Below are 57,671 nucleotides of genomic sequence, written 5' to 3' on the forward strand. Positions count from 1 at the left end.
GCACTTGGCCTGCTTCCTCAGCGATCACGGCTGTTTCGACGACAGAGACCACCTCGTGAGGTTCGAGCAAGCGATCTTGCGACTTGCTTTTCTCCGATTGGCGAGTACGCTGACTGCCATATGTCTTTATTCTGCTTAACTGCTGATTCATGATCCCCTCCGAAAACGTATGGCTAGACCGGACACCAGATCAATGACAAAATGACACAAGATCGGTGCCCACAGGGTTCCGGATTGTATGTAGATGTATCCCAACCCATAGCTCGAAACAAATACCCATCCCGTTGGAATCCAATGGCGTAAATAGCGAATGTGGATCACTGCAAAAACGATGCTGGTCCAATAAGGCCCGATCGCATGCTGGATTGCACCACGAAACAACAATTCTTCACATATCGCGACGATGGCCGCGATGCATATGATGTGCCACACCGGGCGATGTTTGAAAAGCATCTCATTGATTCCGCCGTCGTCCATGCTTTCCTGTGGAATGACATAGGAAAGCACAAGATCCATCACAAGCATCACGCCGGCCAAACCAAGCCCCCACCAGACAAAATGGATTTGTTCAGGCAAAGCCAGCACTTCCAGCAAGTTTCTTTTTTGCAACAAAACCCAGATGACCCCGATAACCAATGTCAAACCTTGCGTAAAATACAGATTCACCAAGAGCAAACGTTCGGTGAGCTGCTGCGGCTGCACTTTTTGAAACTTGAATTTGCGAAACTTCGGCTTTTTCATCCTGGATGCATGTCCTTTTGATTTCATATTTGTCGTAACAAACCATGTTTGCCCAACTGGATAGTATACTAAATGATATCCAAAAAAACAATTCGATTCAAGACCTGCCTCAAGTCCCGGTTTTTCGGGATTTTCGGCCAAAAAGAACGATGGCTCATCCATTTTCACTTCCCCAAAAAAACAAACCCTTATTTTATTGTTCGAATAATGTCTTATCATGGTTTCTAATCCTTGTTACATCGACAATATCCGCATCTCCATGAAAATGTTCAAGCCTATTGACATGCTCATGTCAGCCATGATACATTATGAAAAAATTAGTCAAGCCAAACACGATGATGGAAAAAAGACATTGCATTGTACATTCAGAGAGCCGATGGTTGGTGCAAATCGGTGGCAGGCAAATGTTCTTGAGCGCTCCTGAGTTGCTGCGTTGAAATTGGAGTAGGTGCAGCCGGTTAAGACCCGTTAACCTCTTCGGTCTATATGACCGCTAAGACTGTCGTTGCGAAGCGACGGTGAATTAGGGTGGTACCACGAATAACTCTCGTCCCTTATTGCGCAAGCAGTATGTGGATTGGGAGTTTTTTTGATTTCGCATGAAGAATAGCAGGAATGGTCACCATCCTATTTTCTATACCCGCCTTCTCTACTGCGACACCGCGTTGTCGAGCGGAAGAATCCATCCGGTTTTAAGGAAAAGACCTTTTTGATAGGGACTGGACCTTGACGATCATAGATAACCATTTCAAGGAGGAAGAAACCATGTACAAAGTGTTAGTATCAGACCCGATCAGTGATCTGGGAATTCAGCAGCTGGTGGAAGCAAATGATGTGGTAGTTGAGAAAAAGACCGGGCTTAGCGAAGACGAGCTGGTTGCCATCATTGGCGAATATGACGCTCTCCTCGTTCGCAGCCAGACGCGTGTAACGGAACGCATCATGGAAGCAGGCTCGAATCTCAAGGTGATCGGACGTGCCGGCGTTGGCGTCGACAATATCGACCTTCAAGCCGCAACTCAACGCGGAATCATCGTGATTAATGCACCTGACGGCAATACCATCACAACCTGTGAACACACATTCGCAATGATGATGGCTTTGGCACGCCATATCCCGCAGGCCTATGCCAAAACGATACAAGGTACATGGGATCGCAAAACCTTCCTTGGCGTCGAATTGCGCAACAAAACGCTCGGCGTGCTGGGAATGGGAAGAATCGGCAGCGAGGTGGCCAAACGCGCCAAAGCGTTCGGCATGGATATTCTTGCTTATGATCCGTTCTTGACTGAAGAACGCGCGGAGAAACTTCAAGTCAAGCTGGCAAGCGTGGATGACATTATCCGCAATGCGGATTTCATGACGGTTCATACGCCGTTGACGCCGGAAACCCGCCACATGATTTCCAGACCACAATTTGAAGTCATGAAAAAAGGAATGCGCGTGATCAACTGTGCCCGTGGCGGAGTCATTGATGAAATGGCGCTGGTTGAAGCGATCGATCAAGGCATCGTAGCCGGTGCGGCATTCGACGTCTTTGAAGTGGAACCGCCAGCTGCAGACCACCCGTTTCTGAACCATCCAAACATCATCGTGACACCGCATTTGGGAGCTTCGACCGTTGAGGCCCAAGAAAACGTAGCGATTGACGTTTCGGAGCAGGTTTTGCATATCTTGCGCAACGAGCCGTTTAAAAATGCGGTAAACATGCCAGCCGTGGCTCCATCCGTCATGAACAAATTGCAGCCATACTTCAAACTTGGCGAGACCCTTGGCAGCTTCGCCGCTCAAATCACGCAGCAAGCCGTTCAGGAAATTCGCGTCGAATATGCCGGCGATTTGGCAGAGGTGGACATCTCTCCTCTAACTCGCTACATTGTCAAAGGCGTGCTTGCAAGACATCTCGGACCGGAAGCCAACATCGTCAATTCCATGCATTTGGCTAAAACGCGCGATCTTAACGTCGTCGTAAGCCAAACGTCGAAAACCAAAGGTTTCACAAACCTGATCACGGTAACGCTCGTAACGACCCAGGATGCACAAGAGCGGCGCGTGGCAGGCACCTTGCTCGCAGGCTACGGCGAACGCATTGTCCGTTTGGACAAATTCCCGGTAGATATCGCTCCGGAAAGCCATCAAATCCTTATTTCGCATAACGATAAGCCTGGGATTATCGGACGTGTCGGCACACTGCTTGGTCAAAATGATGTGAATATCGCCTCCATGCAGGTTGGACGCCAAATCATCGGCGGCGAGGCCATCATGATTCTGACGGTCGACAAGGAAGTGCCGAAAGAGGTGCTCGTCCAGCTGACTGCACTGCCGGAATTGAATACGGCGGTAGAGATTGTGTTGGAGTAGTCATTCATATTGTATTTTTAGGAAAAGAGTCGACCCTTCAAAGGTTCGACTCTTTTTTGTGTTCCACGTTGAACAAGATTAAACGGTAGCGTTCAACAAAAAAACACCCCTGGAAGAGAGGGTGTTTTCGCATTTATTGTATAAAGACCGCTCATAGGTAGGGATTCTACCGAATTTTGCAGTTCTTTCGGGAATTCAAACAAGCAGAATAAACTCGGTTCCTTTCCCAAGCGCGCTGTTGACGGTAATCGAGCCTTGATGGGCATCGACGATATTCTTCACGATGGCGAGGCCAAGCCCCGTCCCTACGCTTTCGCCGCGTACACGCGCTTTGTCCGCCTTGTAAAACCGCTCAAATATAAACGGGACATCCGATGGCGGTATGCCGGCTCCTTCGTCGCGAATGACAATCTTGGCTGATTTGGTTCGATTGTCTGTCAGTGCGCCAGCCTCAATGTATACATTTTTGCCCGAAGGCGTGTGGCGGAAGGCATTGTCGAGCAGATTGGTGAACACTTGCTCCAACCGATCTTCGTCCGCCTCGTAAAGCGTGATGACAGGCTGCTCGCAGCGCAAATGAAGCTGAATCCCCTGTTCCTTTGCACGTACCGAAAACTTGCGGTATATCCGTTCCAATAACTCGACCAGATTGATTTCCCTCATGGCCATATCGGTGTGTCCCGCATCCATGCGGGCCAGATCCAAGAGATCCTTGACCAATCTGCCCATACGCAGCGATTCGTCGTGGATAACTTGGATCAGTTCTTCGCTTTCTTCCGGCGAAGCCGCCATCCCGTCTAACAAAGCCTCACTATACCCTTGCATCATGGATAAAGGAGTACGGATTTCGTGAGACACGTTCGCGACAAAATCGCGGCGCATCTTTTCCATCCTGACTTCCTCGGTAACGTCCCTAAGTACGGCAACCGCTCCTCGAACCACGCTGTCCTCGTACAGCGGGGCCATCTGCACGGACCAGACGCCCTGCTGGACATGAACGTTCGAACTCTGATCCTCGCCATCTTCCATCACTTTCTTGAACAAAGGGATCAACGGCTCGGGAACATCCCGGGATGAAGCGCCCCTATGTGCCGGTTCGCCTGCCTCCTCTTCTCCGGCCCAGTCCAGCGACTCCCACGCCTGCATAATCTTCTCTCCAGGCGGGTTGGTCAATATAATCTTGCCTTCGCCGTCAAATGTCACGACTGCATCCGTCATGCTCCTCAGGACGCTGGCCAAATGCTCCTTTTCATGATTCAGATTGCGAATGTTGTCTTCCAATTGTGCCGCCATGTGATTGAACGTGTTGGCGAGCTCTCCGATTTCGTCGCTCGTAACCAGAGACAAACGCGTGCCGTAGTTTCCCTTTCGAATGGCATTGGCCGCCTGAATCAGCTGCTGCATCGGCTGCGTGATTTTCGTAAACAAAAAGAGCGCAAAAAATGTCGTCAAGCTGAATCCGATGATGCAGACATAAGTAAACAGACGTTTGATGTCACGCGACTCGGATTCCGCAAAATTGGTATCGATATAAGGCAGCAAAAAAAGACCTAACGCAATAAGTACACAACCCACAAGGCTAATAATGGTTAGCCACAGCTTCCCGACCAGTGACCTCCAGAAAGCGAAACTACTTCGGAACTTCCAGTTTATACCCGACACCCCAAACGGTCGTAATCATCGCTGCCGACTCCGGCGATACTTTGTTCAATTTCTCGCGCAAGCGCTTGACATGTGTATCGACGGTACGAAGATCACCGAAAAATTCGTAATTCCAAACATCTTTAAGCAGTTCTTCTCTGGAGAATACCTTGTCGGGCGATGTTGCCAGATAATGCAACAATTCGTATTCTTTCGGCGTCAGACTGATCTCTTCCCCGCCGGCTGTCACGCGATGTGCATCGTGTTCGATGACCAGATGAGGGAAGACGATATTGTTGCTGGAATTGCTTTCTTTGGACAGGTAAGCCGTCGCGGAAGAGCGTCGCAGGATCGCTTTTACCCGGTAAATGACTTCACGCGGGCTAAACGGTTTAACGACATAATCATCCGCTCCGACCTCAAAGCCCTGTACCCGGTTAATCTCTTCTCCCTTGGCCGTAAGCATCAAGACGGGGGTCGACTTGACCTGTCGCAAACGGGTGCATACTTCCACACCATCCATGCCTGGCAACATGACGTCCAACAGAATCAACCCATATTCCCCTGAAGTCGCTTTTCGCAGCGCCGTTTCCCCATCCTCGGCTTCATCGATTTCATATCCTTCTTTTTCAAGATACATCTTTAACAGTCTGCGGATTCGCTCTTCGTCATCCACGACCAGAATGCGGTTCTCATGTTCTGCCATTCCAAAATCCAGCCCCTTTGCAATAACTGCTTATCCACTTCTATTATGTTCGACTTTGCGAACAATATTTGAATGCCCCGATTGAACGCAGGAGCCGCATGTGTATTCCATCGTTTCTTGCCGGAACGTAGAGCAAACGCCCGACTTTTCGTCCTAGTCCGCTCCAGCGTAGGAATGAAGGCCGGCAATAATCAAGTTCACGCCGACCAGCGTAAACATGACGACCAAAAATCCCAGTACTGCAAGCCATGCCGATTTCCGTCCCTGCCATCCGCGGGATAAACGCAAATGCAGATAAGCGCTATAGTATAGCCAGGTAATGAGCGCCCATACCTCTTTGGGATCCCACCCCCAAAACCGGCTCCAGGCAATCTGTGCCCAGATCATCGCGAAGATCAATGCCCCAAGCGTGAAAATCGGAAAACCGATCGCGATGGCCCGATAGCTGATCTCGTCCAGATCGTCCGCATCGATGCCGTCCAGCAGCGGTTGCAAAGCTTGTCCTAACGGCCTTCTTACAATCAGTCGGATGATGCCGTAGAGAATCAGGCCAACGATGATGGACCAAACTACGGTGTTTAGTTTGCGTCCCGCATTGACCCCGTTCATCCAGGATGGTGTCTCCAGCAGCGGTTGCTTCATGCCGAGAAACGGTTTCATGCTCTCCACTTCACTATTGTATGGTCCAAAAATGGGGGGCATGCGATAAATCACTTTATCTATTGTACTATTTTCCTGTACCTCTGTGTCAATGGCAGCAGGCTTTTGCACGAATACTGCTTCATATCCCGCACCGCGAAACGCGAAAACCACGCCGATAAAACCAATCACAACGACGATGGTGACCATCGTGAACTCGACCCAGCCGCGCTGGCGGCGCGAGTTTTTGTCTTTGCCGCTGAAATCTACGGTGCGCAGCAAATACATGAAGCCGGCGGCGAAACCGACGGCGAAAAATGCCTCGCCGAGCGCAGCCAGCGTTACATGAATTTTCAGCCAGATCGACTGCAGCGCAGGAATCAGCGGCTGCACCTCCTGCGGAAACACGGCGGCATAGGCCATGATGAGGATGGTCAGCGGCAAAGCGAACAAACCAAGCAAAGATTTGCGGTAAATCGCATAGACGACGATGAACGCAACCATGATCATCATGGATAGAAAGCTCATGAACTCGTACATGTTGCTGACGGGAATATGTCCCGCCCCCATCCAGCGGGTCGCAAAAAATGCCAAGTGGGCGATCAGTGCAACGATGGAAGCAACGAAAGCCCTTTTGCCCCACTGCGCAACATGCTTTTCGGGTTCGCGATTGCTCCATTTCTTGCCCATTACGGCGACGGCATATAACAAAAACGCTGCACAATACAGAAAAAAGGATACGATAAATGCATCGCTGCTGAAATCCAATAAGCTCATGCCCGATTCCCCCCGTTATCCAACGACTTTTCGTGCGCCTCCAGATTCATATGCTGTAAAATGGCAGCAACTTCACGCCGGAAACCGAACCAGTTTTTATTCGTGTGTCCCCCGAGCGTAAGCCGGCCGTCGTCGATGCGTATCCATATGCGGCGGTGGTTCCAATAAAATCCCATAATCAAACCAAGCATAATAATTGCGGCCCCGACCCAAACGAAGGGCATTGCTTTGTCGACACGAATGTTCAAGTAGCTTATCGATGGGATGATGTCAACGTTGTCCATGCTGTCCACTTCCAGCCGCAGCGGCACCTCTCCACCGACAAGCTGTTTGTTGATTTCGTCCTGTTGAAACCGCTGCTGGTCGATCTGTTTTGGAAAATACAAATACTGGATGCCGTCATCCGGGAGCTCCGGGCCCGCAATGTGCAATAAAAAAGCGGGTGCATTCGGCGATGGTGATTTGGATATCGGCTCGCCCTGCTCGTCAAGCGCGAAATCCATAAATTTTTTCCTGACCTCGATCGTATACGGCCCAGCTTCAAATTGTTGCTGTGTATCCACCATATCCAGCTTAATCGAGCCGAACTTTTCACCTGTCGATGCGCTGACCAGCTCCGGGGTAACCGAACGAAGGGTCGGGGTTAAATCATAATCGAATTGATATGCCTTCAAGCCCTTGTAATTCAAAGGGTCATTCACCCTGATATCATGCCTCGCAACCTCGACGAGCCGGGGTTCCTTGGTTAAATCGGAACAATCGGCCGTACATTCGTACAAGACCGCTTTGGTTTCAAACAGTTTCGGCACGGTTTTGTTCAAGTTGCGGAACTGCTCCGGCACCTCGTTCTCGTCGTAAAATTCCACCGTAAACTTCTCGTTCTTCAAGTACATGGACGTATTGGGGATTTTTCGGATCTCCCCTTCCGGAAATGCGACATGCTCGTCCAGATTCAGACCAGGCAAACCTCGCGCAAGCACGGCCAGCAAAAAAATGATCAAGCCGATATGAATGACATAAGGTCCCCATCGGCTGAATCGCTGCTTCTCGGCAAGCAATGCACCGCCTTCGGTGTGTACGCGATATCCTTTCTTTTTCAGCGGCGTAACCGCTTTCGTAATCCAATCTTCGGCAGCCTCATCAATGTGGCCTTGGTAGGTGAGTCGTTGCCTCGTCAGAAACTGCATATGTTTACGTATTTTTTGCTTGTTCAGTGCCTTGTACAGCGGAAGGACCCGGTCAAGGCTGCATATAACCAGCGAAGCACCGATCATGACAAGCAGCAGAATGAACCACCATGACTCATATGTATGGGATAACCCCAGCAAATAATAAACATGCCCCAATTGCCCGTAGGTTTCTTTGTAATACACGGAAGGATCGATATTAAGAAAAGTGCTTTCCTGAGGATAAATCGTTCCCAGCATCGAGCCGAGCAGCGTGAGCACGATCAAATACACGGCGATCTTGACGGATGAAAAAAAGTTCCAAACGCGATCGATGATATTGGGATTCTTTCGTTGTGAACGTCTCGCCATGCCGTCATAACGCATCTCGAGCACTTCGTTCGATTGGGCTTCCGCCTCCAGCAGCGGCTTTCCGCATGCTTCGCACAACACGGTGCCGGTCGGATTCTGGTGTCCGCATTCGCATTTCGTATTTTGGAACACGACTAGACCTCCTGTCAGGGCTGATTGGCCAGTTGCGAAATTTTCGCGTCAAGCGTGTTCAGATCAAGCTGACCGATGTGAATGGTCGAGATTTTGCCCGTATTCGATACAAAAAACGTGGTTGGCATCGGCGATATGCCATAATTCCGGATCGAAGTTTTGTCACGGTCGAGCATAATCGGGAATGTAATGCCAAGCTGCTGCACGAAATTTTCAACGGTCATCCGATCCTCGCCAGCATTAATGCCGATGAATTGAACGCCTTTGTCTTTCCATTTGTCCGCTTGAGCTTGAAGGGCAGGCATTTCTTTGACGCAAGGCTCGCACCAAGTTCCCCAGAAATTAATGACCAAGGCCTTCCCTTCATACTCATCGGACGCATGTACCTGACCATCCAGGCCCAGCAATTCAAAAGAAGGAGCCTTGTCCCCTTCTCTCGGCTTGCCGTTCGAGCCGGATACGGACGTGGAAATGGCGTATCCGCCCAACACCAGGATCAATAACAAAATGACGATTTGCACCGTTCTTCTTGATTTCCCCATGTGCCGCTCCCCTTTTGAATGACTGGTTCTTCCCATGCTTTTTCCTGTTCATCGATATTTCTGTGAACATCCTATGAACAATTATAACGAATTTCGTCACAAATCCGCGGCGATTTTATGAATTTTGTGTGTCCTTCGTTTACCTTTTTTTCATTTTTTTGGCTGGTTCCGATTTGGCGAGCTGGATCAGGTTGTTCACCTCTTCTTTGGTAAGCGGACGCGTGAGCCCTCTCTTCAGGTTTTGCAGCAAAATGCCGCCAAACGCAATCCGCTTCAGCCGGGTCACCGGATGGTTGATCGCTTCGAACATACGTCTGACTTGACGGTTACGGCCTTCGTAGATCGTAATCGAAATGACAGCCTCTTTGCCATTCGGGTCCACATCCTTGTATTCCACTTCAGCAGGTGCGGTCATCCCGTCTTCGAGCATGATGCCGTCCCTTAATTTCTCCAATTCGCTGCCGTGCGGCACACCTTTCACCGTAGCGAGGTACGTTTTGGGAACATGGTGCTTCGGATGCGTCAGCAAGTGGGCAAACTCACCGTCATTGGTCAGGATCAGCAGCCCTTCGGTATCGTAATCCAGACGGCCTACAGGATAGACACGTTCCTTCACACCTTTGAGATAATCGGATACGATTTTGCGGCCCTCCGGATCGGATGCGCTTGTAATGACGCCTTTCGGTTTGTTCATCAGCAAGTACACTTTCTTCTCGCTGCGGATCGGTTTGCCGTTTACCGTGATAATATCCTCGTCGGGGTTCGCTTTCGTACCCAGTTCGGTTACGACCTCCCCGTTAACTTCAACCTTGCCGGACAGGATCAGTTCCTCGCTTTTGCGGCGGGATGCAATTCCTGCCTGTGCAATAATTTTTTGTAATCTTTCCATGTTTGTCATGTCACCTCACCCTAATGATACCCATCAAGGGCAGAAATCACAAGAAATATCCGTTCAAATGGCAAACTGGATATCGCTCATGCTTTCTATTCTTCTCATAATGCTGCCAAATAAAAAACCCGCCTTCAAGCTCCTGCATAGGAACAGGCTTGAAAAACGAGTCTTTTCCGGACCAGCTCAATATGGTGCCGCCAAATCGATCAGAAATCGTTTAGTTCACTTTTCCTTGCACAACCACCGTTTTTTTGGATGAAGCGGCGGATGCGCCGCCGTTAATAAAGGACTGCAGCGTTTTTGATGTGATGTAATAGGTGCGTCCCCCGTACGTAAAGGTCATCATCCCGACAACCTGGTTGTTCTGATTAAGCACCGGGCCGCCGGAATTTCCTTGAGCCATCGCTTTCACAATGCTGCCGATGCCCTTTTTGCCCGGAACGTCCGTTGCGGCTGCATCGGCTACACGGCTCTTGGCAATCGTGTTATAGGTGGAAGGAAACTCCTCTCCTAACAACAACAAATCGCCGTCCGGATTTTCCGGAAAACCGATCGTGTAAACGATCTGGTTGTCTTTGGCATTGGCGAACGTAACCGGCTGTGCATCCAGCGGTTTCTCCAACTTCAGCAGGGCCATATCCGTCACCGGGTCGGTTTTGATAATGGCCGCTTTGATGGGTTGTTCCGGATCGGCCGGACTGGCAATGGATAACGTCGCCTCATCGCCTTTCGGAAGCTCCGCATAATCCTGCACCACATGATAGTTGGTCAACACCATATCTTTAGCAACCAGGATGGACGTACCGACATCGTAATAAACCGCGTCAGGCTCGTCCTGTTTGATCCATCGAACGTTCACAACAGGAAAAGAGTCGGCCGAGATCGCCAGCTTTTCGCGCAGTTGTTGATCGAAATAACCCGTAAAATGAATGGTGCTTGTGGACTGGGCGGCAGCCATGCCCGTTTGGCCCGCAAGCAGCGCCATTGCAACCATTCCCGACATGCCGAATCGAAGCACACGTTTCCATTGGTTCTGCATCTGTTGTTCTCCTCTCCCACGCTATCCATCTAGCATATCTGATATATCGGAAGAGAAGCAACATTTTTTAACCAAACACAATCAAACAGATGGCAAGCGCAGCGATGAATCCGACAACGTCGGAAAAGAGCCCCACTTTAAGAGCATACCGGCCATTTCGTATGCCCACCGCTCCAAAATAGACGGTCAACACATACAACGTCGTGTCCGTGCTTCCCTGGATGGTCGAAGCCATTCTGCCAATCATGGAGTCGGGCCCATAGGTTTTGATCAGATCTGTCGTAAAAGCAAGTGATCCCGTGCCGGTCAGCGGGCGCAAAATGCCCAGCGGCAGCACTTCGCCCGGGACCCCCATCCAGGAAAACAGCGGGGCGATCAGGCTGATGACGAAATCGAGCGCACCCGAAGCGCGAAACACGCTGATGGCTACCATCATGCCCACCAAATGCGGAATGATGCTGATCGCCGTTCCGAATCCCTCTTTGGCTCCATCAACAAAGGATTCATAAACCGGTACCTTTTTGGCGAACGCATATAATGGTATAAACGCGATGATAACCGGAATGGCCCAGACCGAAATCCAGTTGATGAAGGTTAACACAAGACTCATCCTTTCATGAGTGGTTTGCCGCCTGAATGCACGTTTGGCGGTCTTTTCATCGCTCTTCTCCTGTACCATCGATCCGCCCCGAGCGCAGCCACAGTCGCGATCACGGTGGCCATCAACGTTGTGCCTACAATCTCGGTCGCGTTCGCCGAATGATAATTCAGCCTGATCGCGATGAGCGTGGTCGGAATAATCGTTATGCTTGCCGTATTCAATGCCAGCAGCGTGCACATGGCCGGAGAAGCCGTCTGTTTGTCCGGATTAAGCTCCTGCAGCTCCTGCATCGCCTTGATGCCCATCGGGGTTGCCGCATTCCCCAGTCCCAGCAAGTTGGCACTCATATTGGACAGGATATATCCCATTGCCGGATGATTGCGAGGCACGTCCGGAAACAGGAACGCGACGACAGGGCCTAACAATTTCGCGATTCTGCTGAGCAATCCGGCATCCTCCGCCATTTTCATCATGCCCATCCAGAAGACGAGCACGCTGATCAGTCCCAAACATACCGTGACGCCTGTTGCCGCCCCATCGAATGCCGCCTGGGTAACCACTTCAATATTGCCTTTAGCGGCTGCAAACGCAAATCCCGTCACAATCATCAGCAGCCAAATGATATTAATCACAAGCTGGCCTCCTTTCCAAAAACGATTTTCGTTTTGCTGGCTTGCACCATATCACGGGGACAATAATCGGCTAATCACGGCTTTCCATGCCGACGACCAGGCCTTGGATCCGGTTTCTTCTGCAAAAGCGGCATCGTCCAGCTGCGGCTCCTTGGGAATATAGCTGCCTTTGCGATAGACCGGAATCGAACCGATCTGTCGCCCCTCGAGTTCGATCTGAATGCGGCCCGCCAGACCAAATGCCGGATCGGAAGATGCCCCCTCTCCTCCAGACTTCGGTTGGCTCTGCAGCACAAGACGTTTGTTCAAAGCTCCTTTTTCGCCCTCCGCAAGCGGATATTTGAAGCTGCGACCTGTAATCACATCGGTTCCTTCCACTTGCTGTTCCCTCTTGGCAATCTCAACCAGCGGGAAATGTTTAAATCCGAAGTCCAGCATGCGAGCATGGTCGTTCCAGTCGTCGCCGTCATTCAAGGTAACGGCAGCAAGCTGCTGCCCATTGCGCGTGGCCGAACTGACCAAGCACCGGAATGCCTTTTTGGTATACCCCGTTTTGACGCCGTCGGCCCCTTCGTACAATCGGAGCATCTTGTTTTTGTTATGCCACGAATAATCCCAGCTCTCATTCGGGTTCGGGGCAGATTTTTGTTCGGTGGCCACAATCCGCTTGAAAACCGGGTTCTGCAGCGCATATGCCGTCAAGCGGGCCATATCGCTCGCGGTAGAATAATGCCCATCGGCGTCCAATCCATGCGGATTCATGAAATGCGTGCCCCTTAATCCGATTTCCTCCGCTTTTTGGTTCATCATCAGCACGAACCCTTCTTCCGAACCGCCCACATGCTCCGCAATGGCCGTGGCCGCATCATTTCCCGACCGGAGCATCAAGCCGTACAACATGTTTTCGAGCGACATTTCCTCTCCCAACTTGAGGTATATGGAGGAGCCTTCTTTGCCGAATGCGGCTGCACTCACCTTGACTTTGTCATCCAGCTTCCCGTTTTCGATCGCCACGATTGCGGTCATGATTTTGGTCAAACTGGCGATCCGCATCTGTTTATCCCCCTCCTTGCTGAACAAAATCCGCCCGGAAGTCACATCGATCAGCGCTGCGCTCTCCGCGTGCGTCGACGGTTTGGACAGCTCTGCGGCCACCTCCGCTCGAATCCATGACGGCCATGCCAGCAGGGGGATAAGTATTAACACAATCACTTTTAATCCATTTCGCATGTTCATTCCTCCGGGTACTTGGAATCTTGTACTAGCCTATGTTTTGTCCACTTGAAGTATGTCCCATCCCTCAAAATACAGCAAAAATCCCTGCCGCGGCCGAAGCTGCGACAGGGCACTGTTTTTAATCAAGCCATGCCTTGAATCAAGGGTATTAATTATACGCTGTGCCTTCCGACGTAACCGTTACCCGGGTATGCTCCTCGTCCGTGTTGCCGCGAATCATGCTCTGAATGCGATCCAGCATGTGAGGTGCGGAATCGATGATCTTCTCGAACAGATGCGTGGAGTTGTCCAGCGGCACGATATGAACGCCTTGCTTGCCCACGACCAGAAACGCGATCGGACGGATGGAGACGCCTCCGCCGCTGCCTCCGCCAAACGGTGAAGCAACTGTCGCAGATTGTGCATGCTCCGTTTTGGCTCCGGAATTAGAGCTGTGCGATCGGTCGCCGTTCACATTAAAATCGCTCCCGCCCGCAGCAAAACCGAAGCCTACCTTGCTGATGGGCAAGATGACGGTTCCATCCGGCGTTTCGACGGCATCGCCAACAATCGTGTTGACATCCACCATCGCCTTGATGTTTTCCATTGCAGTTTCCATTAAACCTTGTATTGGATGATCGGACATTTTGATTCCCTCCACTTTCATTTTGAACTAGGTTCAGCCTAACCCTATTCTCTCCAGACCCAGATGAACTTATGTACAGCATCAATTGGGTGAATATGAATGCACTTCCTCCTGTATTTTACAGGCATGTTCGCTATACCCGGGAATCTCCCCGTTGCCGGTTTACTCTCCGTTGGCCGTGTCTCCGCTGCTTTAGCAGCCTCATCCACATACGCCATCCTCCCCGAACAACAAGGACTCTGGTCGTTAGCCTTATGCCTGCAACAACGATCGACCATATTTTTATTTTCATACGGCAATCCAAATCCGTGCGGAACTCCATTTCGTCACTCCACTCGGGAATAATGTCCAGTTGAGGCGGCTGATCGAAGCGGATCTGGTAAGACAAAAAACCAACGATACCGGATTTGACCCCCCATAACCAGCCTGTGAGCATCGCCGTATGCGCTGCGTCCCCCAGACTGACCCGGGTTGTCCAAATAAATCGAATCATATGTACTCGTTCCAGCGTTTGCCTGATCCATTGTTTTAATTCAGCCGTACTTCTAAGCATGACGCTGACATCGTCGCTCCATTTTTCGATTTTGCGTTTGTTTACCCGCTCGCTTCCTTTATTTTCGTTACGGGTCGTGTTCGCTCTCTGCTCCGTTTTCACAAGAAAGCCTTCCTTCATATTCTTGAAAACGATGGAGGGGATCTCATAATTCAAGCGGATCAGACCATATAGGAGCCGTACGTTGAATCGGGCAAAATCATCGCTCTTATGTTTACTGAATGAGACGTGGATATGAACATTCGAGACGAGAACTGCAGCAAGCAGCAGCACGACCGCCGCACCGATTCCTCCGAGCCAAATTAACACAGGCCTTACCTCCAAGCCCTCGATTCTTTTCCAGTTTAGTATGCACCGCAAATAGGAAAAAATTCACTGGACACGTTAAAATCCCGCTGCACGAAGAAGGTTTTCGCATAAAAAAAAGGCTCCAGTGCTGGAGCCGATCCAATATTGCCGCCATTTTTAATTGGTTTGCTTCGTTCGTTAATCCGATTCTTTCATATCGGGCTCGTTTTCCGCATCGCTCCGATCATTCGATGTTTCCGTTCCTTCTTCCATGCTCTGCTCCAGGCTATCGAGCTCGGATTGCTGCGCATCCAGCTTGTCAAACAGCATCTGGGTCTCTTCTTCCAGATTGTCCGTATCTTCAAACAGCCCCGGCTCCGGCAATTCGCTGAGCGAACCCAAGCCAAAGTAATCCAAAAAAGCTCTCGTCGTCCCATACAGAATAGGCCTTCCGATCGCTTCAGCGCGTCCCACTTCCACGATCAGATCCTTGTTCACCAGGGTGTGGATGGCCCTCTCCGACTTTACGCCGCGAATCTCCTCAATCTCCACCCTCGTAATCGGCTGGCGATATGCAACGATGGCGAGCGTTTCGAGTGCCGCTTGGGAAAGGGTCGTTCGTGCCGGCGAGTAGGCCAGTTTCTCGAAATAGACAGCATGTTCGGGCAGTGTCCCCAATTGAACCATGCCTGCAATTTTCAAAATTTGCACGCCTCTGCCATGCTCCGCAAATTCTGTTTTCATCTCTTCGATGGCATCCGATATCCGTTCTTCCGATACGTCCACGATTTCAGAGATTTGTTTAATGCTCAGGCCTTCCTCCCCGGACAGAAACAACAGGCCTTCAATAATCGACTTCAATTTCGGAAAATCCATGATTCCTTGCTTCCCCTCTCCACTCCATCACAATGTCCTCAAATGTCCGCTCCTGGTAACAGACAATTTGTTTCATCTTCATCAGCTCAAGCACCGCCAGAAACGTCACGACAATTTCATGACGGTACGTCTGTCCCTCCAACAATCCGGAGAACAGCATCCTGCCTCCCGGCTCCAGCTTCTTAAAAACCTGTACCACGTCCCGAATCCGGTCTTTGACCGAAATTTCATCACGCTGAATCCGGGCTACCGTCGCTCGCTTCTCCGCCTTGCGCAGGGCACGTTGAAAAGCTGCAATCAGGTCGGCCGCATGCAATCCCTCCACCGGGTTCGATTCGGTCTCCAAAGGCATGTACGGGCGCAGATCCTCAGGCTCTTTCGAGAAAATAAGGCTGCGCTCCCATTCCCGTTCATGAAGATGCCGCGCAATGCCTTTGTATTTACGATATTCTATCAGACGTGCAACCAATTCAGCACGTGGATCATAATCATCGTCCTGCCCATAATCATAATCTTCGAAGTCCTCGATCACCGGCGGTTTCGGCAGCAACAGCTTGCTCTTGATGGACAGCAGTGTCGCTGCCATGACAAGAAACTCGCTCGTAATATCCAACTCCAGCTCCTGCATAGAATGCAAATATGCCATGTATTGGTCCGTAATATCGCTGATGGGGATATCCTGGATATCAATTTCGGCCTTGTCGATCAAGTGCAGCAGCAGATCAAGCGGCCCTTCAAAGGTCTCCAGTTTGTAGGTAACTACCGTCACGAAACGAATCCTCCTGCAAAAAAAATACAAAACCCCGCTAAGCCGCCGAAATCCGGTCTCCCGTTTTCGTCTGCGCAAAGCAGGGCACTACATTAACTAAGCACTATTTTAGCTGATTCGTCAAGTTCGCCATCTCAATTGCCGCCGTAGCCGCATCCCATCCTTTGTTCCCGGCTTTGGTTCCGGCACGTTCGATGGCCTGTTCGATATTTTCCGTCGTTACCAAGCCAAAGATCGTAGGTACGCCTGTTTTGAGGTTGATCGCCGCAACCCCTTTGGCCATTTCGTTGCAAACATAATCATAATGGGTGGTTGAGCCCCGAATGACCGTGCCCAGCGTAATCACGGCGTCGTATTTGCCGCTTTCGGCCATTTTTTGGGCAATCAGCGGAATTTCGAATGCGCCCGGTACCCAGGCTACATCGATCTCCTCGTCTTTTACGCCATGGCGTTTGAACGCATCAAGCGCTCCGCTCAGCAGTTTGCTCGTGATGAATTCGTTAAAACGACCTACAACGACTCCGTATTTTAATCCCTCGGATACTAAATGTCCTTCAAAAATGTTAGGCATGCTGTCATCTCCCCAAAATTGTTTTTCATATTGGGCCGCCGCCGTTGGCGCAGCCGTGATTTTTCCCGTTTTCTGGCTTGCTGCAATTAAATTTCGTTCTTTTCCTCATTTTGCTCGATGTCGTCGAATTTGAGCATGTGGCCCAGCTTCGCTTGTTTCGTGTGCAAATAAGCCGTATTGTCCTCGTTCTCCTGCATCTGGATCGGCACGCGTTCAACGACTTCGAGTCCGTAGCCTTCAAGGCCTTTGATTTTGCGAGGATTGTTCGTAAGCAGCCTGATTTGGCGCACGCCCAGATCCTTCAGGATTTGCGCTCCGATGCCGTAATCACGCAAATCTGCCGCAAAACCAAGTTTCAGGTTGGCATCGACCGTATCCAAACCTTCCTCCTGCAGTTTGTAAGCCTTCAATTTATTGATCAACCCGATTCCGCGGCCCTCCTGGCGCATGTAGAGAAGAACCCCGTTGCCCTCCTCATTGATCTGATTGAGGGCCGCATCGAACTGTGGTCCGCAATCGCAGCGATGGGAGTGGAATACGTCGCCTGTCAGACACTCCGAGTGCACCCTTACCAATACAGGCTTGGAAGAGTCGATTTCACCCTTGACCAGAGCCACATGCTCTTTATTATCCACCGCATTGGTATAAGCAACTGCCTGGAATTCGCCGAAGTCGGTAGGCATGCGTACGGCTACCTCGCGCTGAACCAGCTTTTCTTTTTCGTTGCGATACTTGATCATATCCTGAATGCTGATCAGCTTCAAATCATGCTTGCGGGCAATTTCTTGCAGGTCGGGCAGTCTCGCCATCGTGCCATCTTCCTTGATGACTTCACAGATGACGCCCGCAGGATAAGCGCCGCACATGATGGCCAGATCTACCGCGGCTTCGGTATGCCCGGCACGACGCAGCACGCCCCCATCCTTGGCGATGAGCGGGAACATATGTCCCGGCTTTCGGAAATCGCCGCTTTTGGCATTCGGATCGATCAGTCCTTTAACCGTAATGGAACGTTCATGCGCCGAAATGCCTGTCGTGGTGTCTGTATGATCGACCGAAACGGTAAAGGCCGTGCCGTGGAAATCGGTGTTTTGCTGCACCATCGGCTTCAGGTCGAGCTCATCTGCCCGTTGTTGCGTAATCGGCACGCAGACAAGCCCGCGGCCTTCCGTAATCATGAAATTAATCACTTCAGGCGTTGCTTTCTCCGCCAAGGCAATGAAGTCTCCTTCATTCTCCCGGTCCTCGTCATCTACCACGATAACCGGTTTGCCTCGCATGAGATCGTAGATTGCTTCCTCAATGGTGTCCAGTATGGATTGATCGGACATCATTCCACCTCCCGGTTCTGTTGTCTATATCTTTCATGCGAATCCATGATTCGCCAAAAATTGTTCGCTGATGCTCTGTGGTTTCTCTGAAGGCGCTGCCTGAGTACCTCTGCCGTATTGGAGTAAATGGTCCACGTATTTCCCCAAAATGTCACATTCGATATTCATGGAGTCGCCCGTTTTTTTGTAATTCAACACCGTCTCCCCGATGGTATGGGGAATGATCGACACCGTAAAAGACGTTTGCATCGTCTGAACCACCGTCAGGCTGATCCCGTCCAAAGTGACGGAACCCTTCGGAATCAAATATTTGAACAATCCTGGATCATCCGGATGAATTTCGAATACAACCGCATTCTGATCGCGCGTCATTCGGACAATCGTACCCGTACCGTCCACATGGCCCTGCACGATATGGCCTCCGAAACGTCCCCCCGATTGCATAGCCCGTTCCAGGTTGACCCTGCTGCCGGACTGGAGCTTATCCAGGTTGGTGTGACGGTACGTTTCCGGCATGACGTCAGCGGTAAAACCTCCGCCTTCAAGCGTTGTCGCAGTCAGGCATACGCCGTTAACGGCAACGCTGTCGCCGATTTTCAGGTCATCCATAATGAGGGAAGCGCCAACGTTCAGCACCATCGCTTCGCCTTTTCGACCGATCCGTCGGATGTGGCCGACTTCTTCCACCAAGCCGGTAAACATGCTGCGGCCTCCTTCCTGATTACGTTATTCAGCCCAGACCGGAATTCCGCCGATGCTGATATTATCCCCCACCTGCTCGATTTCCAATTGGCACAGCTGGATCGCCTGGCTCATACGCTCGACGCCCTCGAAGCGGAAGCTTCCTGGCGTGTCGTATCCGCCAACGATTTTGGGGGCAATGAACATGAGCAGCCGATCCACCAGTTTGGCCTCTAACATCGCACCATTCAGCGTGCCGCCGCCTTCAAGCAAAATCGAACCGATCTCCCGTTCTCCGAGCTTGCTGAGCGCGTTCAACAGATCCACGCGCGGCCCGGGCCCGCAGCGAATGATCTCCACGCCATAAGCTTCAAGCCGTTCGGCCGCTTCTTGACTTGCTTCATCGGTTGTCAGTACCCAGGTCGGCGTCAATCCATCCTTTACCAATTTGGAAGTCAAAGGAAGACGCAATTTCGAGTCAACCACGATCCGTACCGGGTTGATCCCTTCCACCTGCAAGCGTGTCGTCAGTTCCGGGTCGTCTGCGATCACCGTATCGACGCCGACCATGATGCCTTGATGACGGTGGCGGAGGGCGTGAACGATCTCACGTGCGGATTCATTGGAAATCCATTTGCTGTCCCCGCTGCGGGTTGCGATTTTTCCATCCAGCGTGGAAGCGGTTTTTAACGTGACAAACGGCAATCCTGTCGTAATATATTTGATGAATTTTTCGTTCAGTCGTCTTCCACGCTCGCGCAGAACCCCGACCTCTACTTCAATGCCCTGCTGGCGAAGCATGGATATGCCTCTGCCGGATACTTGCGGATTCGGATCTTCGCAGCACACTACGACGCGTTTCACCTTTTCATGAATGAGTCGTTCGCTGCACGGCGGAGTTTTGCCATAATGGCTGCACGGCTCCAACGTGACGTAAACAGTACTTCCTTCCGCATCGCTGCCAGCCATATTCAGCGCATGAACCTCCGCATGGCCCGTGCCGCGCTTCAGATGACTTCCGAGACCGACTACGCGGCCGTCTTTCACAACGACACAACCTACAACCGGGTTGATTCCCGTCTGTCCTTGCGCCCGTTCTGCCATATCCAGTGCAAGCGCCATATAAAATTCGTCGTTAATCATTTCCAAGTCAGTTCACCCCGCTATGTCTAATATGTCAGGAATAGCCTGTTCAATGAGGCTGCGTTCAGCCAATCATGCAAAATCCAAAAAATCCCCATCGAACAGTCTGTTCAATGGGGATGATGAGAGATCCGCTGCTACTAGCGGATGGAACGTTGATACATGGGTACCCGAAAACAAAGGCTCTGCGGATTCAAGCAAGTGAAAATCGACACATGCCCAAAGATAGAATCCCCGTCAAAGCTGCAGTGATTTCTCTAAAGTCATTTCGCATATGGTTGGAGGCAGCACAAGAAAAATTCTCGTAACTGTCTGCATTTTCGCATAACGAACAGTACCATGCGCAACATTTTGCCAAACGCGGCCATAGGCCGCATCCGCTCCTTCTCCCATCCAGACTATACTGTCGGTTCTGGAATCGCACCAGATCAGCCGTCTGCCTTGGCAAACGGGTCACGGACTTTGCAGCACGCATCATTGTGGTGCGCTGCATCACCGCCGGTAGGGAATTGCACCCTGCCCCGAAGGAATGTTGTTTTGTTAATTTGGATGTTAGCACTTTAACGGTAAAAAATCAATCGTTTTTTATTCCTTTTTGTCATATACTAACTTTTAATAAGCAATGAATACTGGCAGGACATTTAGCCGTTACCAGATTGTGGCTCCTTTCCTTCCTCTATTGCGGTCCATTCAACCTCTGAGATGAGCGACAGTTTAAATTTCAGGAAAACACCAGCTTGCCAAATGTTTCAAATCTTTTGCGCGTTGAAAAGGAACACGTTCAGGCTCCGGCATCCGAGATGCCGGGCACGGCACATCCCTTGCCACCCGTCTGACCCAGCTTGTCGAATCCAGCGCACTTACCAGGCTTTGCCAACGCCCATCCCTTCTCGGACGAAACGACAAGCTTAATTCTGCTTTGGCAGGCATCTCCTCGTAGATCCCGTCCAAATATTCGACCTTGACCCGCTTATCCTCGATGTGATGGCAATACACCGTGATCCACAATCCTTCCCTGACGCGAATGGCGTATACATCCCCTGCCTTGGCTTCTCCTTTTCCGGCATCTGGGGAGGCTTTGGGGACGCTAGTCCGAGCCGCCCTTTTGTGCTCGAACGCTCCAACCACCGTTTCCTTAACGCCAGGGTCCTGTTCGGGCCTTTCCTCAAAAGATATGTCAGTAAGATCAAACCCTTCAAAAAGCTTTGCCAAAACACGTTCGTTGATTCCGATGGAGGAATCCCACCACGCCAGCGGGGCCTGGACTTCAACCCGAATGTTGGGCCGCTGGTCGCGCTTGACATAGGTCGTAAATTCCGTGGCCATTCCAGGGTAGTCCTTCGTATCCAGTATACCGATCAGCGCCAGCGTCTCGAGCAGGTCACGGTAAGCGTACTCGCTGCGCGTAGGCAGAAGGCGTTCCTTTTTAAGCGCTTGCGCCGCTTTGCTGTAGCGTGTTTTGGGAGGCAGCGAGCGAAGTACGGTCAGTATGGCACGAAACGTCCAGCGATCATAATCGTTGGGTACCGGAATCCGATCTTCCTCAGCCAATTGTTCCAGTGCCAGCACGTGCCCGAATAGATTGCCGTCCAGCGGCGTTCCATTGGTCATGCGCCAATACCATTGCAGACTTGTATCCGTTGCCTCATTCACATTCAATCCGCAAATTTGGCAAATGCTTGAGGACGGATAGGGGGTATATTCATGTTCCGGAACTCCGTCCGCGAGCAGCTTCCCCGTTAGCAGCGAACGCCAAATGAACGGCGCGGACCATAAGGAGGATACAAAAGCTTGCGCTGCTTCGGCAACGTTCCAGGATTGGGCGAGTTTTTTCAGTGCGACAATCGTCTGCTCATGCTGCGGCCGCATGAATTGGTTCGGGGAGTGCCCTGCTGCCTCAAGCCCTTTCATCTCCGTTTCTGCGATCGTTCCCGGCACAGGATGCCAAGATGCCTCTACTTCCTCATCCCAATATGTACGTTGACTGTATACTTGCTTTAAAAGCCATAACTGATGGACTACATCCATTGTATTTACCACCTTCCTCGGAAAATCGTCGATACTATCAAGCCTTCTTATATCCTGCTTACTTCACTCTATATTATAGAATCATTGATGGACAAGATCAGCAGGCTTCACACCCATCCATCAATGGAAATAGGGGTACTTCGACTCATTTTGATGCGTTCGTTATATACAGCTGTTTTATAAAAAAAGCCGTTTCGCAAATATCGCGAAACGGCTCTCTTAAGTTGAAATGAAAATGGGGATTAAGCTTCCACCACTTCAACGGTTTCCATTTTGTCACGGCCTTCGAAAGCATCAACGAATTCCATGCCTTTAACCACTTTGCCAAACACCGTGTGTTGGCCATCCAGATGCGGCTGCGGTTGGTAGCAGATGTAGAACTGGCTTCCGCCCGTGTTGCGGCCGGCATGTGCCATAGCCAATGTACCACGCTCGTGTTTGTTCGGGTTGATTTCGCAGTTGATGGTGTAACCAGGACCGCCGGTACCTGTTCCATTAGGGCATCCGCCTTGAGCTACGAAGCCCGGGATGACGCGGTGGAACACCAGACCGTTATAAAAGCCGGAGTTCGCCAATTTCTCAAAGTTTGCTACCGTGTTTGGAGCGTCTTGATCGAACAGGTCGATAACGACTTCTCCGCCGTTTGCCAATTTGATTTTCGCTTGTTTCGCCATATGTAAATGACTCCTTTCATATTTACAGCATTCATGATGCCAAGGACCGCTTTCGCCAAACCCTAAGCACTTTTCTTAGTGTACACCGAAAATCGTTCCATCGCAAAAAAATGGACAAACTTTTTTTCTTTCCCCGCCAGAAAAGAAAGAGAGAACAAACGGGAACCGTCCCGCAAGTCCTCTCTTTTTGCCTTCGATTTCAGTTCAACTGCAATTAACGCACTACAGGCTGTTTGCCGAGGCGCGCAGGAACCAGGTCATTTTGAATGATGTCCTGATAGCTCTCGCGACGAACGACGACATCGCCTTGACCATCCTTAACGAATACGACCGCCGGGCGGCGAATCCGGTTGTAGTTGCTTGCCATGGCATAGTTGTATGCGCCCGTGCAGGATACCGCCAGCAGATCGCCGCTTTGCACTTTCGGCAAATCGAGATCCCAGATCAGCATGTCACCGCTCTCGCAGCATTTGCCGGCGATCGATACGGTCTCTTCGGACGCTTCGTTCGCGCGGTTGGCCAAAATCGCTTCATATTTGGACTCATACAGCGCCGGACGAGGGTTGTCGGTCATGCCGCCATCGACTGCAACATATTTGCGCACGCCGGGAATATCCTTGCTCGTACCCACCGTATAGAGGGTCGTTCCCGCTTCGCCGACAATGCTGCGGCCTGGCTCTACCCAGATTTCAGGCACGTCATAACCGATTTGGGCAAAATGGTTTTTAACCGCATCCGTGATCGCTTTAACATATTGGGAGACTTGAAGCGGAGTATCTCCGTCGATATAGCGGATCCCGAAACCGCCGCCAAGGTTTACGACTTTGAACGCAACATTCAGGCGCTCGTACACGCTTGCGGCGAATTCAGCCACGCGTTGAACCGCCATTTGAAAACCTTCCACCTCGAAAATTTGCGAACCGATATGGGAATGCACGCCAAGCAAAACGAGATTGGATTGCTTCGAGGCCAGCTCGATCGCTTCAAACGCGGTTCCGTTGCCGATATCGAATCCGAATTTGGAGTCGGTTTGGCCTGTGGAAATGTACTCGTGTGTATGTGCTTCCACGCCCGGAGTGACGCGCAGCAAAATGTTCACCTTGCGCCCTTTGTCCGCCGCTACCGCTTGCAAGAGATGCAGTTCGTTGAAATTGTCGACGACGAAACAGCCGATTTCGGCATCCAGAGCCATCTCGATCTCTTCCAGCGTTTTGTTGTTGCCGTGGAAGTGAATGCGCTCAGCCGGAAAACCTGCTTGCAGTGCAGTGAACAGCTCGCCGTCGGACACAACGTCGAGGGAAAGGCCTTCTTCCGCAGCAAGGGCACACATGGCCATCACGCAGAACGCTTTGCTTGCATAAGCAACCTGGAAGCCCAATCCGGAAGCGCGGAACGCATCCATGTACTCTCTGCAGCGCTGGCGAACAAGCTGCTCATCCACGATGTACAGCGGGGTACCGAACTGTTCTTTCATGACGGTGGTGTCCATGCCCCCGATTTCCAGATGTCCTTGATCATTTATTTTACTTGTACCGTGCAAATGCATATTTTTCATTCCTCACTTTTATATACTGGAACAGTGACTATTCCAAGGATTTTAAACCAGTATACCAAATTCGGAGCAAAGAAAAATGGATTTTTCGGCAAATCATTTGTGTTTTTTACTTTTCCGCAATTCACCATCCGGGTCCTGGGACATTTTGGTGTTGTCCCGCGCCTTATTGAAAGATGGTCGTTTCTTGCTTTCCAGAAGTGGCAAGCGGAATAAAAAGTTGCCGAAGGCCTTTGCATTAAACGGTATAAACGGCCACAGATAAGAGGAATTGTAGGAACGACGAAGCGTCAGCGCAAGAATAAGCAGCGTTGTTCCAACTACTAGGCCCGGCACCTTGAAGATCGCGACGGCCGCCAGCAAAACCAGCCTGACCAACCTGTTGGCTAGCCCGAGCTCATAACTCGGCGTCGCAAACATGCCGATTGCCGCGATGGCCATGTACAGGACGACCTCATTGACGAAATAACCGGTTTTTACGGCAATGTCTCCAATGAGAATGGCTGCGATTAAGCCCATCGCCGACGCTAGCGGCGTCGGCGTATGCACTGCGGCCATCCTCAGTAAGTCGACCCCCAGCTCGATGAGCAGGAACTGAAGAATCAGCGGCAGCTTGGCGTTCTGCTGCGGGCCGATGAATTCCAGGCCAGGTGGCTTGAGGGACGGTTCGATGACCATCAGCAACCACAGCGGCAGCAGGAACAAGGAAATCAGAATACCCGCAAAGCGCACCCATCTCAAGTACGTGCCCATAAAGGCCGTTTGCCTGTTCTCCTCCGCATGTTCGCAAAGGTCGAAAAAGGTCGTCGGCAAAATCATCACGCTGGGCGACGTATCAACAAAGACGACCACCCTGCCTTCGAGCAGATGAGAGGCCGTCACATCTGGACGCTCGGAGTAACGAACCAGCGGAAAAGGGTTCCAGCCTTTGTTGATGATCGCCTCCTCCAACTGCTTATCGGCTGCGGGAATGCCTTCGATGTCAAGCCGCTTGATCTTTTCACGGACGGAATCGACCTGTACTTTGTCCACAATATCGTCGATATACACGACGCAGACGTCGGTCTGCGTCCTGCGGCCCACCTGCATGAGCTCGAATTTCAATCCGGGGTCGCGTATTCTGCGTCTCACCAAGGTTACGTTGGTTAACAGCGTTTCGGTGAAACCGTCGCGCGAGCCGCGCACCACCCTTTCCAGTGAAGGCTCTTCCGGAGACCTTACGGGATAATTCCGCGTATCCATTACAAGGGCGGAGCGGTCTCCTTCGACAAACATGGCGCTCATGCCCATGAGGACCTTGCTGATGACCTGGCTCATTTTCTCGACCCGCTCGACTTGAATGTGCGGAACGTAACAATCGAAATACGATTTGAGTGCATGCCCGGACACTTGGTCCGGCGACAGATACGTCAATCTTTTCAACACCTCAAGCAGAATTTCATCCTTGGCGAACCCGGTCAGCATCAGCAGCCCGATCTGTTTGCCGCCCATCACCATCTCCCGAAGGTTCACGTCGAACGACTCGCCGAGACCCATGATTTGTTTGAGCGTATATTTGTTGTCGTTCATACGCGGGGAAATATCGTCGTTGTTTTGCCAATAATGCACCGATTCCTCGACGCTGTCGGACATTTCATCCTGTTTTTTTTCGAGGTATGCCTTTTCTTCTTCTTCCTTCCGGATTTCGTAAGGCGATTTGCCCGCCATGTCCCCCGGCAGGCCTTCGACCGTTTCCTGTCCGGTATGATCGGATCTTGTTTCCATTCTGTCCTTCCTCCTCCGCATCGTGATCTAACGCTGATATATAAAAAAGTCAAACAGAGACCCCGTCATCTTGCCCAAAATCATCGCCAGAAGCAAACCGAACAAATAAGGCTTCATGCCAAGCCGCTTGGCCAGCACCGGAAGCACGTTAAGCACCTCGGTCAGCGCCGCGGCCAACAGGCCGATGAATACGCCGCAGAACAAGCCGGCAATCGGGCTGAGCAGCATCGCTCCGTTTACTTTCCAATGCCAGAAATCCGCGACCGTGCCAAGCAGGCATCCTCCAATCAAGGCTCCTTCGTACCAGTGGCTTTTATCATAAGTTCTCGTCAGCTGAGCAAGCCTCGGAATCATGTCGAGGACCAGAATGAGCGCGATAATCCCGCTGCCGACGGCGATTCCTCCAGCAACCCCGAGCACGATGCTGATTGCACCATTAAGGACGCTCATCGGTGCTCATCTCCCTGTTATCCCGTTCCAACAAACGTTCGCTTTCCTCGATCACGACATATTGGTCGACGTTTTGCTGATATAAGAACATCTCGACTTCCAGCGGGGTAGGTTCCTCATTCCACTTTTTCTTGAATAAATGGTTGAAGAAGACGGTCATGCCAAAACCGATGCCGAGGGAATAGGCGATCTGAAACAGATACGGATGCTCGTCCCGGGTGCCCGTGAGCATTTCCACAATCCGGATCTGGACCTCCTGCATGTTCACATCCGCATGAAAATTCATGATGGTCAGGGCCGAACCAAAAAAAAGCAGGATCCAAACCAAAACGAACAATGATTTGGAAGGTTTGCCGTTCCCTTCGATCACTTCCACCAGGGTGTGACCCGAACCGATGAGCTCGACGTTGGCTTGCGGCAGAACCCGCCGAATTGCCGGAATGACCTGCAAGACGTCGATCAGGATCAGATTGCCGTCCATCGGTCCGGGATGCAGCAGCTCGAGCTCATGCAATCTCGCCTCCTCCTGTTCCGGTGAAGTAAGCAAATGGGCGATATCGCCAAGCGTGACCCCTTTGCCTCTCGGAATGCGAATGCGGCTGCGCAGACGAATGTAGACCGTTGGAGTGGGTGCCAGAGACATCCGAAACACTCCTTTACTGCGTAATTTCGCTTAGTATTTGAAAATCGTGCAAATTTATTACGAAAAGAGAATATTCTCCTTTTATGCATGAAAAAAGGCCGGACCGGCAAACCGGGCCAACCTGCCATTGTCGTTCAATCGATCCATGAAGCTTTCCAATGACCGTCTTCATTTTGCGTGAATGTGGTTGTGGTAACGTTGCTTTGATCGCTTATTCACATAAAAACTAACAACCTTCCACGCACGTCATATGCGTTAGAAGGTTGTTAGTTGTCGTTTATTGACGATTCATTGCGCGATCTGGTCGCGAATCGATTGCAGTATTTTTTTCTCCAGCCGCGATACCTGAACCTGGGAAATCCCCAGCCTGCTCGCCACTTCAGATTGCGTCTGATCGCGATAATACCTCAGGTAAACAATCAACCGCTCCCGCTCGCTCAGCCCGCCGATCGCCTCGCTGAGGGCCAGCTTGTCGAACCAGCGTTCCTGCGATTCGTCGGCGATCTGATCCATCAATGTGATCGGATCGCCATCGTTTTCGAACACCGTCTCATGAATCGAGGTTGGCGGCTTGTTCGCTTCCTGCGCGAATACCACTTCCTCCGGCGTCACGCCCAATTGTTCGGCCACTTCCTTAATCGTGGGCAGCCGATCGAGGTGTTTGGAGAGCTCGTCGCGTTTCTTGCGGACTTTGTTGGCCATCTCCTTCAAGGAACGGCTGACCTTGAGGGTGCCGTCATCGCGCAGGAATCGCTGAATTTCCCCGATGATCATCGGCACGGCATACGTAGAAAACTTGACGTCATAGCTCAGATCGAATTTGTCCACCGATTTAAGCAGGCCGATACAGCCGATTTGGAACAGGTCTTCCGGTTCGTACCCCCTGTTCATGAACCGCTGTACAACGGACCAGACAAGCCGGATATTGCTGTTCACCAGCGTATCCCGGGCGACATGGTCACCCGACTGACTGAGCGCAATCAGCCGTTTGACCTCGGCATCATCCAAGTAGGCCTGTGAAGATGATTTCACTTCAGCATCCATAAGACCAGCTCCTAATTAAACAATGCTTTCTTGGATTCAATCCTTTTCATCATCCTGATGGAGGTGCCCCTGCCGGGCTCGCTGCTGACTTCGAATTCATCCATGAAGTTTTCCATAATCGTGAAGCCCATGCCCGATCGCTCAAGTTCCGGCTTGGACGTGTACAGCGGTTGTTTGGCCAGTTCGAGATCCTCGATCCCTTGGCCCCGGTCCTCGACGATGATCGTGACCATGTCATCGCGAATCTGCGCCTGAATGGTAACGACGCCCTCGGGATTGTTGTTGTAGCCGTGAATGATGCTGTTGGTTACAGCTTCCGAGATGACCGTCTTCAGGTCGCTAAGCTCGTCCATCGTAGGATCAAGCCGGGAGATAAAAGCCGCAACGGTCACACGCGCAAACGATTCGTTCTCCGATTTGGCCGCGAACTGCAAATTCATGAAATTTGTACCGTTTCCTTCACTCATGAGACGACCTCCAGACCCGAGAGGGCAGTTCCCTCATTTTCGTAAATCGGCATAATCTTGAACAATCCCGACATTTCCAGCAAACGGTACACCGGCGGGTTCACGTCGCATACCACCATTTTGCCGCCTTTATTTTTAATGAGCTTGTATCTGCCCAAAATGACGCCCAGACCCGAACTGTCCATAAACTGCAGGTCCTTCAGACTGAGAATCAGATGCTCGCATTGTCTGCGCTGGATGGCCTCATCCATTTGCATCCGGACCAGATCAGCGGTATGGTGATCCAATTCCCCCGATAAGCGTACGATCAGAACCCCACGGTGATGCTCCATATCCACATGCATGTTCACGTTAGCTCACTCTCCTCCCTGTCATGAACAAGGATTTCTACGCCCTCGAAGGCTTTTCCTTCCCCACGACAAAACTAGAAGAAAACCCCTATTTAACTACAAAAAATGTTCCAGTTCATCCAGGAAAAGCAGCAGTCATGCTCTCAAAGGCTGCCGCCACATACTCAATCGAACAAATTGCTCGTCGTTCGTTTGAACAGCTTCCACCAGCCCGCTTTGTTCACGTCCTGCGGTGCCTTGATGTCAAATTCCTTAATGACCTCACTGCCTTGATAAACAACCAGCTTTCCAACGCTTTGCCCGGCCTTGACTGGCGCTTTTATGCTTGGCTGGAGCTGAAGCTCATGCCGAATTTCCTCGGATTTGCCGCCTTTGCGCATCAGCACGCTGTAATTTTGCGTGGCCTTCAGCGGCAACTGCGCCACTTCGCCCTTTTCGATGTTCAGCTGACCGAGCATCTCTCCGCTTTTGTATAGAGGTTTCATCGTATATTGGCTGAACGCATAATCGAACATGGCAGACACTTCGCTATTGCGCGTTTTGGTGTTCGGCTCGCCAAGCACGACCGCGATCGTGCGCAATCCGTCCTTCGAGGCAGTGGCTGAAAGGCAGAACTTCGCTTCGGACGTATATCCCGTTTTCAATCCGTCAGCTCCGGAGTAAAACCGAACCAGCTTGTTGGTATTGACGAGCCAAAAGGGCTTCGCCGTATCCTTGCGCAAGTAATCCTGATATGCTCCGGTGTATTTGGTAATGGAAGGATGCTTAAGCAGCTCCCGGCTCATCAGCGCAATATCGTAAGCGGACGAATGGTGACCTTTGACAGGCAGTCCATTTGGATTGACAAACCGGGTATCCTTCATGCCAAGCTCTTGAGCCCGATCGTTCATCATCTGCACAAAAGCTTGTTCCGAACCGCCGATCTTCTCGGCGATCGCGACCGAAGCGTCATTGCCGGAGGCCATCGCAATCCCTTTCAGCATGTCATCCACGGTCATCTCTTCGCCAGGCTCCAGAAAGATCTGGGACCCGCCCATGGAAGCGGCGTATTCACTTGTTCTGACCTTGTCGGTCAGCTTCAGCTTGCCTGCATCGACGGCCTCGATCGTCAGCAGCATCGTCATGATTTTGGTAATGCTGGCCGGCGGCAGTTGGTCATGGCTGTTTTTTTCATAGATGATCGTTCCGGTATCCGCATCCATCAGAATCGCCGAACGCGCCGACGGGGCCAGGTCTGCCCCTTCTGCCGGTTTGCGCGTTTCTTCGGCGAACACCGAAGAGGTCATAGCGGATAGCAGCATACAAATCGTCATGAACGATGCCATAATTCGTTTCTTCACAGTGAATAACCTCCTTGAATGACTAGGCTTAGAAGCTGCGACGAAATAAGAGGTACTTTTTTCGCCCCAGTCTCTTACTGCATGTTCCATGCAAGTACTGCTAATCATTGTCGGCGCGTTTACAGCAAATTATTCCATGCAAATCATGTTTTTCCAAACTTTTTCCAGAGCTGAAATCAACAAAAAAACAGCCTATCCCGAAGCACCGTTTGCTTGGGGAGGCTGTTCGCTTGTTTTTTGGAAAGGCTGCGCTTCTTTATCAAGCCAGGGCCTGTGTATATTACATTTGCGGGATGACCGCAAGCACCAGGCTCAGGAACGATTCGCGAACACGTTCCGTCGTTTCCATGACTTCGTCATGAGACAAAGGCTGGTCCAAAATGCCTGCAGCCATATTGCTGATGCAGGAAATGCCCAGCACTTCAATGCCGGCATGACGGGCCACGATCACTTCAGATACGGTGGACATGCCCACGGCATCCGCACCCAACGTACGAAGCATACGGATCTCCGCCGGCGTCTCGTAGTTCGGGCCAAGCAGGCCTGCGTAAACGCCTTCGCGCACGTCGAAGCCTTGCGAAGCCGCCGTCTCCTTCGCCAAAGCGCGCAAACGGCGGCTGTACGCTTCCGACAGATCCGGGAAGCGCACGCCCAATGCCGGATCATTCGGCCCGATCAACGGATTTTTGGCCGTCAGGTTAAGATGATCCGAAATGAGCATCAAGTCTCCCGGCTGATACGACGTATTTACACCGCCGGCTGCATTCGTCACGAGCAGCGAAGCAACGCCCAGCTGCTTCATGACGCGTACCGGGAACGCGGTCAGCTCGGGACCGTAGCCCTCATACATGTGGAAACGCCCCTTCATCATGACGACTGCACGGCCTTTGATCGTGCCGAGCAAGAGCTCGCCTTCATGTCCTTCAACCGTCGACACCGGAAAATGCGGAATGTCCTGATAAGCAATGCTCACGCCATCTTCGATCAGGTCTGCCAGGATTCCCAGGCCCGATCCGAGAATCAGGCCCACCTCTGGCTTGATCTCGCTTTTGCTTTGGATATAAGCGACCGCTTCCGTAATCATTTGTTGATTCAATGCTGTCATTAAAATGCTCCTCCTAAAATCGTGCTGTTGTGTCATGCACCCAAGTATTCGCCATCAACGAATGGATATGCATGTATATCCTCCTGAACTCGTCCCAAGAAAAACGCCGCTGCACTAACCGATGCAACTCCGATCTACCCAGTCACCGGCTCATGGACGATGTGCGCTCCCTTCGCTTACTTCGCCCTCGGATGATGATTTTCATAAATCTCCTTCATCGTTCGCCGCCCGTGGTTGCCGTACGGATTGTTGGATTGCTCCACATGTCCAAGCATATCCTGAACTGCCCGGGTATCCGCTCCGTTCGCAATCAGGTGGGCGGCGAAGGAGTGGCGCAGCGTATGAGGCGTGATCTCCCCCGAAATGCCGGCGTCGAGCGCAGCCTTTTTAAGTAATTTCCAGAAACCTTGGCGTGTCAAACGCCGTCCCGAGACATTCACGAACAGTGCCTGCTCGTCCGCATCCGTTTTGAGCAGCTCGCCGCGAAAATCACGGATGTACGTATTGACCCAATGGGCTGCAGGAGCTCCAATGGGCAAAATGCGTTCTTTACCTGCACCCCCGCAACGAATAAAGCGCATATCCGTATGTATGTCCCGCACATCAAGCGCAATCAGCTCGGAGACGCGAATGCCCGTCGCATACAGAAGCTCCAGCATGGCCCTGTCGCGAACGCCCTGAGCCGAAGCCGTATCGGGCGCGGCAAGCAGCAGCTCAATCTCCCCCACGCTGAGCACCTGCGGCGGTGTCTTGTCGGCCTTTGGAGCCTCCACATCGAATGTCGGGTCCTGCATCAACGCTCCGCGCCGCATCAAAAAATGAAAATAGGAGCGCAGGGAAACGATACTGCGGGCAATGGTTGCATTGGCTCTGCCCGCCTGCTTCAGCTTGCCTATAAACAGAACCACATGGGTGCGGCGTACTTGATCCGCCTCCCGAATCCCGTATTCTTTGTCCGCAAATTCGATAAACTTGTCCACGTCCCGAAGATACGATTCCAATGTGCTGCTCGACATTCCCTTGTCTTCTTCAAGGTATAAAGCATAGGCGTGTATCGTCTGCTTCATGCACAACGCTCCTCATCTGACAGACTGCCCGAAGGGCAGCCTGCATCCGTAATTGCATCCCAGGTGTTCAAGTCGGCTATTCCCCATACCAATAGAACAAACGCAGACGCTCGGCAAACGCGGGACGCTCATCGCCAGGGCCTGGCCAAGCCGTTTCCTGAAATACTTTGATCGCGTTTCCCACAGGCGCCTGGTATTGATCCACAGGCGAAATCCAGCCATTGAACAAATCCAGAACATGATAGAACAGATAAACCAATGCTGCAAAAATCAGAATAAACCGAACAAAACGAAGCCCTTTCCGCACAGAAATAACCATGGGCAATCCCCTCCCGATTCGTTCCCTTCCTTTCCTGTATTCAGGGCGAGATGCTCCAGCACCTGCTTGTCTTGCTCAGGAAAGCGTTCAGAATCAGCCTATGCCGGGATTTGCCGAGATATGATATGAAAGCGCAAACCTTCCATACCCTGCGTGACCAAAAAAGCTCCCCCGTCAAAACCTCCGGTGAGAGCTTGAAGACACGCTATGTTATTCTTCATCTTTGGGCTTCTGGTCATTTTTAGCTTTGCAACGATAACAAATCCCGTGGAAATCCAGACGGTGGTCCACGACGGAAAAATTGAATTCCTGCTCCAGGCGCTCTTCAAGCGGTCCGAGCCAGTCTTCACGAATTTCATCCACACTTCCGCATTGAACGCAGATCAAGTGATGGTGATGATGCTTGGACGTATCTCCGCGCAGATCATAACGCGCTACACCGTCGCCGAAGTTGATTTTCTCTACAACATGCAGCTCACTCAGCAGTTCGAGGGTACGGTACACGGTTGCCAGACCGATTTCGGGAGCTTTTTCTTTAACAAGCATGAATACGTCTTCCGCGCTCAGATGATCTTCTTCATTCTCAAGAAGTACTCTGACGGTGGCTTCCCGCTGGGGCGTTAATTTATATCCTTGGGACTGTAGTTGCTGCTTGATTTTATCGATCCGTGCTTCCATTTTCTCCCTCCCCCTAGGAAATCACTGCACACTGCAACTTAACCCACTTCTTTCATTATAGGGGGAGTGCGTAATCAAAGTCAACAATTTACACATTGCTATCAAGCTAGACGGGCAGCAGCATCGGCGTGACCCAGCGCATCATTGCCGGGGTAACCCAGGTTTCGAAGGAAGCCACACCCAGCAAGAGCCCGGCCATAACCAGCGTTAAGAGAAGATAAGAGGCAAACGGCCGCTGCCCTGCAGGAGCTCGCTGCATGAGCAGCCGATTGCGAATGATGTAGATTGAAAAAGTCATTGCCGCAACGCTGCATACAAGCAAGATGGGGATGACGAACAAATTGTGGGGAGCAACGGATACAAGCGCGAACAGCAAGCCTTTCCATGAATACTGCCCCACCAGGTAACCCACCGTGAATCCGATCAGCACGCCCTTCATAAAATCGAGAACCAATATGCCGGGTAATCCGATGACGGACAGGCCCAAAATCCAGATCAATCCGATCCACTTCAGATGCAGCATCGCAATGTCCCAATAAGCTCCGGTCTCCCCTCCGGATGTGCCATGGTGAACCGTAACGAAAAAATTGCCCAAATACCCTTCGAGATCCTGACGCTGCTCCAGCGACAGTGCATTGACCATCAGGGCACCGAAAATGACACCAACCAGAAACAGGACGGCCACGAATACATAGAGCGAAGTTTGGCCTTTGAAACTGAAGTGAGAAGAACGCATACGAGCAAGGGTCTCCTTTCCGGTTACATGAACAACGTTCATCGATGTTTGGGAGCGGATGTTCCGTTCCAATTTTCCATGTAACCATACGTATGATAGAGACGCCCTTCGTATGACTTCTTGTCCTTTTCCCGATTAACGATCTTTGGACATGCCAGGCTCTTTTCCTTGCACGCTCACTTTGCCGTACGTGCCGCCGCCTCCTGAATCCAATTCCAGGCGACCTTCCCGCGCTGCCACGATCATGCCGGCCAAATGAGATCCTACCACTTGCGCCAGTTCCTCCTCGCTTGTGCGGTGCAATACATTCATCTCCGTACCAAAGCGTTCCAGCAACTGCTTCAACTTGGCCTTCCCCAAGCCGGGAATGAACTCCAACGGCACTTGGTAGCAGTAAGGGGGCCTGTAGGCCGGAACTTCAGGAACATTCCGATCCGCGATGGACAGTATCCGATCCAGCACGCCTTGGACCAGCTTGAGACTGCCGCAATAAGGACAGCGTTCTGCAGAGAGCTCCTGTTCGTCCATGATGCTGCCGCAGGCCGCACAATAGGTGCGGTGATATTTCCCAAGCCGCGGGTTCAGTCCATAATTCGCCCGGATTTTCCGGCCTTCCATACCCTTCAGGGCCAACCGAAATTCGTCGAACGAAGGCGAGGCAATGAGCAATTCATTGTACTCACGGCCGATTTTGCCAAGGGAGTGTGCATCCGAGTTGGTCAAAAAAGGAATAGGGTCCAGCTCCGTAATATGGCTGGCCATGGACGAATCGGAACTGAGCCCGAGCTCGACGGCGTCGATCATATCGGTATCGAGCACCTCGGCCATTCGCGCGGCCGTGCTGCCATAGATGCCTTTATGCGGCGTGAAGACGTGTGCCGGCACGATCAACCCGCCCCGGGCTCTGATCTCGGCCTGCATCTCCCGCGCGGGAACATAGATCCGCTGTGAGCTAAGGTTGACGTTTTTCATGTGACGAGCAATCCACGCCGTGAACGACTTCATCGTGGCCAGGTCCCGGAAATAAGCCAACATATGGAACTCGCGCCTGTCCGGTTCCCGCAGCTCCAGTTCCGTCCCCAGCAAAATCGTCGTATCCCTGTACCCAATGCCTCCCCCCGCCAGTTCGGTCATGGTGCCTTTCTCCAGCAGCTGTTCGATGTCCAGCTGCACGACGGGGGCGTGGCAGTCGATGACCCCGAGCAGCCGGATCCCTTTGCGTCCGGAAGCTTCGCGGGCAATATTTTCAAACGTCAGGTCCCTGCTGCCGCTGATTTTGACCGCTTCCCCTCGGGAAGTCCGGCCGATATGGATGTGAAGGTCCGCGTAGGTAGGCTGCCAATCGTTTGCAGATGCCATGGAATTCCCCATGGTCAGAACCGCCCCGTGGCCCGGTACAGATCCCATGCATACACGGCCAGCATCGTTTTGGCGTCGCTGATCCGGTTTTGGTCCATTAACGCATAAGCCTCATCCAACGTGATTTCGGACACTTCCAGAAATTCGTCTTCGTCCGGCTCCATCTCGCCTACTTCCAGGTCCTCGGCCAGATAAAGATGGATGATTTCGTCCGCAAAACCGGGGGAAGTGTAGAAGGAACGCAGATGGCGCAGCGATTTGGCCGCATATCCGGTTTCTTCGCGCAGTTCGCGTGCCGCTGCCACTTCCGGCGCTTCGCCCGGATCCAGCTTTCCAGCGGGAATTTCCACTTCCGTCCGGCCCAGTGCTTGCCGGTACTGGTCGACGACCAGCATTTTATCGCCCCTCAAGGCGAGAACGGCGACGGCTCCGGGATGGCGAACAACTTCCCGGGTCGCCCTCTGACCGTTAGGCAGTTCCACCGTGTCGATTTGGAGGGAGATCACTCTCCCCTCGAACATCTGCTCCGTGGAGATCGTTTTTTCATCCAGCTTCGGGTTGGACGATTTGGCGGAAATATTCGCTTGCGACGTGTTTGCGTTGTTCATGACTTAGTTCAGCTCCGTTCTACGAGTTTGAATTTCAACGTGTTCGTGCGGTATAAACCTTCCTGTTTTGGCATATGGTGATTTTATACCACACCCGGTCATAAAGATAACCAATCAGGGGGACAACCGATGAACAGTTATTACACCAAACAATCCGTGCATTTGGTAGGACAGGCCCGGCAAGTAAAACTGATCCTTAAACAGTGGCTTAACGAATGGGGACCGGATGCCCGTGTTGCAGACCTGATCGCAGGGCGGAAATAACGCCCCTTTATTTCAGTATTTCAGCATGGCGGCCGATTCAATCCAACCCTTCTGCATGTTCAATCGCTTGTTTGCGTTTTTGCAAAAAGTCCGAATCGGCTTGCGCCGGATTCGGACTTTATTCAACTTGTGGAGCGCACCTGGTTTCAGCCAAGCCGCTTCCGGTTGACGGTGGCATGCCATGCATAATGCCGAATCCACGATATTGCTTAACCGGAGGCTGCTGCAATCATTTCCGGACAGCAGCCGTTTCCTGCACGATGGCCACGACGACTTCCGCCAGCTTGGCGAGATCCTCGGCCCGAATGCGCTCATTGGTTGTATGAATTTCTTCGTAACCTACGGCCAAGTTCACCGTCGGAATGTTAAAGCCGTTGAAGATGTTGGCATCGCTGCCGCCGCCGGACATAAACGTCGACGTCTCCAGCCCAAGGCCGCGAATGGCTCGCTGTGCAAGCTGCACCACCTCATGATCATCCTGGAATCCAAATGCAGGATACAATATTTCGCTGTGGAATTCGGCTCTGGCACCAAATTTGTCGCAGGTTGTTTCGAGCGCTTCCCGCATCTTTGCAACTTGCTGCTCTACTTTCTCCTGAACGATGCTGCGTGCTTCCGCTTCGATTTGCACGAAATCGCAGACGACGTTCAGCGCCGAACCGCCTTGGAATTTGCCGATGTTCGCCGTTGTTTCATCGTCGATCCGGCCAAGCTTCATCGCCGCAATCGCTTTGGCTGCCACTTGAATGGCACTGATGCCATCTTCGGGGTTCACCCCGGCGTGTGCGGATTTGCCGTAAATATTCATCTGAATCTCGGCCCGGGCCGGTGCAGCAACGCAGATTGTGCCTACAGCGCCGTTCGAATCGAGCGCATAACCGAACTCGGCATCGATATCCTGCGGGTTCATTGCGCGCGCCCCAACCAGGCCGGATTCTTCTCCGACCGTGATGACAAACTGGATTTTGCCGTGTGGAAGGTTGTTCTCCTGAATGACGCGGATCGCTTCGAACAGGGCGGCAATGCCCGCTTTGTCGTCCGCGCCCAGGATCGTCGTTCCATCGCTGCGAATCCAGCCATCCTCACCCAGTATAGGCGTAATGCCCGTACCCGGCGTCACCGTGTCCATATGGCATGTAAAGAAAATTGCAGGAGCATCCGATGCTCCCTCAGCTTCCCAAGTGACGACCAAATTTCCCGCTCCATGACCGGTTTTGGCCGTCGTATCGTCTTCATAAACGCGAAGTCCCAAACGGGCGAACTGCTCTTTCAGGACGGTTGAGATATTTTGCTCGTGTTTCGTTTCGCTATCGATTTGCACCAGTTCCATGAACTGCTCGACAATCCGCTGTTGCTTGATCATAAGGCTTTTCTCTCCTTTAATGATAGGGTACAATACATATATTGTGGGCGTTTTCTTACGGGTCCGGCATAACTATTTGATGAAAGGAGTCCTCGCATCATGCAAAATAAAAAATGGTTTCGCATCTTCATTTACATCATGTTGATCGCGATGGTGGGGTCCACTTTGTTTATCGCGCTCGAACCGTTGTTTTACGGATAATCCCCTAGCCCTTGCACCATTTTGAATCATTAGCGGTGAAGGGCTTCTTTTTCGTCTACCCAACGGATGTCATAAGAAAAATGCCGGCTGAAATAGGAGACGATCTCCTTGGCAACCAACTCCACGGAAAAGGCTTTGCCCGTAATATCTTCCAACGACGTCACTCCGTATTGCTGGATGCCGCAAGGAACAATTCCCTGGAAGCCTTCATGCTGGATCCCCGATGCGATGTTGAAAGCAAACCCGTGACTCGTCACGAAGCCGCGTCGACGCTTGCAGCGATTGAATTTGACGCCGATGGCGGCAATTTTCAAATCCCCGATCCATACACCCGTGTAGCCTTCCTTGCGTCCGGCCTCGATCCCCTGATCGGCCAGATAATCGATAATGACCTGTTCAAGCTTACGCAAATACCCGTGCAGGTCAAGGTCCTCGTCGCGGCCGAGAACAATCAGCGGATAACCCACAAGCTGTCCGGGCCCATGATAGGTGATATCTCCGCCACGATCAATCTGAAACAATGAAATGCCCTGCTCCCGAAGCTGCTCTTGACTGAGAAGCAGGTGCTCGGGATGATTTTGCGAACCGATCGTATACGTCGGTGGATGCTGAAGCAGCAGCAACCGCTCGTTCCCTTCTCCCTCATCCAACTGCTGTACAATTGATTTTTGACTGTTCCAGGCTTCTTCATATTCAAGCATCGGTATGTATGCAACATCCAGCGGCTTATGCATGATATCTCCTCACCCTTCTGCTTCATTATTGATGTGCTGACGGATCAACCAAACGACAAACAACGGGAAAAGTGCACGGCCTCCGGCACATACACTTTCCCATAACCCTGCTATTCTGTTAATACACTGTCGTTTCCATGTTATAACCTTCCAGATTCTCCTTGACGCGCTGCAGGAATCTTCCGCAGATGACGCCGTCCAAAATCCGATGATCCAACGAGAGGCACAGGTTGGCCATCGAACGAACCGCGATCATATCGTTGATCACCACAGGTTTCTTGACGATGGATTCAAATGTCAGAATGGCTGCCTGCGGATAATTGATGATCGGCTGGGAAAGGATCGAACCGAACGAGCCGGTGTTGTTGACCGTGAACGTTCCTCCCTGCATATCGTCCAGCTTCAGCTTGCCTTCACGGGTTTTGCGCGCCAAATCATCGATTTCCCGGGCCAGTCCCGCAATATTCCGCTGATCGGCATGTTTAATGACAGGTGTCAGCACCGAATCCTCCGTACCTACCGCCATGGACAGGTTAATGTCCCGTTTCACGATGATTTTGTCCACGGCCCACACCGAGTTCATGATCGGATAGTCCTTGATCGCGTTGACGACGCCTTTCATCATGAAGGACAGATACGTCAGGTTAATGCCTTCCTTGCGCTTGAATTCATCCTTCAGCTTGTTGCGCAGTAAGACCAGATTGGTTACGTCGACCTCGATCATCGTCCATGCATGCGGAATTTCGGATACGCTTTGACGCATATTGCGGGCAATGGCGTTGCGGACAGGCGTCACGTCGATAAAGTACTCGGAACGTCCTTGTCCGCCGCCTTCCACCTCGATTTGCGGGATTTTCGGACTTTCCGTCAAATGGATGCCTGAATGTCTGACGGGCACACCCGCGTCAGCCACCGGAATTCCTTCGCGCGTTGAGGCAGCGGAAGGCTCCACCGGCCCGCGGTTGATGCCGCTGAACGGAGATGCTGCCGACTCCGTCGCATGCGCCGCTGCTTCAGGAGCGGCGACCTGCTGAACGGGGGGCGAATATGCAGCTCCGCCCTGCGCGATGTAGGACAGAACATCTTTGCGCGTAATGCGCCCCCCCATGCCTGTTCCGTGAATATGCTGCAGATTCACGCCATGTTCTGCAGCCAATGTTTGAACTGCCGGCGAGTAACGTCCGCGCATCGGCTGGTCGGGATCATGAGCAGGTACGCCGGCATTAACGACAGTTCGGGCGTCCGTTCCCGTTTGCGATGCCGATCCCGCCGCAGCAGAAGACGGCTGGCGGTTCTCGGTAATTTGCTCCGCTGCCTCTTCCCCGGAAACAGCGACCTGCATATGGCAGATCGCTTCGCCAACGGCAATCGTAGCGCCTTCCTCAGCGAGGTGATCGCCCATGATTCCATCCACGGTGGACGGAATCTCGGCATTCACTTTATCGGTAATCACTTCACAGATCGGCTCGTACTGCTCGACCGCATCGCCCGGTTTTTTCAACCATTTTGCAATCGTCGCCGATACCAGCGATTCCGCCAGCTGCGGCATAATGACCTCGATCCATTTCATGCGTTCAGCCATTTCGATATCACTCCTAACTTTGCTTGTATCTAAGCCGTTGCCATCACGTTACGCACGCCGTAACGGGGCAACATCGGGATTGAATGTATATCAATCCTTCCTCTCTTGTAACCGTCCCCGAACATATAGACAAAGCAATCAATACTGTGCCAATGCACGCATCGCTTCCTTAGCCTTGTCTTTGCTCAGCATGTAGAACTTTTCCAGCGTCGGGCTGATCGGCATCGCCGGCACGTCCGGACCGCAAAGGCGTTGAATCGGCGCATCCAGATCGAACAAGCATTCCTCGCTGATGATGGCCGCAACCTCTGCTCCCACCCCACCGGTTTTGTTGTCTTCATGCACGATGAGCACTTTGCCCGTCAAACGAGCGGAAGCAATGATCGCATCGCGGTCAAGCGGCTGCAGCGTGCGCAGGTCGAGAACGTGCGCGGTAATGCCCTCTTCACGCTCAAGCTCTTCAGCAGCCTGCATCACGAAATGCAGCGGCTGGCTGTACCCGATGACGGTAATGTCGGCGCCTTCGCGCAGTACGTTCGCTTTGCCGATCGGCACGATGTAATCGTCGTCAGGCACATCTTCCTTGATCAGCTTGTAACATTTTTTGTTCTCGAAAAACAGGACAGGGTCCGGATCGCGTACGGCCGCCTTCAGCAGGCCCTTGGCGTCGTATGCCGAGTACGGCGCAACGATTTTCAAGCCCGGTGTGCCAAAAAAGATCGATTCCGGACATTGGGAGTGGTAAAGGCCGCCAAAGATACCGCCGCCGATCGGCGCACGGATCACGACCGGACAGCTCCAATCGTTGTTGGAACGGTATCGGATTTTGGCCGCTTCGCTGATGATCTGGTTGGTTGCCGGAAGCATGAAGTCCGAATATTGCATTTCCGCAATCGGCTTCATGCCGTACATGGCAGCCCCGATCGCTACGCCTGCAATCGCCGATTCGGAGAGAGGCGTGTCCATGACGCGCATTTCGCCGAACTGGTCCTGCAATCCTTTGGTCGTGGTAAATACCCCGCCTTTGACGCCAACGTCCTCGCCAAGCACAAACACGTTCTCGTCGCGTTCCATCTCTTCCTTCATTGCCAGACGGATCGCATCAATGTATTCCATCATCGCCATGATTACCGTCCCCCTTCGTTGCTTTCTGCATATACATGCGTCAGCGTATCTTCAGGCTTCGGATATGGCGCGTTGTCCGCGTATTCGGTCGCCTCTTTCAATTCCAGCGCGAGCTGGGATGCCAAATCCGCATCCTGGGCTTCATCCCAAATGCCGCATTCGAACAAATAATTTCTCATGCGAAGGACTCCGTCCTTTTTCCAGTTTTCTTCCACTTCTTCCTTAGTGCGGTATGCAAGGTCATTATCCGAGGTAGAGTGCGGCGACAGACGGTACATCATCGCTTCGATCAGAGTCGGACCTTCGCCGGCAATGGCACGTTTGCGCGCTTCCTTCACCGCCGCGTATACCTCAAGCGCATCGTTTCCGTCCACACGCAGCCCCGGGAATCCATAACCAAGCGCACGATCGGATACTTTGCCGCTCAGCTGTTTGTGCACAGGCACCGAGATGGCGTACTGGTTGTTCTCGCACATGATAATGACAGGCAGCTTGTGCACGCCCGCAAAATTCGCGCCTTCATGAAAATCTCCCTGATTGCTGGAGCCTTCCCCGAACGTCACGAATGAAACGAACTCTTTCTTTTGCATCTTGGCGGCAAGGGCGATGCCCACCGCATGGGGAACCTGCGTCGTTACCGGGCTGGAGCCCGTTACGATGCGCAGCTTTTTGTGGCCGAAATGGCCCGGCATCTGCCGTCCGCCGCTGTTCGGATCTTCCGCTTTGGCAAACGCGGACAGCATCAGTTCACGCGGAGTCATGCCTACGGCCAATACGAAGCCGTAATCCCGGTAATATGGTAAGTAATAATCGTGATCGCGGTCCAGGCCAAATGCTGCGCCTACTTGCGCCGCCTCCTGACCGATCCCTGATACGTGAAAGTTGATTTTGCCGGCTCGCTGCAGCAGCAAGCATCGTTCGTCAAACTTGCGTGCAAGCAGCATCGTTCTGTACATATCCAACACTTCTCCGTCGCTAAGCCCCAGCTCAATGTGCCGATGGACTGCTCCTGCAGTACCTTGTGAACTCATTATGAGGTACCTCCTTTAAATTCAGAGCCTGAGGAGCCGCGAAGAAATGCTTAATGTACTTTATTTCGTCGCGGTCTCCCTGCCAGTCTTACAACCCGATCTTATAACCTGGTACTAAGACTTGACTTAAGCCTATTATAATCCCTTTTACCCAAAAAAGGAAAGGTCCTTTCTCTCGAGGCTCTTCAGCCTACATGCCGATCGCTTTTCCGTCCACCGCCAGCATCGCTTCGCCCATGATTTCCGACAAGCTTGGATGCGGATGGATCGTCTGCCCGACTTCCCATGGCGTAGCATCCAGCATCTGGGCGAGCGAAGCCTCGGCAATCAGTTCCGTCACATGGGTGCCGATCATATGTACGCCCAAAATATCGTTCGTTTCCGCATCCGCGATCACCTTTACAAATCCATCGCGGCTGCCATGGACCAGCGATTTGCCGATGGCTTGAAACGGAAACTTGCCAGTTTTGACGCTGTGGCCGCGTTCCTTCGCTTCGCGTTCGGTAAATCCGATGCTCGCCGCCTCCGGACGAGTGTATACGCAGCGCGGAATACGATGGGATTCTACGGCGTGTACCGTTTCGCCGGCGAGATGGTTAGCGGCCAGGATGCCCTCATGGCTGGCTGCATGCGCCAGCTGCAAACCACCGATCACGTCGCCGATCGCGTAGATATGCCCTTCCCCTGTCTGCAGGTTTTTGTTCACGGCAATGAAGCCGCGCTCAAGCTTGACATCCGTATTTTCGAGGCCGATGTTCTCCACGTTGGGCTGACGGCCAACGGATACAAGCATCTTGTCCGCGCTCAGCGCCTCGCGTTTATCGCCGGATAACTCCACTTCGATTTGAATGCCGTCCTGACCGGACTTGTACGTTTCCGTCAGCACCTTCGCTTTCGTCAGGAAACGAACCCCGCGTTTGCCGAGCAGACGCTGCATTTCCTTCGCGATATCTTCGTCTTCTGCCGGAAGCACATGCGAAGCCGCTTCAACGACCGTCACCTGCACGCCGAAATCGTTCAGCATGGAAGCCCACTCCAGTCCGATGACTCCACCGCCGACGATGATCAGCGAAGCTGGAAGCTCGTCCATGCGGAGCGCCTCGTCGCTGCTCATAATGTATCGTCCGTCGGGTTCCAATCCGGGAATAACGCGCGGCCGTGAGCCTGTGGCGATGATCAGGTTTGTCGGCACAACCGTGTCCATCTCGCCATCGTCGAATTCGATGGCCACCGCTCCGCTTTGAGGCGAGAAGATCGACGGACCAATGACGCGCCCGTTCGCATGTACGACCTCAATCTTGTTTTTTTTCATCAAATATTGAACGCCCTGGTGCAGCTGCTCCACGATGGCATCCTTCCGGGCCTGCACCTTCGGAAACACCAGCGTTGCGCCCGTCGTCTCAATTCCGTATGTCTCGCTTTCCTGAATTTCCGCGTAGACTTCCGCGCTTCTCAGCAGCGCTTTGCTTGGGATGCATCCCCGGTGAAGGCATGTTCCTCCCAGCCTGTCCTTCTCGATAATGACAACCTTTTTTCCCAGCTGGGCGGCACGAATGGCGGCAACGTAGCCTCCGGTTCCTCCCCCAAGAATGGCAACATCGCAATGAATTGGCATCTCATCTTTTCCCCTTTGTCAACGTTTTACGCTATCCTTGGTTCCATTGTACTCTCCCAAAGCAGCGAACTCAAAATTTCGCGCCGTCTATGCATAGACAGCTTAAGTAAACCAAGCTATGATGAAAACAGGCATATCTTGTAAACACAACCTATTTTGCTCCATTTCTAACGGTCGGGAGGTTATGGTGATCCACACAAAATTGGTTTTTGCCCGTTTCTTGGCCATTCTCGTTCTGGTCGTCCCCGGCCTGATGGCGATGAAAGGCTTTCTGATGATGAAGGACGCTTTGTTTCTGTATTACGCCGATCATGGGAACGATCAGGTTTCCCCCGCGTTTGACTGGCTTTCCTTTGGCGGCGGGCTGCTCCTGTTCGGAGCAGGCATGAGCTTTCTGGGGGGCTGGATTTTGTTTAGGGATCGCAAACGAAACTATGTAGGTCCGCGTTTTCGTTCGAAAACAGCTCATCCGGGCCCGGAAAAACAGCGCCATTCCACATGAATCCACCCGGCTGGGCATCGCAAGCCTTTAACGTTTGCCCAAGCTCAGGTATAATCCTTATTGAATCGATATGTGCGCGTGGAACGAACCTGACAATAATGATTGCCTGCATTCGGAAACGGCAAGTAACCCGGAGTGATCCCCGGGTTATTCGTATAATGCGTCCCGCAGCTTGGACGACATGCGCGATTCTTTCGAGGAAGCTTTCAGCATCGTGCGGCGCAGCGTTTGGTTGCTGACCTGCAACCGCCGGGCTTCGGCAAACAGATCGGCGACAAGCTCCCTCGTCCGTTCATCCAGATCAACTTCCTGCACCAGTTGTTCATATTTCTCCTCCAGGGCATGTAAAGAATCGTTCATCGGTACCCTTCATCTCCTTTGGACTCCAGAATCATCAACTGCCGTGACCAGCAGCTTACCATTCCATATAGTAACACAAAGAAGTAATGATAGTGCTGGCCTAGACCCAAGTTTTTGTGGTACTCTGTAATGGTCGCTTTTTTTGAGCAGGTAGCTAATAGATAGGTGAGAGGAGCAGCAGCAACGTGCAAACAGGACGTATTACCGTTATTACAGGGCCCATGTTCAGCGAAAAATCCGGTGAGCTTATTCGCCGTTGTCAGAAATGGATCCAGTTCGGCCGCAAAACGGTCGTGGCTTACAAACCCGCTGAAGACAATCGCTTTGCGCAAGACGAAATCGTAAGCCGGATCGGTTACCGATTGCCGGCCCATTCCATTCCCCGTCAATTGACGCCCGAGATCGTTGAGCAAATTATTGCCCAAACGAAGGACGCCGACGTCGTCGCCTTTGATGAGGTTCAATTTTTTAGCAGCGCCATTATGGAGCTTGTCTCCGAGCTTGCCTACTGCGGCAAACATGTCATCGTGGACGGACTTAACATGGATTACCGCGGCAAGGAGTTCGGTTATATCGGCGGTTTGTTGGCCATGGCGGATGATATCGAGAAACTGTCGGCCTTCTGCGCCGTATGCGGCAGCCCGGATGCTGCCTTCACGCAGCGCATTGTCAATGGCGAACCCGTTACGCTCGGACCGGTCGTCATGATTGGCGATTCGGAGGCTTATGAGCCACGTTGCCGGCACTGCTTTGTTCCTCCTCATAAAGTGGATTGTCCATAAATCCGGTCTTTCCTGCAGCTTTAATTTTGATTCGGACTATTACATTACATTCTTCTAATGTGAAGCCCTACGGGGCTTTTTTATTATGGTAAGGCGTCCACTTTCGCTATTTCCGCGATATCCATACACAAAAAAGCACCGCTTTGCAGCGATGCAACAGGTGTTCTTTTTTTAGTCGCGTGTCACGAAATATTTATTGGTCATATAATAGGCGTCGCCTCGGGACGTTTCGACCATTCCTTTTTTGGCATCCAGAAATACGATTTCCTTGCATTTGGTGCAATACCACTTGGTTCGCTTATATGGAGATTCCGTTACGTAAGCCGTACCGCATTTGCAATCGATCTTCATCAAAATCTCGCTGGATTTATAAGCGCTGGACAAGCGTTCCATGTTATCCTGCTGCTGTGTGGGCATTATGGTTTGCTGATAATCGGATAGATGATTCTGAACCTTGAAGTCTGCCACAAGTCCTGCGTTCAACCCAAAAAATTCCTTGCCGATTTCGGTCACGAAGCGCTTCTCGTTTTTGTAGCAATCAAGCCACTCCATAATCTGTTTGTTGGACAATGGAACCGTACCCTTGATACCGCTATTTAAGGTGTAGGTCATGATGTATAAAGTATCGTCTTGTCTACCTGAGTACATTAGAATCCTCCTTCGAATACATTTGCTAATGTACTACAAAAGCGCCCATAAATCAAAACCATGTTATTTCCTGAACGCTCCTTTTTCATTTAAATGGGAAAAAAACCTCGCCGATCCGCCAAATTTTTGCAGGATGCGCATACGCCAATCACATTTCCTTGTGGACCCGCATAATGTACGACCGCTTTGACCTTATTGCTGCAGATCGAACAATGGTTCCTCCTTTCACGTTTGGGGGTGTAGTCCGATAGCTTCACTACGTTTTGGCTATCCTTGAAACCGCGTAGAAAGCGCAACCATCTCATCTGGCACTCACTCTTTCTAGTCATCATAATCTCTCGATCTCATCCAAAATAAACCTTCGTTCTCTATGTAACATCTTCCATGCTGTACAAGTCTATCTCATATCCTATTCGACGTTTCGATGCTTTTTCCTGTTTTCCTCTTCATGCATATGAAAAAAAACCGACACTCCTTTGACGACAAAGGCGTGCCGGTCTTGCACGTTCACTTATAAAATGTCCCCAGCACATCAAGGTCTGGAGAACGTTCAATCCGGAAAGGATAAATGTATCCCTGCGTCAAGCTGCCGGCGAATTTGCGGCTCCACAGGTCGATTCCTGACGTGAAACGATAGGCCTGGTACACGAATTTGGAGCAATAGTTACGCTCGATGCTCAGCAAATTGGTTTGCAGCCGGTAATGCTTGACTTGCTTGTAGTGTGTTTGCACCCATTCGGCGGCCTTCTGCCCTGCCTGGCTCAAACGGGAACGAAATACGATAAATCGGTCACCCTCGTAAAAACGGGTCAAATATCCGTCGATGCTGTCCGCGAAGACAGGTCCGTACGGGTGTACATGATAGACTTTGCCGTCCAGCCCTATAATGCCCATATGGCCTGCATAATACGTGGATTCGGAACTTGGCGTATATATGATATCCCCTGGCTCGAGTGCCAAATCAATCAAAGCCGCGAGTGGCTGATCGCGATCTGCGCGTCTGGCAGCAGCACGCTTGCGGCGTCCTTCGACGAGAAGCCGGTGAAGCATACCGGCCGACTTGAGATATATTTTCGCATAGGGAATGCGTTTATTCATTAAATGGCCATACCATTGACGGACGGATGAAGTGATGTCACGGAAATGATTCATCAAGCTTGCCCTTCTTCCTGAAAGAATGCTATTTTTCGCTTACGAGCGTATGATGCTGCATTATATGTTATTATAGCCCGCTTTCCCGAATCCGATCAAACATGCCGAACCTGTTCCGTCCGCCTTCCGAGCACACCAAAAAAGCAGCTTCGGATCAATCCGAAGCTGCCATGAATCATCGCTGAAGCAAAGGCGGGGGAATTATTCCTCAACCACGCCAAGCGCTTTGTTTTTTTCTTTGAAGCGCGAATTGTGGGACGACACGTAAGCTACCTTTTCGGCATCAGGATCCATGTACAATTTGGCGCTGTTTACGGCCAATGCGGCATCCGTAAATGTACCTGCGATGAGATGCAGCTTGCTGCCATAATCGACGAAATCGCCTGCCGCAAATACACCTGGAATATTGGTTTGCAGTCTTTCGGTAACGCTTACGTGCCACTCGCCAAGATCCAATCCCCAATCACGGATCGGTCCGAAATCGCTCTTCATGCCATGATTCACAATGATTGCGTCCACATCAAGCAACTCGCTCTCGCCAGTCTCCACATGGCAGATGGTCACTTGTTCAATCGTTTCACCGTTTTGGCTGTGCAGCTTATCTACGGCAAAAGGTGTTCTGACGTCGACCGAAGACTCTCGCATCCGCAGCACGTTCCGCTCCAATCCGCCAAAACGGTCACGACGATGCACCACCGTTACCTGCTCGGCCAGCGGCTCCAGCTCATTCGCCCAATCGACGGCAGAGTCCCCCCCGCCCGAAATCAACACTTTTTTGCCGCGGAACGGTTCCAATTCCTGCACGGTATAATGCAGATTCGTAACCTCGTATCGATCAGCGCCTTCAAGTTCGAGTTTGGCCATTTTGTATATACCGTAACCGATCGCCAAGATGACCGTACGCGTCCAGTGCTTTTCACCCGTTGCGGCTGTCAAGATGATGGTGCCGTCGGGCTGGCGCTCGAAGCCTTCGATCTGCTGTTCGAATACAATGGTAGGCTCAAACGTTCTCGCTTGTTCCTCCAGCTGCTGGATCAGTTTTTCACACAAAATAGGGGTAACCCCGCCAACGTCCCAGATCATCTTCTCCGGATAAAACAGCATGCGTCCGCCCAAACGGTCCCTGGCTTCAATCAGTTTTGTTTTCATATCGCGCATGCCGCTATAAAAAGCGGAATACATCCCGGCAGGGCCTCCACCGATAATCGTAACGTCATATAACTCCAACTGTTGTTCCATGAAAGCTACCTCCATTATTTCATTCAGGCTCGCCTGATTATATGATATCGATTCTCATTATCACTAATTCTAGTTTACTGGGAAACATATCAAAAAACAATGGACAAATCACGCACATTTTTTATACCAAAAACATTTATCGCTGTAATTCTATGAGACAGACTGCGGTTATCGGTTATTTTTCTTGCAATATCAAGAAGGAAGCCTCAACTATTCAAAACTTTCTCATAACATCCGATAATGTGTATATGCTTTTCACCATATTTTTCAAAAAGGAGAAAATGATATGAGCTCCATTTCATCTGTTTCCACGAGCACTTCTGCACCAGCACCCCTTCATTCCGGCCGTGACAAGGAAATTCAGAGCCTGATGAAGCAGAAAGTCAAACTGAACGAAACCTTGCAAACCGTCAAATCCAATGATCAGATGGACACCAAAACCAAAGCGGAACGAATCAAGTCGTTAACGGATGCGATCGCACAATTGGATAGCAAAATCGCCCAAATCAAAGCGGAGGAACTTCAGGAACGTAACCAGATCAAGCAGCCTGAAAAAACCAAACAGCAAACTCCGACCCAGGACGAAGATCAAGCGCCTTCCCTCGATCATCTCATTAAACATGGCCAGACCTATGATCGTTTAGGAAAGCTTGTAGGGCTTCGCAATCGAATGGAACATTCCATTCAAACGATTGAGGGGGAAACACGTTTTGACCGGATCGTTTTGGATGTCAATGCCGGGAAAGATGCCGGCAAGTCCATGATGCTCGCAAATGCGGAACGCACCGTTTTCCAGAAAAAAAGGGAAGCCGTTCAGGAAATCAGCTCACAAATGGATAAGATCGATGATACCATCGGAAAATTAACCAATGCATCGCAAGAGACGACAGCCCAAGATCCGATGCACCCCTCCATTTCTTCAGAAAAAAAGGAAGACATCAAAGGACAAGGACACTCGGATTCAACGACCGATCCCATCGATTCTTCAAATAAACCAGCATCATCCGATTCCGAGCCATCGTCTGCTTACGCTTCTCTGGATATTAGAATCTAGCTCACAATGATTACGTTTTTTCACCAATACAGCGAACCCGATCAAGGGATTCTTCGGAACAATCGACTTCCGGTATGTAATTAAACATCTGCTCTACTTCAAAAAAGGCCACTGGCGGTTGTATACACTGTATCTGACAGCCATGGCCTGAACCAAAAATACGCTTTGTTTTGACTTACTGCTCTACCCGCTCCTCATTTACGCACATCATGCTGCCCGAGACGGATTTGCATATTTTTTTGATCCGTGTCGCTTCACTGACGATGTCTTCGATTTTCTCATATTTTCGCAGCATGTTGGACACAACGGCAATGGACACCGAAACAAGCGGAATGCGTCCGAGCGTTCCCGAACGGCCTTCTCCCATCACATAATCATTGCTTAGATCATCGGCATTGTAAAATTCCCGTTTCATCTGCTCGAACCCTGCCAGCACCTGCTCGCCAATTTCCCGAAAATTGTGATGGTGTAAAATCGTGATGAAGTCGTCACCGCCGATATGCCCAAGAAACGTGTCGGGAAACATGAAATGTTTCCGTAACAGATTGGCCGTGGCCTGAATCAACTGATCCCCCATTTTGAAGCCATAGCTGTCGTTGTACGACTTAAAATGATCCAAGTCGATATACAGCACGCTAAACTCATTCAATCGAAGCAGTTGTTGAAGGCGCTCGTCAATGATACGGTTGCCCGGCAAACCTGTGAGTGGATTCAGGAAAATGGCCATTTCCGCACGAATATCGGCAACGGCCAGCAATAATCTCCGAATGCTGACCGCTCCCATCAGACCTCCGGCCGATGTCACCAGCACTAGGTCGTACAGCTCTTCTTCATTACGGTTCATCGCTTGAATGCTGACGTCCGTAATCTGTTCTGCATAATCCACCACCAACGGTTCACTGTTCATTACAAGCCCAATCGCCCGGCCCATATACAAATTATAGCCGTATTGCGTTCCGATTTGCTGAAAAAAAAGGGTCCTCATCATTAATGCGGGGCTGCCCTTCGCCCCCACGACAGCAACGCCTTCCAATTTGGCATTCTGCTTGAAAAGCTGATAGACGGTATCGCATCTGGTCTCAGGCGTTACGGTTGGAATGGCTTCAGCGATCTCACCTATTTGCGTAAAAATACCGTTCACCTTCTCTTCCCCTGCGATATGAAATCCTTAAAATTCAGGCAAACTCCGGCTTTAATATGGGAAGACGTCTCTCTTCATGAAGTGTATTCATTCTTTGTGCCTAGATAAGATGTGTATGTAGTTCAATCGTATCATTCAGGCTCTACTAATATGTTAACCAAAGGTAAATGTATGTAAAAAAACTTCACAAAAGAGCCATCAAAATGAACAAAATTTATATTATGACCTTACATGACAAGTTACTTCATTGTTGCTAACCGATGCAGCTGAGTAAAATAGCCTCTTGCTAGAAGTTCATAAACATGTTCTAATATTTTTAATGCAAACGATACATAATGTATCATACAAAGTGAGTGAGGATGAAAAACTAATGACATTGTCCGATTCTAAACCATTCGATACCTTGTTCAAAATATGGGCTATTGTATTGCCTATAAATTCTTGGGTCTTAATCCCTTCCAATCCTGGGACGACCCCTGGGTTGTTGCTTTCATTAGCATCTCTTGTATTTACTCTCCTTATCGCAATCAGTTTTAAAAGAAGAAATATCATTGGAATTGGACCATTAACCAATAACTTTTATAGAGATTTTATTATTTTTGTTTACATATTAACCATGATGAACGGCTTGGCGCAGTTGACCATTTTATTCAAAATAAATGATGGCTACGATTATAATTTCAAACATAATGTTATTCTGGTAAATGAGCTTGGAGGCACCTTTTTAAGATCCAGTCTTTTCACTCAATCCATTTATCTGATCGCGGCTTCTATTATCTGCTTCTTCACCAAGTATTTTTACAAAGCAGATTGGAACAAATATATATTTGCAGGAGCGTCCCTGTTTCTGATTTATGGATTTTATGAGTGGTTTTACTACTTATTGTTCGGCACGACAGGAGACTTTTTAAGCAACAGGGTATTTGCATTAGATATTCACGGAAATCCGAAATTAGGAAGTGTCAATCAATTTACGGATGTTTTCGGATTTCGCTCGCTGAGAATGAAAAGCTTATCCAGTGAACCCAGTACTTTTGCGCTAACCGTATTGCCTTTATGGATATTTGCGGTCCATTTACGCAAACCGTTACTTCACATACCGATGTTAATCGCTCTCATTTTATCTAATTCTTCAACCGCTTTTTTAGGAATCGTACTTTATTTCATTTACAGAATTGTTCGCTATCATCTCAAAGATCGGTATTGCCAACTGTTAATCTATTTTTTCGCGATCGTTGCAGTCCTGAATTATAAAAGAATTACGACGATATTCGGATTTTTGCTGTTTGATAAATTAGATTCCATTTCCGGCAACGAAAGATCCTCCTCAATGATGCTGCATTTAGATTATTTTGCTCAAATGCCATTTCTGAATAAGTTATATGGAATTGGATTTGGATATGTAAGGTCTACCGATTTCTTTTCCACCCTGATGGTCAATAGTGGCATAATCGGATTTATTCTTTTTTCTTTATTTTTTTTGTATCCTGTTTTCAAATTGCAGCGCAGCTATTTCAACGATGGACTTAAAATCATACTGTTGGTGGTCTATGCTTCGTTAATGATTTCCGTTCCGGAATTTTCTTATTTAACGACTTGGTTATTTTTAGGGATAAGTTATAGTCAACTAGCGAAAGAAAAGGCACTAAAAAATCAAATCCAGCTTAAACCTGTGCCATCGCTTCTTCGCTGACATTCTTCCATAAGCAAAAGGATGAATTCACTATTACATTCCGCCAAATGCCATCCTATGTTCGCGAAGCATGGCATTTGGCGATGAATGAAACCTACTGCTATACTTGGTCCCGTTAAAGGTCATCTTAGCTTAATGTCATGACATATTTGATCTATACAGAATATCGCCGTTTATTGGTTTTTAAATCCCAATAACGGCGATATGCTCGACAAACAAAATTCATATTATGATTTCAGCATTTAGCTTTTGCCCGCACGTCAAAATACGTTTGAAATCGACTGGCTTACCTCTATTCCTGATCCTTTCACGACACCTTATGCTCAATTCTCAGCTTGTCGGCCACCATCGCGATGAATTCGCTGTTCGTTGGCTTCGACTTGCTGATGTTGATGGTGTAACCAAACAAATGGCTGATCGAGTCGATGTTGCCGCGTGTCCAGGCGACTTCAATCGCATGGCGGATGGCGCGTTCCACGCGGGAAGGCGTCGTTTTGAATTTTTCGGCAATTGCTGGATAGAGTGTTTTGGTGATGGCACCTAAAATTTCAATATTGTTGTACACCATCGTAATCGCTTCGCGCAAATACTGATATCCTTTAATATGCGCAGGAACGCCGATTTCATGTATGATGGACGTAATGCTTGCATCCAAATTTTTGTGTTTGCCCATGGGCACCACGTTGGACTTGTTCACGAACGAAGATGAACTGCTGCCGGAATTGGAGGAAACTGTAGTTTGGGTTCCCACCAATTGACGGACCCGATTCGCAAGCACTTCCATGTCAAACGGCTTCAAAATGTAATAAGAAGCACCGAGCTGCACGGCGCGCTGCGTGATGTTCTCTTGTCCGAAAGCCGTCAGCATGATGACTTTGGGCTGAGGCGTAAGATTCAAGCTGCGCAACCGCTCCAGAACGCCAAGTCCATCCAAATGCGGCATAATGATATCCAGGATCAATACGTCAGGGACGTTGCGTGATTGCTCCAACATTTGCAATACCTCTTCGCCGTTGTATGCTACGCCGGATACTTCCATATCCTCCTGCTCCGATATATATTCAGCGAGCAGATTCGTAAATTCACGGTTATCATCAGCAAGCAACACCTCGATTTTTTGCAAAACGGTATCCTCCTTTGAATGTGAACATTTTGGTTCGTACATCTCCTTACAACATAAATTTTCGACACAGCACATTAAATTCCTTCTGTCGAAAATTATTTTTCTTTATTTTTTTTATCCCTTGATTTATAATAAATATTTTATTTCATCATGCGATATATTATGTTAATGTTCGACAAAAAAATCTTAAGGCCGTTATCCAGCCTTAAGATTTTTTGCTTCATCCTTATTCATCATGACGCCGGCATCCTGAAGCATCCATTCGATGAAACAGCCATAGCCGGACTTGGGGTCGTTCACAAAGACATGGGTAACCGCTCCAACAAGTTTGCCATCTTGAACGATCGGACTACCGCTCATCCCTTGAACGATGCCCCCGGTTTTCTGAATCAGCTTCGGATCGGTAATTCTGAGTACAAGACCTTTCGTTGCAGGGACTTTTTGATCGGCTACATGTACGATATCTATGGAGAAACGTTCGACCTGCTGTCCATCAACAACCGTTAAAATTTCGGCAGGTCCTTCTTTGACTTCATGGGAAAATGCCACGGGAATGCCCTTGGAATACAAGCTGTGCTCAGGATTGGCCGACATTTTACCAAAAATGCCGAATGCCGTGTTTCTTTCGATATTGCCCAAAATTTTGCTTTCCTTTAGGAAATGAGCTCGTTTCTCGCCCGGATCGCCCGATTCGCTTTTGGAGATTGACGTTACGTTCGATTGCACAATTTGACCACTGCCAACAACGATAGACGTTTGCGTATTCATGTCGGTAATGACATGTCCCAAAGCGCCGTATACGCCTTGATCGGGAGCATAAAAGGTCAATGTTCCTACCCCTGCTGCTGAGTCGCGAATATACAGGCCCAGTCTCCAGGCTTGATCTTCTGCGTCATAAGCTGGATTAAGTCTGGTTTTGACCGTTTGCCCGCCACGCTTCAGCACTACATCAATGCCTTTTTTGCTTTTGCCCGCACGTTCCACAGCTTCGGCTACTCCTGAAACGCCTTCAAGCTTTTTCCCGTCCATGTGAGTGATCAGGTCACCAAGCTTGATGCCTGCTTCTTCCCCCGGGGAAAAGCGTTGGTCTGGCCCGGATCGGACAAGGTGATGGCCTACGACAAGAATGCCCGCCGACTTCACTTTGACGCCGATCGTTTGGCCGCCGGGAACGATGCGCAGATCGGGAATGACGTTTACATCGACCGTTTTTAACGGGATCTTGCCCCACAGCTTCAGCGTTAATCTGGCATGGCCCGTCTGCTGAGGGTGAAGATGCAATGGTTGCTGCTTCGTTACGTGCACGGCTTGATTCTGCCCTTGACCATCCAGACCGACAATGTCCGGACGATCTACAACTGCACTGGAAGTCGCAGGTACCGCAAAATGCAGATCCGCCCGCCTGCCCGCAAAAACCTGCACTTCGTCAGGCAATGAAGCGAAATTTTGCACAGGCTGAATCACCTGGCTGATCACACATAGAAAGAAGGCAAATAAAAGACCTAGAAATTTCTTCCTGAGGGGGGATTTCAATGGCTGTCACGCTCCCTTTGCTTCTTTCGCTTGACGAAAGGTGGTCGCCAATTGCGTACCTATAAGATAACCTTGCCCCCAGGCTTTTATTACTGTCAATCATTACGCCAGCCGCTCGTTTCCCCCTTTTTTGGCTTCCGCCAAATTGAGCATTTCCTGTGCATGATGGAGCGTTTTCTCGGTAATTTCGACGCCGCCGAGCATACGTGCCATTTCCTTGACGCGCCCTTCATTGGATAGTGACTCCACTTGAGTCATTGTGCGTCCGTCCATGACGTGTTTTTCGATCAAATACTGGTGATCGGCCATGCAGGCTACTTGAGGCAAATGCGTAATCGAGAACACTTGGCATGTCGAGGAGAGCCGGAATAATTTCTCGGCGATGGATTGTGCCGCTCTTCCGCTGACCCCCGTATCCACTTCGTCAAAAATAAGTACGGGAATACGATCGTGGCGCGCAAAAATGCTCTTCATGGCGAGCATGATCCTCGACATTTCTCCACCTGAAGCAATTTTGCCAAGAGGCCGCAGCGGCTCTCCCGGATTCGGCGAAATGAGGAATTCTGCATTGTCCGCGCCTTGGCGGGTTAGGCGAATCCGTCGCCCATTCCACTCAATGCCTTTGGGATCTTCGAATGGCGTAATTTGGACCCGTAACGACGTCCGCTCCATTTGCAAATCCTTAAGCTCGCTTTCCACTTGGGTTGCCAGTTCTTCCGCACATTGCTTTCGAACCTTGCTCAGCTCCTCGGCGGATTCGAGCACCCGTTGAAGCAGCTTATCCCGCTTTGCCCGAAGCTTTTCTAAACGTTCGTCCTTATTTTCAAGCTGATCGGTTTCGTGACTGATCTGCTCGTAATATTTCAGAATTTGTTCTACGGTATCTCCGTATTTCCTTCTAAGGCCGGTAATCAGGTTTAGCCTTTGTTCAACTTCTTCCAGCCTGCCGGGATTGAATTCGATTTTGTCACGATAGTCCCTAAGTTGGAATGCAACATCTTCAAGCAAATAATAGGCGGATTGCAACTGCTCTACGATCGGCTGGATGCCTTTGGTATCATATCCTGAGACATCTTCCAGACGGGATAGCGCAATGCTGACCGCTTCCAATCCACGCTGACCGCTCAGCAGTTCATATGCACCCGCAACCGTGTCCATCATTTTCTCGCTGTGGGATAGTTTGACCCTTTCTTCGCCGAGCAATTCATCTTCACCCTCGGTCAAGGATGCCGCTGCAATTTCCTCCAACTGAAAACGGTACATATCGAGCAGCTGGTATGCCCGCTGGCTGGATTCCTGAAGTGCCCGCAGTTCCTTTTCCGCTGTCACGAATTCACTGTACCGCCGTTGGTACTCGGCTTTGACCGACCCAATTACTGCTGCTCCGTATGTATCCAGCAGACCTAAATGACTCTCTGCCCGAAGCAGGCTCTGATGTTCATGCTGACCATGAATATTGATCAGCTTCTCGCCCACTTCGCGCAGCATGGTCAGATTAACAAGTTGTCCATTAATCCGTGATGTGCTCTTGCCTTGTGTGTTCAACTCTCGTCGAATGACGAGATGTTCCTCCGGATCGCATTGAATGCCCAATTTCTCAAGCGTTTCCCACACCGGGTGGTTCGACTCCAGCTCGAACAATGCCTCCATTTCGGCTTTTTCACATCCATAACGAATGAGGTCAGCCGAACTCCGCCCGCCGGCGATCATGCCGAGCGCATCGATGATAATCGATTTCCCGGCCCCAGTTTCCCCTGTAAGAACGTGAAATCCGGGGTGAAATACCACATCCACCTCTTCAACCACGGCCAGATTACGAATCGATAAAGTAACCAACATTTGTCAAAGCACCTCCGGATGCCAAACTCTGCAAGTTGTTGTTTCGGACTCATCTCAGGACGACCTTCCCGAGCGATAAATGAAAGCTTATTTCGTGATTTCGCCAAATATCATTTCGGATTTATTTCTCAGGAAATATACCCCATGATGCGTTCAATCACGGTGACGCTATTGGCTTCTGTCCGGCAAATG

At 50.7% G+C, this 57,671-nt stretch carries 60 protein-coding genes, 1 riboswitch and 1 other annotated feature (2 of these 62 running past the window's edge); of the genes, 7 read left to right on the top strand and 53 right to left on the bottom strand.

From position 1 onward, the window contains the following. Both SNR34_RS20395 and SNR34_RS20400 read right to left on the bottom strand, forming a co-directional pair. Positions 1 to 151, bottom strand: the start of a protein-coding gene (locus SNR34_RS20395; RefSeq protein WP_236419848.1) for a hypothetical protein. Its footprint begins 314 nt before the window's first position; the window shows 151 of its 465 coding nt (coding positions 1-151); it begins with the start codon at positions 149 to 151; its stop codon lies off the left edge, out of view. Then, positions 148 to 741: a type II CAAX endopeptidase family protein gene (locus tag SNR34_RS20400; RefSeq protein WP_236419850.1), complete on the bottom strand. Its 594-nt coding sequence runs from the start codon at positions 739 to 741 to the stop codon at positions 148 to 150. The genes SNR34_RS20395 and SNR34_RS20400 overlap by 4 nt, the downstream gene beginning before the upstream one ends. A 326-nt stretch (positions 742 to 1,067) precedes the next feature. After that, positions 1,068 to 1,299: a binding site (T-box leader), on the top strand. Positions 1,300 to 1,506: 207 nt separating this feature from the next. On the opposite strand from SNR34_RS20400, the gene serA reads away from it, so the two are divergent. Next, a complete protein-coding gene (gene serA, locus SNR34_RS20405) occupies positions 1,507 to 3,102 on the top strand; it encodes a phosphoglycerate dehydrogenase (RefSeq protein ID WP_236419852.1) in 1,596 nt (531 codons plus the stop codon). A gap of 195 nt (positions 3,103 to 3,297) precedes the next feature. Here serA and SNR34_RS20410 read toward each other — a convergent pair whose 3' ends face one another. From SNR34_RS20410 to SNR34_RS20580, 35 genes are all read right to left on the bottom strand, one after another. Then, positions 3,298 to 4,677, bottom strand: coding sequence for an ATP-binding protein (locus SNR34_RS20410; RefSeq protein ID WP_486180063.1), 1,380 nt, complete (start codon positions 4,675 to 4,677; stop codon positions 3,298 to 3,300). A 55-nt stretch (positions 4,678 to 4,732) separates the two neighbouring features. Continuing rightward, a complete protein-coding gene (locus SNR34_RS20415) occupies positions 4,733 to 5,449 on the bottom strand; it encodes a response regulator transcription factor (RefSeq protein WP_236419853.1) in 717 nt (238 codons plus the stop codon). Positions 5,450 to 5,602: 153 nt separating this feature from the next. After that, the gene (ccsA, locus tag SNR34_RS20420) at positions 5,603 to 6,865 is read right to left on the bottom strand and encodes a cytochrome c biogenesis protein CcsA (protein ID WP_236419855.1); all 1,263 of its coding nucleotides are present in this window, start codon (positions 6,863 to 6,865) and stop codon (positions 5,603 to 5,605) included. After that, complete coding sequence (resB, locus tag SNR34_RS20425) at positions 6,862 to 8,535, bottom strand: cytochrome c biogenesis protein ResB (protein ID WP_236419857.1); 1,674 nt, start codon at positions 8,533 to 8,535, stop codon at positions 6,862 to 6,864. Before resB ends, ccsA begins: the two co-directional genes overlap by 4 nt. Positions 8,536 to 8,549: 14 nt before the next feature. Beyond that, entirely contained in the window at positions 8,550 to 9,077 is a 528-nt protein-coding gene (locus SNR34_RS20430; RefSeq protein ID WP_236419859.1) for a redoxin domain-containing protein, read from the bottom strand. A 139-nt stretch (positions 9,078 to 9,216) separates the two neighbouring features. Further along, a complete protein-coding gene (locus tag SNR34_RS20435; protein ID WP_236419861.1) occupies positions 9,217 to 9,966 on the bottom strand; it encodes a pseudouridine synthase in 750 nt (249 codons plus the stop codon). Positions 9,967 to 10,186: 220 nt separating this feature from the next. Beyond that, positions 10,187 to 11,008 (bottom strand): S1 family peptidase, encoded by an 822-nt coding sequence (locus tag SNR34_RS20440; RefSeq protein WP_236419863.1) that lies wholly within the window; start codon positions 11,006 to 11,008, stop codon positions 10,187 to 10,189. Positions 11,009 to 11,075: 67 nt separating this feature from the next. Further along, positions 11,076 to 11,609, bottom strand: coding sequence for a spore maturation protein (locus SNR34_RS20445; protein ID WP_290371481.1), 534 nt, complete (start codon positions 11,607 to 11,609; stop codon positions 11,076 to 11,078). A gap of 5 nt (positions 11,610 to 11,614) precedes the next feature. Beyond that, positions 11,615 to 12,217 carry a nucleoside recognition domain-containing protein gene (locus tag SNR34_RS20450; protein ID WP_486182495.1) on the bottom strand — a complete coding sequence of 201 codons (603 nt, stop codon included), beginning with the start codon at positions 12,215 to 12,217 and terminating at the stop codon, positions 11,615 to 11,617. Positions 12,218 to 12,292: 75 nt separating this feature from the next. Next, positions 12,293 to 13,471: a D-alanyl-D-alanine carboxypeptidase family protein gene (locus SNR34_RS20455; protein ID WP_486180064.1), complete on the bottom strand. Its 1,179-nt coding sequence runs from the start codon at positions 13,469 to 13,471 to the stop codon at positions 12,293 to 12,295. A 154-nt stretch (positions 13,472 to 13,625) separates the two neighbouring features. After that, positions 13,626 to 14,102 (bottom strand): GerW family sporulation protein, encoded by a 477-nt coding sequence (ytfJ, locus tag SNR34_RS20460; RefSeq protein ID WP_236419870.1) that lies wholly within the window; start codon positions 14,100 to 14,102, stop codon positions 13,626 to 13,628. 133 nt (positions 14,103 to 14,235) lie between these two features. Continuing rightward, positions 14,236 to 14,964 carry a DUF2953 domain-containing protein gene (locus tag SNR34_RS20465; protein WP_236419872.1) on the bottom strand — a complete coding sequence of 243 codons (729 nt, stop codon included), beginning with the start codon at positions 14,962 to 14,964 and terminating at the stop codon, positions 14,236 to 14,238. A 177-nt stretch (positions 14,965 to 15,141) separates the two neighbouring features. Then, positions 15,142 to 15,819, bottom strand: coding sequence for an SMC-Scp complex subunit ScpB (gene scpB / locus SNR34_RS20470; protein ID WP_236419874.1), 678 nt, complete (start codon positions 15,817 to 15,819; stop codon positions 15,142 to 15,144). Next, entirely contained in the window at positions 15,788 to 16,588 is an 801-nt protein-coding gene (locus tag SNR34_RS20475) for a segregation and condensation protein A (protein WP_486180065.1), read from the bottom strand. Before SNR34_RS20475 ends, scpB begins: the two co-directional genes overlap by 32 nt. 103 nt (positions 16,589 to 16,691) lie before the next feature. After that, entirely contained in the window at positions 16,692 to 17,159 is a 468-nt protein-coding gene (gene ribH, locus SNR34_RS20480) for a 6,7-dimethyl-8-ribityllumazine synthase (RefSeq protein ID WP_236419877.1), read from the bottom strand. A gap of 86 nt (positions 17,160 to 17,245) precedes the next feature. Continuing rightward, the gene (locus SNR34_RS20485; protein ID WP_290371485.1) at positions 17,246 to 18,490 is read right to left on the bottom strand and encodes a bifunctional 3,4-dihydroxy-2-butanone-4-phosphate synthase/GTP cyclohydrolase II; all 1,245 of its coding nucleotides are present in this window, start codon (positions 18,488 to 18,490) and stop codon (positions 17,246 to 17,248) included. A gap of 33 nt (positions 18,491 to 18,523) precedes the next feature. Then, positions 18,524 to 19,192 (bottom strand): riboflavin synthase, encoded by a 669-nt coding sequence (gene ribE, locus SNR34_RS20490; protein WP_236419879.1) that lies wholly within the window; start codon positions 19,190 to 19,192, stop codon positions 18,524 to 18,526. Positions 19,193 to 19,216: 24 nt separating this feature from the next. Continuing rightward, entirely contained in the window at positions 19,217 to 20,320 is a 1,104-nt protein-coding gene (ribD, locus tag SNR34_RS20495) for a bifunctional diaminohydroxyphosphoribosylaminopyrimidine deaminase/5-amino-6-(5-phosphoribosylamino)uracil reductase RibD (RefSeq protein ID WP_486180066.1), read from the bottom strand. 371 nt (positions 20,321 to 20,691) lie between these two features. Next, positions 20,692 to 20,847, bottom strand: a riboswitch (FMN riboswitch). A gap of 181 nt (positions 20,848 to 21,028) precedes the next feature. After that, a complete protein-coding gene (locus tag SNR34_RS20500) occupies positions 21,029 to 22,342 on the bottom strand; it encodes a hypothetical protein (RefSeq protein ID WP_486180067.1) in 1,314 nt (437 codons plus the stop codon). Positions 22,343 to 22,584: 242 nt separating this feature from the next. Beyond that, positions 22,585 to 23,016, bottom strand: coding sequence for a peptidylprolyl isomerase (locus SNR34_RS20505; protein WP_486180068.1), 432 nt, complete (start codon positions 23,014 to 23,016; stop codon positions 22,585 to 22,587). 214 nt (positions 23,017 to 23,230) lie between these two features. Then, positions 23,231 to 24,562 (bottom strand): diaminopimelate decarboxylase, encoded by a 1,332-nt coding sequence (gene lysA / locus SNR34_RS20510; protein ID WP_236419887.1) that lies wholly within the window; start codon positions 24,560 to 24,562, stop codon positions 23,231 to 23,233. A gap of 102 nt (positions 24,563 to 24,664) precedes the next feature. Continuing rightward, positions 24,665 to 26,275 carry a spore germination protein gene (locus SNR34_RS20515; protein ID WP_236420107.1) on the bottom strand — a complete coding sequence of 537 codons (1,611 nt, stop codon included), beginning with the start codon at positions 26,273 to 26,275 and terminating at the stop codon, positions 24,665 to 24,667. Between the two features lie 84 nt (positions 26,276 to 26,359). Continuing rightward, a complete protein-coding gene (locus tag SNR34_RS20520; protein ID WP_236419889.1) occupies positions 26,360 to 26,782 on the bottom strand; it encodes a stage V sporulation protein AB in 423 nt (140 codons plus the stop codon). Next, positions 26,769 to 27,425: a stage V sporulation protein AA gene (locus SNR34_RS20525; RefSeq protein WP_339273304.1), complete on the bottom strand. Its 657-nt coding sequence runs from the start codon at positions 27,423 to 27,425 to the stop codon at positions 26,769 to 26,771. The genes SNR34_RS20520 and SNR34_RS20525 overlap by 14 nt, the downstream gene beginning before the upstream one ends. 288 nt (positions 27,426 to 27,713) lie before the next feature. After that, positions 27,714 to 28,469 carry an RNA polymerase sporulation sigma factor SigF gene (gene sigF / locus SNR34_RS20530; protein WP_236419893.1) on the bottom strand — a complete coding sequence of 252 codons (756 nt, stop codon included), beginning with the start codon at positions 28,467 to 28,469 and terminating at the stop codon, positions 27,714 to 27,716. 11 nt (positions 28,470 to 28,480) lie between these two features. Continuing rightward, complete coding sequence (spoIIAB, locus tag SNR34_RS20535) at positions 28,481 to 28,936, bottom strand: anti-sigma F factor (protein WP_236419895.1); 456 nt, start codon at positions 28,934 to 28,936, stop codon at positions 28,481 to 28,483. Next, positions 28,933 to 29,280 carry an anti-sigma F factor antagonist gene (gene spoIIAA, locus SNR34_RS20540; RefSeq protein ID WP_438286834.1) on the bottom strand — a complete coding sequence of 116 codons (348 nt, stop codon included), beginning with the start codon at positions 29,278 to 29,280 and terminating at the stop codon, positions 28,933 to 28,935. Before spoIIAA ends, spoIIAB begins: the two co-directional genes overlap by 4 nt. Positions 29,281 to 29,450: 170 nt before the next feature. Beyond that, positions 29,451 to 30,626 carry a D-alanyl-D-alanine carboxypeptidase family protein gene (locus SNR34_RS20545; protein WP_290371482.1) on the bottom strand — a complete coding sequence of 392 codons (1,176 nt, stop codon included), beginning with the start codon at positions 30,624 to 30,626 and terminating at the stop codon, positions 29,451 to 29,453. Between the two features lie 280 nt (positions 30,627 to 30,906). Continuing rightward, complete coding sequence (locus tag SNR34_RS20550; RefSeq protein ID WP_486180069.1) at positions 30,907 to 31,731, bottom strand: purine-nucleoside phosphorylase; 825 nt, start codon at positions 31,729 to 31,731, stop codon at positions 30,907 to 30,909. Positions 31,732 to 31,907: 176 nt separating this feature from the next. Then, positions 31,908 to 32,798 (bottom strand): tyrosine recombinase, encoded by an 891-nt coding sequence (locus SNR34_RS20555; RefSeq protein ID WP_236419902.1) that lies wholly within the window; start codon positions 32,796 to 32,798, stop codon positions 31,908 to 31,910. 76 nt (positions 32,799 to 32,874) lie between these two features. Continuing rightward, entirely contained in the window at positions 32,875 to 33,117 is a 243-nt protein-coding gene (locus SNR34_RS20560) for a DUF4227 family protein (protein ID WP_339273310.1), read from the bottom strand. Positions 33,118 to 33,327: 210 nt separating this feature from the next. Then, positions 33,328 to 33,795 carry a ferric iron uptake transcriptional regulator gene (gene fur / locus SNR34_RS20565; protein ID WP_236419905.1) on the bottom strand — a complete coding sequence of 156 codons (468 nt, stop codon included), beginning with the start codon at positions 33,793 to 33,795 and terminating at the stop codon, positions 33,328 to 33,330. A 106-nt stretch (positions 33,796 to 33,901) separates the two neighbouring features. Continuing rightward, positions 33,902 to 34,531 carry a stage II sporulation protein M gene (gene spoIIM / locus SNR34_RS20570; protein WP_486180070.1) on the bottom strand — a complete coding sequence of 210 codons (630 nt, stop codon included), beginning with the start codon at positions 34,529 to 34,531 and terminating at the stop codon, positions 33,902 to 33,904. A gap of 135 nt (positions 34,532 to 34,666) precedes the next feature. Continuing rightward, on the bottom strand, positions 34,667 to 35,902 hold the full coding sequence (locus SNR34_RS20575) for an endonuclease Q family protein (protein ID WP_343260978.1): 1,236 nt from the start codon (positions 35,900 to 35,902) through the stop codon (positions 34,667 to 34,669). 2 nt (positions 35,903 to 35,904) lie between these two features. After that, positions 35,905 to 36,498: an NUDIX hydrolase gene (locus SNR34_RS20580; RefSeq protein ID WP_236419911.1), complete on the bottom strand. Its 594-nt coding sequence runs from the start codon at positions 36,496 to 36,498 to the stop codon at positions 35,905 to 35,907. Positions 36,499 to 36,627: 129 nt separating this feature from the next. On the opposite strand from SNR34_RS20580, the gene SNR34_RS20585 reads away from it, so the two are divergent. After that, positions 36,628 to 36,762 carry a Z-ring formation inhibitor MciZ gene (locus SNR34_RS20585; RefSeq protein ID WP_236419912.1) on the top strand — a complete coding sequence of 45 codons (135 nt, stop codon included), beginning with the start codon at positions 36,628 to 36,630 and terminating at the stop codon, positions 36,760 to 36,762. 12 nt (positions 36,763 to 36,774) lie between these two features. Here the strand turns inward: SNR34_RS20585 and SNR34_RS20590 are convergent, their stop codons facing one another. Together SNR34_RS20590 and SNR34_RS20595 are read right to left on the bottom strand one after the other, a co-directional pair. Next, positions 36,775 to 36,963, bottom strand: coding sequence for a hypothetical protein (locus tag SNR34_RS20590; protein ID WP_486180071.1), 189 nt, complete (start codon positions 36,961 to 36,963; stop codon positions 36,775 to 36,777). A 28-nt stretch (positions 36,964 to 36,991) separates the two neighbouring features. After that, a complete protein-coding gene (locus SNR34_RS20595) occupies positions 36,992 to 38,125 on the bottom strand; it encodes a tripeptidase T (protein ID WP_339273317.1) in 1,134 nt (377 codons plus the stop codon). A 99-nt stretch (positions 38,126 to 38,224) separates the two neighbouring features. Here SNR34_RS20595 and prli42 point away from each other — a divergent pair, with 99 nt between their 5' ends. After that, entirely contained in the window at positions 38,225 to 38,326 is a 102-nt protein-coding gene (gene prli42 / locus SNR34_RS20600) for a stressosome-associated protein Prli42 (RefSeq protein ID WP_236419919.1), read from the top strand. Between the two features lie 29 nt (positions 38,327 to 38,355). On the opposite strand, the gene lipB is transcribed toward prli42, so the two are convergent. From lipB to lpdA, 5 genes are all read right to left on the bottom strand, one after another. After that, entirely contained in the window at positions 38,356 to 39,060 is a 705-nt protein-coding gene (gene lipB, locus SNR34_RS20605; RefSeq protein ID WP_486180072.1) for a lipoyl(octanoyl) transferase LipB, read from the bottom strand. Positions 39,061 to 39,178: 118 nt separating this feature from the next. Further along, positions 39,179 to 40,642, bottom strand: a complete 1,464-nt coding sequence (locus tag SNR34_RS20610) for a dihydrolipoamide acetyltransferase family protein (protein ID WP_486180073.1) — start codon at positions 40,640 to 40,642, stop codon at positions 39,179 to 39,181. Between the two features lie 138 nt (positions 40,643 to 40,780). Next, entirely contained in the window at positions 40,781 to 41,767 is a 987-nt protein-coding gene (locus SNR34_RS20615) for an alpha-ketoacid dehydrogenase subunit beta (protein WP_236419924.1), read from the bottom strand. 2 nt (positions 41,768 to 41,769) lie between these two features. Next, positions 41,770 to 42,798 carry a thiamine pyrophosphate-dependent dehydrogenase E1 component subunit alpha gene (locus SNR34_RS20620; RefSeq protein WP_236419926.1) on the bottom strand — a complete coding sequence of 343 codons (1,029 nt, stop codon included), beginning with the start codon at positions 42,796 to 42,798 and terminating at the stop codon, positions 41,770 to 41,772. Positions 42,799 to 42,988: 190 nt separating this feature from the next. Then, a complete protein-coding gene (gene lpdA / locus SNR34_RS20625; RefSeq protein ID WP_486180074.1) occupies positions 42,989 to 44,413 on the bottom strand; it encodes a dihydrolipoyl dehydrogenase in 1,425 nt (474 codons plus the stop codon). Positions 44,414 to 44,597: 184 nt separating this feature from the next. Between lpdA and SNR34_RS20630 the strand changes: the two genes are divergently transcribed. Continuing rightward, positions 44,598 to 44,915, top strand: a complete 318-nt coding sequence (locus SNR34_RS20630; RefSeq protein WP_339273325.1) for a DUF2627 domain-containing protein — start codon at positions 44,598 to 44,600, stop codon at positions 44,913 to 44,915. A 147-nt stretch (positions 44,916 to 45,062) separates the two neighbouring features. Here SNR34_RS20630 and SNR34_RS20635 read toward each other — a convergent pair whose 3' ends face one another. Further along, positions 45,063 to 45,275 (bottom strand): hypothetical protein, encoded by a 213-nt coding sequence (locus SNR34_RS20635; protein WP_486180075.1) that lies wholly within the window; start codon positions 45,273 to 45,275, stop codon positions 45,063 to 45,065. 185 nt (positions 45,276 to 45,460) lie between these two features. On the opposite strand from SNR34_RS20635, the gene SNR34_RS20640 reads away from it, so the two are divergent. Beyond that, on the top strand, positions 45,461 to 46,057 hold the full coding sequence (locus SNR34_RS20640) for a thymidine kinase (protein WP_236419932.1): 597 nt from the start codon (positions 45,461 to 45,463) through the stop codon (positions 46,055 to 46,057). Positions 46,058 to 46,228: 171 nt separating this feature from the next. Here the strand turns inward: SNR34_RS20640 and SNR34_RS20645 are convergent, their stop codons facing one another. From SNR34_RS20645 to SNR34_RS20655, 3 genes are all read right to left on the bottom strand, one after another. Continuing rightward, complete coding sequence (locus SNR34_RS20645) at positions 46,229 to 46,705, bottom strand: hypothetical protein (protein ID WP_236419934.1); 477 nt, start codon at positions 46,703 to 46,705, stop codon at positions 46,229 to 46,231. Between the two features lie 507 nt (positions 46,706 to 47,212). Further along, entirely contained in the window at positions 47,213 to 47,857 is a 645-nt protein-coding gene (locus tag SNR34_RS20650; protein WP_339273328.1) for a hypothetical protein, read from the bottom strand. Between the two features lie 201 nt (positions 47,858 to 48,058). Further along, the gene (locus SNR34_RS20655; RefSeq protein ID WP_236419937.1) at positions 48,059 to 49,096 is read right to left on the bottom strand and encodes an NAD(P)/FAD-dependent oxidoreductase; all 1,038 of its coding nucleotides are present in this window, start codon (positions 49,094 to 49,096) and stop codon (positions 48,059 to 48,061) included. A gap of 286 nt (positions 49,097 to 49,382) precedes the next feature. Here SNR34_RS20655 and SNR34_RS20660 point away from each other — a divergent pair, with 286 nt between their 5' ends. Beyond that, positions 49,383 to 50,150, top strand: coding sequence for a FlxA-like family protein (locus SNR34_RS20660; protein WP_486180076.1), 768 nt, complete (start codon positions 49,383 to 49,385; stop codon positions 50,148 to 50,150). 175 nt (positions 50,151 to 50,325) lie between these two features. Here SNR34_RS20660 and SNR34_RS20665 read toward each other — a convergent pair whose 3' ends face one another. After that, entirely contained in the window at positions 50,326 to 51,291 is a 966-nt protein-coding gene (locus SNR34_RS20665; RefSeq protein ID WP_486180077.1) for a GGDEF domain-containing protein, read from the bottom strand. A gap of 370 nt (positions 51,292 to 51,661) precedes the next feature. Between SNR34_RS20665 and SNR34_RS20670 the strand changes: the two genes are divergently transcribed. Further along, entirely contained in the window at positions 51,662 to 52,984 is a 1,323-nt protein-coding gene (locus SNR34_RS20670; RefSeq protein WP_486180078.1) for a hypothetical protein, read from the top strand. Positions 52,985 to 53,291: 307 nt separating this feature from the next. Here SNR34_RS20670 and spo0A read toward each other — a convergent pair whose 3' ends face one another. From spo0A to ahrC, 4 genes are all read right to left on the bottom strand, one after another. Next, positions 53,292 to 54,107, bottom strand: coding sequence for a sporulation transcription factor Spo0A (gene spo0A / locus SNR34_RS20675; protein ID WP_486180079.1), 816 nt, complete (start codon positions 54,105 to 54,107; stop codon positions 53,292 to 53,294). A 195-nt stretch (positions 54,108 to 54,302) separates the two neighbouring features. Next, entirely contained in the window at positions 54,303 to 55,640 is a 1,338-nt protein-coding gene (gene spoIVB, locus SNR34_RS20680; RefSeq protein WP_236419945.1) for a SpoIVB peptidase, read from the bottom strand. Positions 55,641 to 55,742: 102 nt separating this feature from the next. Beyond that, positions 55,743 to 57,479, bottom strand: coding sequence for a DNA repair protein RecN (gene recN, locus SNR34_RS20685; RefSeq protein WP_486180080.1), 1,737 nt, complete (start codon positions 57,477 to 57,479; stop codon positions 55,743 to 55,745). Between the two features lie 128 nt (positions 57,480 to 57,607). Beyond that, a protein-coding gene (gene ahrC / locus SNR34_RS20690; RefSeq protein ID WP_236419949.1) for a transcriptional regulator AhrC/ArgR crosses the window boundary here: on the bottom strand, positions 57,608 to 57,671 show its end. 386 nt of this gene lie beyond the right edge of the window; the window shows 64 of its 450 coding nt (coding positions 387-450); its start codon lies off the right edge, out of view — the gene reads right to left on this strand; its stop codon occupies positions 57,608 to 57,610.

This window comes from Paenibacillus sp. XP01, from assembly GCF_057364885.1.

Excerpts from the sequence above, each read along its gene's own strand:
- SNR34_RS20400 (WP_236419850.1), bottom strand. The coding sequence starts at position 741 with ATGAAAAAGCCGAAGTTTCGCAAATTCAAGTTTCAAAAAGTGCAGCCG.
- serA (WP_236419852.1), top strand. The coding sequence starts at position 1,507 with ATGTACAAAGTGTTAGTATCAGACCCGATCAGTGATCTGGGAATTCAG.
- SNR34_RS20415 (WP_236419853.1), bottom strand. The coding sequence starts at position 5,449 with ATGGCAGAACATGAGAACCGCATTCTGGTCGTGGATGACGAAGAGCGA.
- ccsA (WP_236419855.1), bottom strand. The coding sequence starts at position 6,865 with ATGAGCTTATTGGATTTCAGCAGCGATGCATTTATCGTATCCTTTTTT.
- SNR34_RS20430 (WP_236419859.1), bottom strand. The coding sequence starts at position 9,077 with ATGGGGAAATCAAGAAGAACGGTGCAAATCGTCATTTTGTTATTGATC.
- SNR34_RS20435 (WP_236419861.1), bottom strand. The coding sequence starts at position 9,966 with ATGGAAAGATTACAAAAAATTATTGCACAGGCAGGAATTGCATCCCGC.
- SNR34_RS20440 (WP_236419863.1), bottom strand. The coding sequence starts at position 11,008 with ATGCAGAACCAATGGAAACGTGTGCTTCGATTCGGCATGTCGGGAATG.
- SNR34_RS20450 (WP_486182495.1), bottom strand. The coding sequence starts at position 12,217 with ATGATTGTGACGGGATTTGCGTTTGCAGCCGCTAAAGGCAATATTGAA.
- SNR34_RS20455 (WP_486180064.1), bottom strand. The coding sequence starts at position 13,471 with ATGCGAAATGGATTAAAAGTGATTGTGTTAATACTTATCCCCCTGCTG.
- ytfJ (WP_236419870.1), bottom strand. The coding sequence starts at position 14,102 with ATGTCCGATCATCCAATACAAGGTTTAATGGAAACTGCAATGGAAAAC.
- scpB (WP_236419874.1), bottom strand. The coding sequence starts at position 15,819 with ATGGATTTTCCGAAATTGAAGTCGATTATTGAAGGCCTGTTGTTTCTG.
- ribH (WP_236419877.1), bottom strand. The coding sequence starts at position 17,159 with ATGCCTAACATTTTTGAAGGACATTTAGTATCCGAGGGATTAAAATAC.
- SNR34_RS20485 (WP_290371485.1), bottom strand. The coding sequence starts at position 18,490 with ATGTCCGATCAATCCATACTGGACACCATTGAGGAAGCAATCTACGAT.
- ribE (WP_236419879.1), bottom strand. The coding sequence starts at position 19,192 with ATGTTTACCGGCTTGGTGGAAGAAGTCGGCCACATCCGACGGATCGGT.
- SNR34_RS20500 (WP_486180067.1), bottom strand. The coding sequence starts at position 22,342 with ATGGATGTAGTCCATCAGTTATGGCTTTTAAAGCAAGTATACAGTCAA.
- SNR34_RS20505 (WP_486180068.1), bottom strand. The coding sequence starts at position 23,016 with ATGGCGAAACAAGCGAAAATCAAATTGGCAAACGGCGGAGAAGTCGTT.
- lysA (WP_236419887.1), bottom strand. The coding sequence starts at position 24,562 with ATGCATTTGCACGGTACAAGTAAAATAAATGATCAAGGACATCTGGAA.
- SNR34_RS20515 (WP_236420107.1), bottom strand. The coding sequence starts at position 26,275 with ATGGCGGGCAAATCGCCTTACGAAATCCGGAAGGAAGAAGAAGAAAAG.
- SNR34_RS20520 (WP_236419889.1), bottom strand. The coding sequence starts at position 26,782 with ATGAGCGTCCTTAATGGTGCAATCAGCATCGTGCTCGGGGTTGCTGGA.
- SNR34_RS20525 (WP_339273304.1), bottom strand. The coding sequence starts at position 27,425 with ATGTCTCTGGCACCCACTCCAACGGTCTACATTCGTCTGCGCAGCCGC.
- sigF (WP_236419893.1), bottom strand. The coding sequence starts at position 28,469 with ATGGATGCTGAAGTGAAATCATCTTCACAGGCCTACTTGGATGATGCC.
- spoIIAB (WP_236419895.1), bottom strand. The coding sequence starts at position 28,936 with ATGAGTGAAGGAAACGGTACAAATTTCATGAATTTGCAGTTCGCGGCC.
- spoIIAA (WP_438286834.1), bottom strand. The coding sequence starts at position 29,280 with ATGCATGTGGATATGGAGCATCACCGTGGGGTTCTGATCGTACGCTTA.
- SNR34_RS20550 (WP_486180069.1), bottom strand. The coding sequence starts at position 31,731 with ATGACAGCATTGAATCAACAAATGATTACGGAAGCGGTCGCTTATATC.
- SNR34_RS20555 (WP_236419902.1), bottom strand. The coding sequence starts at position 32,798 with ATGAAGCAGACGATACACGCCTATGCTTTATACCTTGAAGAAGACAAG.
- SNR34_RS20560 (WP_339273310.1), bottom strand. The coding sequence starts at position 33,117 with ATGGTTATTTCTGTGCGGAAAGGGCTTCGTTTTGTTCGGTTTATTCTG.
- fur (WP_236419905.1), bottom strand. The coding sequence starts at position 33,795 with ATGGAAGCACGGATCGATAAAATCAAGCAGCAACTACAGTCCCAAGGA.
- spoIIM (WP_486180070.1), bottom strand. The coding sequence starts at position 34,531 with ATGCGTTCTTCTCACTTCAGTTTCAAAGGCCAAACTTCGCTCTATGTA.
- SNR34_RS20575 (WP_343260978.1), bottom strand. The coding sequence starts at position 35,902 with ATGGGGAATTCCATGGCATCTGCAAACGATTGGCAGCCTACCTACGCG.
- SNR34_RS20580 (WP_236419911.1), bottom strand. The coding sequence starts at position 36,498 with ATGAACAACGCAAACACGTCGCAAGCGAATATTTCCGCCAAATCGTCC.
- SNR34_RS20585 (WP_236419912.1), top strand. The coding sequence starts at position 36,628 with ATGAACAGTTATTACACCAAACAATCCGTGCATTTGGTAGGACAGGCC.
- SNR34_RS20595 (WP_339273317.1), bottom strand. The coding sequence starts at position 38,125 with ATGATCAAGCAACAGCGGATTGTCGAGCAGTTCATGGAACTGGTGCAA.
- prli42 (WP_236419919.1), top strand. The coding sequence starts at position 38,225 with ATGCAAAATAAAAAATGGTTTCGCATCTTCATTTACATCATGTTGATC.
- lipB (WP_486180072.1), bottom strand. The coding sequence starts at position 39,060 with ATGCATAAGCCGCTGGATGTTGCATACATACCGATGCTTGAATATGAA.
- SNR34_RS20610 (WP_486180073.1), bottom strand. The coding sequence starts at position 40,642 with ATGGCTGAACGCATGAAATGGATCGAGGTCATTATGCCGCAGCTGGCG.
- SNR34_RS20615 (WP_236419924.1), bottom strand. The coding sequence starts at position 41,767 with ATGGCGATGATGGAATACATTGATGCGATCCGTCTGGCAATGAAGGAA.
- SNR34_RS20620 (WP_236419926.1), bottom strand. The coding sequence starts at position 42,798 with ATGAGTTCACAAGGTACTGCAGGAGCAGTCCATCGGCACATTGAGCTG.
- lpdA (WP_486180074.1), bottom strand. The coding sequence starts at position 44,413 with ATGCCAATTCATTGCGATGTTGCCATTCTTGGGGGAGGAACCGGAGGC.
- SNR34_RS20630 (WP_339273325.1), top strand. The coding sequence starts at position 44,598 with ATGGTGATCCACACAAAATTGGTTTTTGCCCGTTTCTTGGCCATTCTC.
- SNR34_RS20635 (WP_486180075.1), bottom strand. The coding sequence starts at position 45,275 with ATGAACGATTCTTTACATGCCCTGGAGGAGAAATATGAACAACTGGTG.
- SNR34_RS20645 (WP_236419934.1), bottom strand. The coding sequence starts at position 46,705 with ATGTACTCAGGTAGACAAGACGATACTTTATACATCATGACCTACACC.
- SNR34_RS20650 (WP_339273328.1), bottom strand. The coding sequence starts at position 47,857 with ATGAATCATTTCCGTGACATCACTTCATCCGTCCGTCAATGGTATGGC.
- SNR34_RS20655 (WP_236419937.1), bottom strand. The coding sequence starts at position 49,096 with ATGGAACAACAGTTGGAGTTATATGACGTTACGATTATCGGTGGAGGC.
- SNR34_RS20660 (WP_486180076.1), top strand. The coding sequence starts at position 49,383 with ATGAGCTCCATTTCATCTGTTTCCACGAGCACTTCTGCACCAGCACCC.
- SNR34_RS20670 (WP_486180078.1), top strand. The coding sequence starts at position 51,662 with ATGACATTGTCCGATTCTAAACCATTCGATACCTTGTTCAAAATATGG.
- recN (WP_486180080.1), bottom strand. The coding sequence starts at position 57,479 with ATGTTGGTTACTTTATCGATTCGTAATCTGGCCGTGGTTGAAGAGGTG.